Annotated in this window: 34 protein-coding genes (2 of these 34 cut by a window edge); 7 read left to right on the forward strand and 27 right to left on the reverse strand. The window is 38.1% G+C overall.

Annotation, left to right across the window (positions count from 1 at the left end; all coding sequences use genetic code 11):
• The 4 genes in view from IV512_RS11845 to IV512_RS11860 are tightly spaced (at most 55 nt apart) and all read right to left on the reverse strand, a layout consistent with a single transcriptional unit that may run on beyond the window.
• Positions 1-52: the 5' portion of a VCBS repeat-containing protein gene (locus IV512_RS11845; protein WP_209403596.1), read on the reverse strand. It extends 1,211 nt beyond the left edge of the window; only the first 52 of its 1,263 coding nucleotides appear in the window; the start codon lies at positions 50-52; its stop codon lies beyond the left edge, outside the window.
• 2 nt (positions 53-54) lie between these two features.
• Positions 55-2,745 carry a c-type cytochrome gene (locus IV512_RS11850; protein ID WP_209403598.1) on the reverse strand — a complete coding sequence of 897 codons (2,691 nt, stop codon included), beginning with the start codon at positions 2,743-2,745 and terminating at the stop codon, positions 55-57.
• A 53-nt stretch (positions 2,746-2,798) separates the two neighbouring features.
• The gene (locus IV512_RS11855) at positions 2,799-4,292 is read right to left on the reverse strand and encodes a RagB/SusD family nutrient uptake outer membrane protein (protein WP_209403600.1); all 1,494 of its coding nucleotides are present in this window, start codon (positions 4,290-4,292) and stop codon (positions 2,799-2,801) included.
• 55 nt (positions 4,293-4,347) lie between these two features.
• Entirely contained in the window at positions 4,348-7,434 is a 3,087-nt protein-coding gene (locus IV512_RS11860) for a TonB-dependent receptor (protein ID WP_209403602.1), read from the reverse strand.
• Between the two features lie 658 nt (positions 7,435-8,092).
• Between IV512_RS11860 and IV512_RS11865 the strand changes: the two genes are divergently transcribed.
• Positions 8,093-8,506, forward strand: a complete 414-nt coding sequence (locus IV512_RS11865; protein ID WP_209403604.1) for a response regulator — start codon at positions 8,093-8,095, stop codon at positions 8,504-8,506.
• 30 nt (positions 8,507-8,536) lie between these two features.
• Here the strand turns inward: IV512_RS11865 and IV512_RS11870 are convergent, their stop codons facing one another.
• The 6 genes from IV512_RS11870 to IV512_RS11895 all read right to left on the reverse strand — a co-directional run bounded on the left by IV512_RS11870 (position 8,537) and on the right by IV512_RS11895 (position 23,265).
• Positions 8,537-12,544 carry a two-component regulator propeller domain-containing protein gene (locus IV512_RS11870; protein WP_245224767.1) on the reverse strand — a complete coding sequence of 1,336 codons (4,008 nt, stop codon included), beginning with the start codon at positions 12,542-12,544 and terminating at the stop codon, positions 8,537-8,539.
• Between the two features lie 86 nt (positions 12,545-12,630).
• Complete coding sequence (locus IV512_RS11875; protein WP_209403609.1) at positions 12,631-14,205, reverse strand: glycoside hydrolase family 28 protein; 1,575 nt, start codon at positions 14,203-14,205, stop codon at positions 12,631-12,633.
• An 8-nt stretch (positions 14,206-14,213) separates the two neighbouring features.
• Positions 14,214-16,526, reverse strand: a complete 2,313-nt coding sequence (locus tag IV512_RS11880; protein WP_209403611.1) for a GH92 family glycosyl hydrolase — start codon at positions 16,524-16,526, stop codon at positions 14,214-14,216.
• Between the two features lie 64 nt (positions 16,527-16,590).
• A complete protein-coding gene (locus IV512_RS11885; protein ID WP_209403613.1) occupies positions 16,591-18,381 on the reverse strand; it encodes a hypothetical protein in 1,791 nt (596 codons plus the stop codon).
• 124 nt (positions 18,382-18,505) lie between these two features.
• Positions 18,506-20,179, reverse strand: coding sequence for a RagB/SusD family nutrient uptake outer membrane protein (locus tag IV512_RS11890; RefSeq protein WP_209403615.1), 1,674 nt, complete (start codon positions 20,177-20,179; stop codon positions 18,506-18,508).
• Positions 20,180-20,196: 17 nt separating this feature from the next.
• Positions 20,197-23,265: a TonB-dependent receptor gene (locus tag IV512_RS11895; RefSeq protein ID WP_209403617.1), complete on the reverse strand. Its 3,069-nt coding sequence runs from the start codon at positions 23,263-23,265 to the stop codon at positions 20,197-20,199.
• A gap of 348 nt (positions 23,266-23,613) precedes the next feature.
• Here IV512_RS11895 and IV512_RS11900 point away from each other — a divergent pair, with 348 nt between their 5' ends.
• Positions 23,614-24,060 carry a response regulator gene (locus tag IV512_RS11900; protein WP_209403619.1) on the forward strand — a complete coding sequence of 149 codons (447 nt, stop codon included), beginning with the start codon at positions 23,614-23,616 and terminating at the stop codon, positions 24,058-24,060.
• A gap of 37 nt (positions 24,061-24,097) precedes the next feature.
• Here IV512_RS11900 and IV512_RS11905 read toward each other — a convergent pair whose 3' ends face one another.
• From IV512_RS11905 to IV512_RS11915, 3 genes are read right to left on the reverse strand one after another with little or no spacing between them, the layout of a single operon-like run.
• Complete coding sequence (locus IV512_RS11905; RefSeq protein WP_209403621.1) at positions 24,098-24,988, reverse strand: transglutaminase family protein; 891 nt, start codon at positions 24,986-24,988, stop codon at positions 24,098-24,100.
• A gap of 2 nt (positions 24,989-24,990) precedes the next feature.
• Positions 24,991-27,552, reverse strand: a complete 2,562-nt coding sequence (locus tag IV512_RS11910; RefSeq protein WP_209403623.1) for a circularly permuted type 2 ATP-grasp protein — start codon at positions 27,550-27,552, stop codon at positions 24,991-24,993.
• A gap of 8 nt (positions 27,553-27,560) precedes the next feature.
• Complete coding sequence (locus tag IV512_RS11915; protein WP_209403625.1) at positions 27,561-30,884, reverse strand: DUF2126 domain-containing protein; 3,324 nt, start codon at positions 30,882-30,884, stop codon at positions 27,561-27,563.
• A 590-nt stretch (positions 30,885-31,474) separates the two neighbouring features.
• Here IV512_RS11915 and IV512_RS11920 point away from each other — a divergent pair.
• The 4 genes from IV512_RS11920 (at position 31,475) to IV512_RS11935 (ending at position 36,888) form a co-directional block, all read left to right on the forward strand.
• On the forward strand, positions 31,475-32,749 hold the full coding sequence (locus IV512_RS11920; RefSeq protein ID WP_209403627.1) for a ribonucleotide-diphosphate reductase subunit beta: 1,275 nt from the start codon (positions 31,475-31,477) through the stop codon (positions 32,747-32,749).
• Positions 32,750-32,752: 3 nt separating this feature from the next.
• Complete coding sequence (locus tag IV512_RS11925) at positions 32,753-34,543, forward strand: ribonucleoside-diphosphate reductase subunit alpha (RefSeq protein ID WP_209403630.1); 1,791 nt, start codon at positions 32,753-32,755, stop codon at positions 34,541-34,543.
• 708 nt (positions 34,544-35,251) lie between these two features.
• Positions 35,252-35,617: a S24 family peptidase gene (locus IV512_RS11930; protein ID WP_209403632.1), complete on the forward strand. Its 366-nt coding sequence runs from the start codon at positions 35,252-35,254 to the stop codon at positions 35,615-35,617.
• A complete protein-coding gene (locus tag IV512_RS11935; RefSeq protein ID WP_209403633.1) occupies positions 35,614-36,888 on the forward strand; it encodes a Y-family DNA polymerase in 1,275 nt (424 codons plus the stop codon). Before IV512_RS11930 ends, IV512_RS11935 begins: the two co-directional genes overlap by 4 nt.
• A 341-nt stretch (positions 36,889-37,229) precedes the next feature.
• On the opposite strand, the gene IV512_RS11940 is transcribed toward IV512_RS11935, so the two are convergent.
• From IV512_RS11940 to IV512_RS19970, 8 genes are all read right to left on the reverse strand, one after another.
• Positions 37,230-38,345, reverse strand: a complete 1,116-nt coding sequence (locus IV512_RS11940; RefSeq protein ID WP_245224769.1) for an adenylate/guanylate cyclase domain-containing protein — start codon at positions 38,343-38,345, stop codon at positions 37,230-37,232.
• A gap of 68 nt (positions 38,346-38,413) precedes the next feature.
• Positions 38,414-38,881: a hypothetical protein gene (locus tag IV512_RS11945; RefSeq protein ID WP_209403635.1), complete on the reverse strand. Its 468-nt coding sequence runs from the start codon at positions 38,879-38,881 to the stop codon at positions 38,414-38,416.
• Between the two features lie 127 nt (positions 38,882-39,008).
• On the reverse strand, positions 39,009-40,046 hold the full coding sequence (locus IV512_RS11950; protein WP_209403637.1) for a serine hydrolase: 1,038 nt from the start codon (positions 40,044-40,046) through the stop codon (positions 39,009-39,011).
• A 3-nt stretch (positions 40,047-40,049) separates the two neighbouring features.
• On the reverse strand, positions 40,050-40,973 hold the full coding sequence (locus IV512_RS11955; RefSeq protein WP_209403639.1) for an NAD(P)-dependent alcohol dehydrogenase: 924 nt from the start codon (positions 40,971-40,973) through the stop codon (positions 40,050-40,052).
• 165 nt (positions 40,974-41,138) lie between these two features.
• A complete protein-coding gene (locus IV512_RS11960; protein ID WP_245224771.1) occupies positions 41,139-41,702 on the reverse strand; it encodes a hypothetical protein in 564 nt (187 codons plus the stop codon).
• A gap of 147 nt (positions 41,703-41,849) precedes the next feature.
• Positions 41,850-42,944, reverse strand: a complete 1,095-nt coding sequence (locus tag IV512_RS11965; protein ID WP_209403641.1) for an acyltransferase family protein — start codon at positions 42,942-42,944, stop codon at positions 41,850-41,852.
• Positions 42,945-42,966: 22 nt separating this feature from the next.
• The gene (locus tag IV512_RS11970) at positions 42,967-43,617 is read right to left on the reverse strand and encodes an ankyrin repeat domain-containing protein (protein ID WP_245224773.1); all 651 of its coding nucleotides are present in this window, start codon (positions 43,615-43,617) and stop codon (positions 42,967-42,969) included.
• Between the two features lie 88 nt (positions 43,618-43,705).
• Entirely contained in the window at positions 43,706-43,828 is a 123-nt protein-coding gene (locus IV512_RS19970; protein WP_256439303.1) for a hypothetical protein, read from the reverse strand.
• A gap of 494 nt (positions 43,829-44,322) precedes the next feature.
• Between IV512_RS19970 and IV512_RS11975 the strand changes: the two genes are divergently transcribed.
• Entirely contained in the window at positions 44,323-46,374 is a 2,052-nt protein-coding gene (locus IV512_RS11975) for a helix-turn-helix domain-containing protein (RefSeq protein WP_209403643.1), read from the forward strand.
• 453 nt (positions 46,375-46,827) lie between these two features.
• Here the strand turns inward: IV512_RS11975 and IV512_RS11980 are convergent, their stop codons facing one another.
• The 6 genes in view from IV512_RS11980 to IV512_RS12005 are tightly spaced (at most 4 nt apart) and all read right to left on the reverse strand, a layout consistent with a single transcriptional unit that may run on beyond the window.
• Entirely contained in the window at positions 46,828-47,757 is a 930-nt protein-coding gene (locus IV512_RS11980) for a COG2958 family protein (RefSeq protein ID WP_209403645.1), read from the reverse strand.
• A complete protein-coding gene (locus IV512_RS11985; RefSeq protein ID WP_209403647.1) occupies positions 47,735-49,246 on the reverse strand; it encodes a DUF2779 domain-containing protein in 1,512 nt (503 codons plus the stop codon). Before IV512_RS11985 ends, IV512_RS11980 begins: the two co-directional genes overlap by 23 nt.
• Positions 49,243-49,899: a DUF4391 domain-containing protein gene (locus IV512_RS11990; protein WP_209403649.1), complete on the reverse strand. Its 657-nt coding sequence runs from the start codon at positions 49,897-49,899 to the stop codon at positions 49,243-49,245. The genes IV512_RS11985 and IV512_RS11990 overlap by 4 nt, the downstream gene beginning before the upstream one ends.
• Positions 49,899-53,126, reverse strand: a complete 3,228-nt coding sequence (locus tag IV512_RS11995; protein WP_209403651.1) for a helicase-related protein — start codon at positions 53,124-53,126, stop codon at positions 49,899-49,901. The genes IV512_RS11990 and IV512_RS11995 overlap by 1 nt, the downstream gene beginning before the upstream one ends.
• Before the next feature lie 4 nt (positions 53,127-53,130).
• Entirely contained in the window at positions 53,131-56,256 is a 3,126-nt protein-coding gene (locus tag IV512_RS12000) for a type III restriction-modification system endonuclease (protein ID WP_209403653.1), read from the reverse strand.
• Between the two features lie 2 nt (positions 56,257-56,258).
• Positions 56,259-57,671, reverse strand: partial view of a site-specific DNA-methyltransferase gene (locus tag IV512_RS12005; protein ID WP_209403655.1) — the 3' portion only. Its footprint extends 450 nt past the window's final position; 1,413 of the gene's 1,863 nt are visible here — the last part of the coding sequence; its start codon lies off the right edge, out of view — the gene reads right to left on this strand; the stop codon is at positions 56,259-56,261.

Genomic DNA, 57,671 nt, shown 5'->3' on the forward strand with positions numbered 1-57,671 from the left:
AAAGAAAATAAGATGAGGGCATAATTAAATTAGCAATTAAGTCTTTAGTCATAGTTACTGCTCCGCATCTGCTTGATCTTGCCCAGAGAAAATAGCGTTTTCACTATCGCCACCTGCTACCAAATAAGCCAAAAGGTCTTTTACTTCGTCAGGTCCCAATCGATTAATCGTACCAGGAGGCATCAGAGAAATCGTTGCCATTTTAGTGCTTGTCACTTGGTCTTTAGGTATACTTCTGATTATATCTGGTGCATAAGGATTCTGACTAATCTTATATTCTTCGCCCTCTTCGCTAATCAATCGACCGACTACCGAATTTCCATCTTTAAGCTCAAATACGGTTGAATTGTACTGATCGGAAATCACATCGTTTGGATCAATTATCGCCTTCATCATATCTGCAGGAGAGAAACGAGTACCTAAATTGGTTAAATCTGGGCCAATACTTTGACCCTCACCCCGCATACTATGGCAAGTAATACAATTGGTGGCCAAGAACATATTTCTACCTTGTTCGAAATCTCTGTTTTCAAGTCCGTCGGCCAAAAGTGGTTCGATATCCTCTTCTGTCCAATTCTTTCGAGGCCCTTTAGGCTGAACCGCATTTGAAACAAGATCGTTGCCCGAGCTGCTTAACAGCGAATCACCACTCATTGTATTGTACATTTCAAACTGACTTTTTGATACGTTTGCCAAAGCCCCTTGTCTGGCCTTGTCAATAAAGCCAATGTAGCTTCTACCCGCTTTAAAGGAGAAAGCTTTATAGAACCACTTGAAGTATTTTTCGCGTAATTCTGGAGTCCATCCGTTGGTTGCACCACTTAAAACAGTACCATAATAGGTGCTTTGGGCCGGAGGCATATTCTTGAGTGTCTCGGCGATATCCATACCATACTGCGGATTTCTCAAAATCAAGTCAGCAGACTCCGTAGCCGAATTGGCCATCACATCGGCATTTTCACCCTGAGGTTTCTCCAATAGGGCCAATGTTTTCGAGACAACGCTCGGCTCGCCTACAAAGACCAATGTCTTGCTCAACAACTGATTTAGAACATCGATTTCCGCAGGATAATGCGATGCTAAGTAATCACGTACCTTTTTTTGTGAGCTGGAATTTGGTTTTCCCATTCTTGACAAAGTCAATTCTATGGCACGAACCAAATCGACCTGCTGGGCCGTATTCAAGTTAATGTAATCGATAGAAGTCAATGCACTTAACAATTTATCTTGTTGATTACTATTGCCCTGTCTAGCCAAAGCAATTGCCGCCTGAATCTTTTTAACGGCATCAGTCTCGTTATAAACCTTTTCTTGCCATGAACTCACAGGCTGGTGTTCTAAAGCTACTCTTGCGGCATACTGTAAAAAACGATCGTCACTATCTAAGTGTGGCCAAGCGGCTTCAACCGCACCTTCTTTGGCACCTAAATGATAGCTTTCCAATTCTTGCCTTATCTTGTTCTGCTCGGTTTGCTCTAAAGCAACGGCCGTTTCGGTATCGTCATCACCATTATAATAAACACGGTACAGATCAGAATCTAATCTTCTACCACCAGTCATAAAGTACATCGCACCATCGGGACCAATCACTCCGTCGGTAAGCGGTAACGGCAAGCCAGAAAGAAACTCTTCTTTGACCCCTTTATAAGATGATCCATCTGGTTGCAGTTCTATACTGTAAACGATACCAAAACTCCAATCAAAGGCAAATACACTTCTTTTGTATTTACTCGGAAATTTGGCCTTGCTACCATACATCACATTCGTTGGCGAACCTTGGCCGATATTCATTAAAGGTGGAAGGTTGTCAGGGTATGCCGGAGACCACTTTCCGTTACCGGTTCTCCAACCAAATTCAGCACCACTGGTCACATGACAGATGCGGGTCGGTCTGTACCAGGGCATTCCCAAATCCCACTCCATATCAGAATCGTAAACGAACATGTCGCCGAGCTCATTAAATGCCAAATCATAGGGATTTCTAAAACCTGCGGCTACCAATTCCCAATTCTTGCCTTCGGGATCAATTTTTGCTACCCAGCCTCCTGGGGCACCTCTATCGTTTGCGTGACCTCGCGGATCTTTAATTTGAGGAAACAAATTATCATCTGCCCAGTTGTTGGGCAATCGATAGGTATCAATACCTTCTGGTAAGTCGGTATGGTTTCCGGCAATTACGTATAGTGATTTGCCATCGGGCGAAGGAACAATGCTATGTGGGCCATGCTCACCGGCCCCTTCAAGCTTTTGCAATAGAGTGATTTTATCGTACTGATCATCATTATCGGTATCTTGAAGTCGGTATAGACCACTAGACTTTTCAAACTCTTCATTACCCCAATGATTGATCATGACGTACAAGCTGTTAAAAGCATAGAGCAAACCTTGGGCATAACCCATCTGCACTATTGAATCGGCCACTTGCTCTCCCGTCTGAATCTTCAGTTTTTCAATTTTAGGAGTCAAGTTATCTGATCCGATCGGTTGAACCTCCATACGGTAAAGCGAACCGTATTGATCAGATGTAATCAAGCGCCCCTTATCATCAAAGGCCATGGCCACCCAAGATCCCGTACCTGCCTCACCGGGGCTATATAAATGCTCGGCCTGAAACCCCGGTTGCAACTTGAGTTTTGCAATTTTAGGGTCAAGATTTTCTTGAGACTCCGCTTTCTCATTTTTTTCCGTACCGCACGAAACCATGAGTTGAAGTACAGTTGCAAGCAGAAAAATTTTTTTTATCATTTGGTTTTATTTGATAATTGATTTCAGTTTGATTTTTAATGCCTTTGAAGGTACTAAAAATTCGGGTTTAAAGACGATTCAGAAGCCGGAAGCCCAAAGGTCAAACTAATATTCGTAAATGCATTACCACGGGGCTCCGCACCTTCAGGATAGTAATAATCGTTCGGGTTGGCCTTTATTCTATTGCCATAGGCAGTAATAACATCTATCGCTCTGCCAGTTCTTACCAAATCTAACCAACGTTTGTTCTCAAAGGCAAGTTCTACTCTTCTCTCTCTAAAAATTGCCTCCCCTAAATCACCAACCGGATCACCTAGGCCCGCTCTGATTCTGACAGTATTCAAATGGGTCAAAGCCGGGCCAGATTTACCTTGCTCTTCCAATGCTTCCGCCAAGAATAATAATACTTCTGAATAACGATACACAGGAAAGTTCATACCGTGATTACCGTTCAGGGAGTGAGGTTCAACATATTTCTTGATAATCGGGTAAACGCCATCTCTCCAAAAACTTTCGCTGGCAGTCACATATTGTATAGAAGCATCCTCCCTCAAATCGCCATCTTCGTAAGCGGCAATTATATCTGGAGTAGGTATGTTATTTCCTTCGCCGTTCAAGGGCTGTGGATTTGACGTACCTGTAACCGCTCCCACTTCATCAGCGGTCATAGGTCGTGGTAGAAAGTTATAAAGAAAACTACCGTTCAGACCTTCTGGACCTTCTTTGTACTGCACTTCAAAAACAGACTCTATATTATTTTTGTTGTCGCTATTTCCAGAGAAAGCATCTTCATAATTAGGCATTAACTCGTATTCATTACTATCAACTACAGCCTGAAACTGAGTCTCTGCATCAGCCCACTGTTCTCTTACAATATAAATATTGCCAAGAAGTGTGCGAGCAGCGCCAGAAGTTACACGACCTGGATCTTGCTGTGATTTGGGAGGCAGTAAAGAAATAGCCGTCTCTAAATCACCAATTATCTGAGTATATATATCATCTGGGCTCGACAAAGGTAGCGCTGCATCTTCCCTAGACAACACAGGAACCAAGTGCATGGGTACACTACCAAAAAACTGTACCAGGTCAAAGTATGAAAAAGACCTTAAAAAAAGTGCTTGCCCCTTGATGTTGTTTTTTGCGGCATTATCGAATTCAGCATCATCAATAGTTGCCAGAATTTGATTTGTGCGCGCTATAATGGCATAATGGTCAACATATATGTTGGTTACGTGATTGTTGGTCGTAATACCGTTATCTGTGGGAATAGCAAAATCAGCTACATCTTCTTGTTGTTCGGTAGCACCGAATGCCGTATTACGGGCATAGTAGGTATTATCTGAATGCATTTCACCTAAGTAGGCCTTCGATTGGTTGTAGATAGTACGCAACGGCACGTATGCTCCATTTACGGCTTGTTCGAAATCAACCTCAGTTTTGTAGAAGGTTGGTACACTCAACGAATCTTCAGGGAAAATCGTCAATTCATCTTCACAGCCGGTTCCCAGAACCCCTAGTACTGCAAGAAATAAGAATATTTTTTTCATTTTTATATTTTTTTATAGGATAGTCTAATACTTTAATCTGTCTAGCGAAAAATGCTTAGAAATTCAGGTTTAATCCGATACTAAAAATTCGTGGTACCGGATAACCTGATAGATCAACACCTTGGCTCAGGTTACCACCATCTCCATCTCCATCTGATTCACCACTGACCTCAGGGTTTGGTCCGCCCCAATATTTTGTGAATATGTGAACGTTCTGAATAGAACCGTAAATTCTAGCTGATTTGAAGAATTTTTCTACACCATCCAATGTATAACCAAGAGTTATATTACGAATATTAAAATAGGATGCGTCTGCAACAAAACGGTCGTTGATCCAGTCTCTTTCGATACCGGTCACATTACCGCCACCGACTGTGGTGCCATAGAAACCTCTACCTGGGTTCTCTTCCGATCTAAATCTATACTTTACCCCATCTACCAAGTTGAATACACCATCGAGGTTTGCAGTACTATACAAATGACGGATCAATAATTCGTTACCCTGAGAGCCTGTACCTATAACAGAAAAGTCAAAATTTCCATATTTAATAGTGTTGGTAATACCATAGGTGAAATCAGGAAACGGATTGCCCATGATAGCACGGTCATCTTCATCTCCTCCTCTAGTAATGACACCATCACCATTAACATCTACCAATTTAATACTACCAACGGTAGAACGGCCAGGTACCTGTGGTGAGCTATCTAAATCTTGTTGGTTCAGGTATACCCCGTCAGACAAATGCCCATAAAACTGGCCAAATGGCTTACCGACTTGGGTTATGTGAAAAGTTCCGTACACCCTGTCTATACCTTCTGCCAATGACACTACTTCGTTTCTATTGAAAGAAATATTGGCATTAGTCGTCCATCTGAACTTACCGGTAGTATTTACCGTGTTTAATGCAAATTCATGACCCCAAAACTTAATTTCACCGATGTTATCGCTAAAATTAGTAAAACCAGATTCTCTTGGCACTTGTACATTATATAAGAGATTGGTGGTGTTCTTGGTGTAATAATCGTAAATAAAAGAAACCCTATCATTAAACAGACTTAAGTCTAAACCAATATCAAATTGCTTGGTGGTCTCCCAACCTAAGTTTGAATTTGATAGTGAGCTAACCGCAGAACCGGGAACAAACTCGTTGTCAAAAACAGCATTCACAGTATTGTTAATAAGAGCATATTGAGTATAGTTTCCAATATTATTGTTACCGGTAACACCATAACTTGCCCTAAGTTTCAAGAGCGATATAGCCTCTTGGTTTTCCATAAAGGTTTCGTCGGAAGCAATCCAACCGGCAGAAATGGAAGGAAAATTACCCCATCTGTTTTCAGAACCAAAACGAGAAGAACCATCTCTACGTATAGAACCTGTCAACAGGTATTTACCCTTATAGTTATACGTGAGTCTTGAAAGGAATGACACCAAACTCCATTCTTGAACACTATCATAAGTTCCTCCCCTATTGATATTTGCTGCACCTTGAATTGTTGGTAATCGGTCATCTGCAAAGGTATCGGCAGCAACCCTACTGAAATCCCTTCTAAATTTCTGATAGGTAAATCCTCCTAAAACAGAGAAATTATGTTCGCCAAAGCTCTTATTATAAGTTACCAAATTTTCGTTCAAATAGGAAAAGTCTTTTCTATCTTCCCAAATAGCCTCAGCATCGGTCGGTATAGGTCGGTTAATACGATAGGTAGCCGTTGAAGGGCTAAAAAATTCATATTGTCTATTATACAATTCAGCATTTAAACTTGTTTTAACTGTCAAACCATCGATGGGTTCATACTCTATAAAAGCGTTAGATAGAATGTTTACATCTTGTGTCTCATTTTTGATTTGCTCAGCAGATGTTAACCAGTTGGCATATGAAAATATATTTCCCGTATCCGCTGGAAAGCGATTAAAAGTAGTTCGAGTACCATCTTCATTATAAATTGGCATTATCGGCCATGTGTGCAAAGCATTGAAAAGAATGCCCGTACCGCGATCACCATCACTTCGTGGTGTATTATCCTTTATATAAGAAGGAGCAACATTGAAGCCAAGTCTAACCTTATCCGAAACATTATAATCTAAATTGACCCTTAGAGAGTAGCGCTCATAGTCTGAATTAATCACGACCCCGTCTTGCTTAAAGAACCCTGCGACAACTGCAGTTCGAAGTTTTTCTTTGTTAGAGGTTATAGTAAGGTTATAGTTCTGTACCGGCGAGGTTCGCAACAAGGCTCCATACCAGTCATTGGTCTTACCTTCATATTGTGAAGGATCCTGAAAGATTTCGGGCACGGGATCCCCTTGATCCTCGTAGTACTCCTTTTTGAATTGGGCAAACTCCACGGCATCCATCATATCGATGCGCCCTCTTTCGGGCACTTGCTGTATACCTGTTGATGTATTAAAACTGACATTAGTCTCTCCCGTTGTTCCCTTTTTTGTGGTAATAAGAACCACACCATTGGCCGCTCTTGAGCCATAAAGCGAAGTTGAAGCTGCGTCTTTAAGAATTGTAATGTCTTCAATCTCATCAGGATTCAAGGTATTTATACCTCCCGAAATCGGAAAACCATCAATTACATACAAGGGGTCACTACCTCCCGAAACAGATAATTGACCACGTATTCTAACGGACATACCCTGACCCGGTTTACCCGTAGTCTGATTGATTTGAACACCTGCCAATTTACCCTGAAGTTTCTGAGTTACTTGAGATACAGGTAAGTCGGCCAGTTCTTGCGCTTCGATGGTCTGTACCGAACCGGTGACCTGTCTTTTGATCTGAGTACCATACCCCACCAATACCACTTCATCTAAAGCAGTAGCATCTTCGGTCATACTGGCATTCACCACCCGTTGTCCGTTAAGTGGTATTTCTTGCTTAGTAAAACCAATGTAAGAGAAAACTAAGGTAGCATTGGCGTCTTGTACATTAATACTGTACTTTCCATCAAAGTCGGTTACGGTACCATTTGTGGTACCCTTGACGACTACATTTACTCCTGGAAGCCCAAAGCCATCATCGGCAGAAGTGACGGTTCCGGTCACTGCAGTACTCTGTGCCTGAGCATGAATTGTAAACAATAAGGCAAAACCAAAATACAAGGTTTTTAACCCAAATAGGATTTTTGTCATAGTAGTTTCTATTTAGTTAGTTAGTGATGAGTTAATCAAAAGTGCTAGTAATTCTTTCGATATGAACCAAATTTATCTTTCTCAAACGATTTCGCTATCCTGTACTATCCTGCTAAAATGACAAAATTGAATAACAGATTTTCAAAAAAACCACAAAACAACTCTTATTAATTGTTGATAAAACACTTAATACACGATAACTATGAGAATATTAAAACAAGGATGTTTTTGAGGAAAATTATAGATGAAATACGGTCGAATGAGAATATTTTCGAAATAACAGAAAGAAAATAAAAATAGCGAAGGTCAAAATACCATTAGAATTTTTCAATTTTCTATTGGTTGATAATGCTTATTGATAAACACAGACTACTAATAATCAGAACCTGATACATTAAATATCGATAGAGATTATGTTTGAAGTCAGAATTTGATCTATTATTTCCCGTAGAATTTTCTATAGAAAGTTTGAGCCGTCATGGGCGTATTTAAAATTAGCTTTAACGTTATAGTGAAATGTTAGTGTTTCTTCCAAGAAAACTTCATAATACTACACTTCTTTCAATTAATTGATTTTATGAAATAAATAGCTCAATTCTTATAATAATTTCTTGTAAATTTACAATATGTAGGAAATATACTTCAAAATATATCTTAAATGAATCCACTGGTAATGTTAATAGATGATGATTTGGTATCTCAATTCGATATGCGAATCAAATTACAGCGTCACGGGCAGTCTTCTGAAATAATCTCTTACGATTGCCCCATAGAGGCCTTGAAATGGTTCGAAGACTGGCAAAATGCGAAAGAAACGACACGCCTGCCCGATATACTTTTACTAGATTGGCAAATGCCAAAGATGGACGGGTTCGAGTTTTTAGAAGAGGCCATGGCCCGTGCGATTCCATTAGATCAAATGGATATTTATATCGCTTCATCTTATAGCAATTGCTTAAAGGAAGCCAACGAAGATGTGCGATCTAAAGTAAAACGACGCTTTATAAAGCCCCTTAGCCGTGCCAATGTAGATATCATATTCACGAATCGCTCACTAAAAGAAAGCGTTTAATCTGGCCTACCCTACCATCTTTTACAAGTTTTACTTAATCAATTTACTCGGCGGGTAGCCAAATTGTTTTTTGAAGCACCTACTAAAATAAAGCGGATCATTAAAACCTATTAGGGTGGTTACCTCGGAAACATTGTACTTCTTAGTTTTTAACAAAGTAGCCGATTTCTTCAACCTTACCGTTCTAATAAATTCTTTTGGCGCCAAATCTGTGAGTTCCTTAATTTTCTGATATAATTTTGATGAACTCATACCCAGTTCTTGACATAAAAAAGTGGTAGATAGATCAGCTCTATCTAAATTTTTATCTATCAAACCTGATATTTTTCTCATGAGCTGCTCATCTACGGGAGAATGAGTCAATAGACTTACCTCACTCTCGGTTTCATCAGAAAATTTCGCTTTCAGATCTAAACGTGATTTTATAATATTTTCGATCATTGTTTTAAGCAAGGAAGGGTCAAATGGCTTCACCAAATAACCATCGGCACCTGTACCATACCCTTTAACTTTGTCTTTATTATCGGAAAGTGCAGTCAATAATACTACAGGAATATGACTTATAAACTGATCATTTTTGAGCCGTTTACAAAACTCTAGGCCCGTCATCACTGGCATCATAATATCAGATATACAAATTGTAGGCTTGATCTGTCTGCACATTTTGAGCGCCTCTTTACCATTTTCGGCTTCGTATACCTTATAAAACCCAGATAGATAATCAACCAAATATTTACGAAGTTCTACATTATCATCAACGACTAGAACCTTTTGTTTTAAATCGGTATTATGAATGGTCTTTTTTGGTATGTTCCCTTTCAGTTCTGTATTTTGTTCAGCAGATGGCAACACAAATTCAAAAACTTCACTATTCTTATAGAAATGCCGTTCTACAGGTAATTCAAACGTAAAAACACTACCCTTACTAGGTGCACTACTCACCCTAATTGAACCCTTGTGCAGGTTGACCAAAGATTGTACTAGTGAAAGACCGATACCAGAACCGGTATTATTCTGTTTACCGGATGAGGCTTGGTAAAATCGATTGAATATTTTCTCTTGACTTTTCTTAGGAATACCAATTCCATCATCACTAACTTCTACGGTTAAAAACCCTGTTTTCTCATTGAACCTCAAAAACAAGTCTACGTGACCAAAATCAGGGGTGAACTTTAAAGCATTGGACAACAAATTATAAAGTATTTTATCATATTTATCATTGTCTATCCATCCATTTATGGTCTCATTTTCTGAAATAAAATCGAAGGTGATATTCTTATTGTGCGCAAGTTCTTTATACGAATCGAAAATATTCTTTGAGTAGGCCAGAATATCTGTTCTAGTAGTTTTTAGTTTTAGTTCGCCACTTTGAGCCTTTCTGAAATCAAGAACTTGGTTTACTAGGGTGAACAACCTATTTGCATTCTGGTGAATAAGGTCGTACCTACTTTTTTGATAATCGGAAACATGACCGGCCCCTTCATCAATCAATTGCTTCACAGGACCAAGTATTAATGTAAGAGGAGTGCGTAGCTCATGTGAAATGTTAGTGAAAAATCTCAACTTCTCGTTATTCAATTTCACATCATGTTCTCGGTTTACCTTTTCGGTCAGAAGTTCTCTTCTTAATTTGAGACGTTTATCCAATTCTTTTCTGACCAAGTAAAATATCAATCCGAAAACTACCAGCATTATTAGAAATGCTTGAGGGGTAAGCCAAAACGGTCGTAGAATTTTTATTTGATAAGAAACGGTTTCGCTCCACTGTCCATTACCGTTTCTCGATCTTATTTTGAACACATAATCGTCAGGAAACAAATTAGTATACTGCACCGTTCTTGAGTAACCATTGGTAGCGATCCAATCTTCATCGAAACCTTCGAGCTTATATTCAAACTTATTCAGTTTTTCATTCGAAAAAGAAGGCTCTGAAAATTGTAATGAAAAATTTCTGTTATCATAATTTAACTCAACAGTTTTGCTATAATTTATATCCTCTTTTAAGGGCACTTGATCATTAACGACCATGCCAGGAATAATTTCTCTGTTCGCTATTCTAAATTCTGAAATAACCGGTTTGATAGTATTTAGATTTTGGTTCAGTGATTCTGCCGAGAAATGAATAACACCATTTTTACCCGCCAAATAGATATTAGTACCATCTGAACTATAAAACCCTTTTGAGCTAAATACATCTAATCTATTACCACTACTTACATGATAAATATTAATCTCATTTCGAGATGGTTTGAATTTAGCCACACTATTATTGTTCATATTCAACCAAAGACCATCGAATCGATCGACCAATATATCGGTAACCCATCTTCCTGTAACTTCATCTGGTTCGGTCAAAATATTGAATCGGTCTTCTTCGGCATCATAAACACTTAGCCCGTATCTCGAAGATGCCCATATTTTACCCTCACCGTCTATCGCAATGTCACTTACATCTGCTATATCACCAATGGTATGTCTATCTTGGGTACGTATATCATAAGCCGTATAATCTTGACGGCCATGTTTCAATTTTACTGCGCCATTTTCAGTAGCCAGCCATATCGTACCATTTTTCTCTTTGGCCAAGGCGTTAATTTCATACCCTTCTAAAAGTCTGTCGACAGGTACATGATTTAATTTTCTTATATCAAAAGTAACTGCGCCTTCTCCGAACGATCCAACTAAAAGTTGTTCTTCCGATATTTTCATGATTGCGGTTATCGGTGCCCCATCAAAACCAACATCAACGGTTTGTTCGCTTTTGTTGGGGTAGTCATATATCAAAACCTTCCCGTTCCAAAGACCGCAGTAAAAAATTTTACCGTCGTAGGAATAGACAGTAGAAATATCGCTGCGATACTGCAGAAGTGGTATGAAACTTTCATCTTGTGAGACGAAGAGTCCATTATGACGTGTTGCCACAATAACTTTACCATCATGAGTTCGTGCAAAACCTCTAATTCTAGGTGCTTTGTTGCCAATAAATTTAGATATATCCCTATTGAGACTAAATTGGTTTTCGTACGGGTCATATTTATCGAGGCCGTCTTCAGTTCCGATCCACAATACTCCAGAAGCATCAAAATATAGGGCTGAAACCAAATTATCCACCAGCGAAGTATTATCGGATAGTACAGATTGGTGCAAGGTGAATTTTTCTTGATTTATATCTTCGAGCCGATCGCATTCTATAAGGCCGCCCAAAGTACCTACCCAGTATTTACCACCAGGAGCCCGAGCAACCGACAAAAAATAGGGCCCGAGATTTGTTCGAAGCGCCGCATTGGAGATGTAGAGGTTTTCAAAGTTCTTATTCTCTTTATCAAATTTATAAAGACCTTTTCGAGTACCGACGAATATGTCTTCTTTATGGTCTTCATAAATAAAATTGATATAAGGGTTCTTTTCTACAGAATTGGGTATATCTAGATCATAGCGTGTAATCTGTACAATTCCGCCTTTGGCATCAAGATTAATTTTAGCTACACCACCAGTATCAAAACTTCCGATCCAAATATTACCCCTACTATCTTCGAAAATAGTTTTTACGTATTCGAAACCTTCGATTTCAACAGTTTCGAAATATTCTTTGTCAGGATAAAAAATGGCCAAGCCCTTAGTTCTCGTACCAACCCACACCCTTTTAAAACCATCAACATAAACTGACCGTATCTCTTCTTCTGGTAAGCCACCGTCTCTACTTGAGTCAGGTAAGAACGTTTTGAAGGTTTGAGTGTCCGTTTTAAGTTGTGTAAGCCCTCCCCGAGTACCGATCCAGAGGTTATTAGATTCTTCATCTATCTCTAAAGCCGTAATATCATCATTACGTATCGATTCCCGATCGGTAGAGGTACTTAGGTAAGACTTGAATTGATAACCATCGAATCTGTTTAGGCCCGAAAAAGTTCCGAACCATAAAAACCCATATTCATCTTGTGCTATATGCCTTATAGAATTATGCGAAAGCCCATTATCATCATCGTAATGACCGAATTTAATATGCTGAGAATTGCCCTTTAAAGCAATTAATAACACCATAAAAATGATAAGACAATATCTCATGCAATTCTATACGCCTTTTTTGAAACCGAGAAGCTACTAAAATAAGACAGTAGAAATTTGGACTAGTACTTCTCAATCAAGTTTGAAGATTCTACATCTAATTCAATCTTTTCAGTATCCTTTAAAATAAATTGACCTTTTGAACTTTTCGGTAATTCAATCTCATTGGCTATAATCCCTTTTACATCATCGAAAACAAAGGCAGGTCTAAAATCTTCATTCTGTAAAGTTAGTTTAATATTTTTCATTGATATACCACTGGCATGGCGAACATATAGCCCGTACGCCGGCAGTTCGCCGAACATAGTAAATTCAGGGTAACCTTTGACTTCTTCGGGAACTTGGGCCAATCTACTTAAGGGGATGTAAGCCATACTTTTAGATGCCCTGCCCGGATAGCTAATTTCTATATTTTCTAAAGAAACATTTTCTATATGATGCCCTGGTATACCCGCAATAGAGGAAGCAAAGGGGTTATGGAAATAGTTTACCTCGGGCCCTCTTAAATCGTAGTCTATATCGGGTCGCCCGAAAGGCACCTCTACCTTCACATTCTTTATACTAATGTTTTTTACCACCCCTGATTTTTCACCGTCACGATGCCCTAACCTAATGAAAAATGCATTTCCGGTATTTTTTGCAACAACATTGTTCACATTAATATTTTCGATAACCGCCCCATCAACGGATTCAAATGCTAAAGCGGAACGAAACGTATCGAAGACCTGAATGTTCTCTATGGTCACATTTTTGAAGCCCCCGTAAGAAGCAGAACCGAACTTGATTGCACTTGCACTTGATCTGATAACATTATTGGCAATATAAATACTGTCATTGGCATAGCCCGGGTAATATGATTTTAAACAGATACCATCATCGGCCGAATTGATATTGCAATTGGTTATTCGTACGTTTTTAGAATCGGTAATATCCATTCCATCGTTGTTCCAATACGATCGGTTTACCACCGTCAAGCCATCGATCACCAAATTATTGCAGAGTTCAAAAGACAAGCCCCAACAAGCGGCTTCACCTACTTTTAAATCTCGTACTTCAACATTATTACATTGGGAAAACCGAAATAATTTCGGTCGCATAGTTTCATTGGGCCTATGCCTCTTCACATTATAATTTGGGTCAATAGTTATACCGGCATGGTGCAAGCTATCGATTTTAAGGGCCAATTCAAGACCTTGACCATCGATAATGCCCTTACCTGCGAGTTTGATATTGTTCGCCTTATGTGCAAGAATCAAGGCCATTTGAGAATTATCATCCTTTTTGGGTGAAACCGGCCGACCTTCAAAATCCATCTTTTTATAATCTGTCGGGTTCGTACTGCCAAGTAATACGGCACCTTCTTCAAAAAAGAGGGTTACATTGCTCTTTAGTTCAATACTACCTGATAAAAACTTACCCTTCGTAAAAACTACTTTGCCACCCTTTTTCCTTTTATGTGCTGCATCTATAGCCTTCTGAATCGCCTTTGTATTTAGGGTGGTACCATCGGGTACAGCACCGTAATCAGTAACCAAAAACTGCTTTTTATCATCATGATCGATCAGCAAAGTTTCATTGGACATCGAAACAAAAAGAAGTAATATAAATGGCAGTGCATATAAAATCTCTCTCTTCATAGGTAGTGTTAATTTGGGTTTTCGGTCATATGCAGAATCAATTCGCCTCCATTAATAATATCTTGATGTTTAATCGTAAAATCTGATAAAATCGAGTCATTAAAGGAGGGAGTATCGGAATACAGATGATTATCACTGTTGTCATTCGCGATGATTACGAACTGACCTCCCGGATAATATTTTGAATTTAATTGGATGGTTATTTTATCGAAAATCGGGCTTCCTATTTGGTATTCGGGATTCTCCTCTGTACCCCCGTTCATTTGGAATAGACCTATTTTGTAAAGCACGTTTAAACTCCCCATAAGACCTTGGTCTTCGTCGCCGTTGTAACCCGTGTCAGGGGCTAGACCACTAAAGGCTTTTTTAACAACGGTTCTCGACCAGTATTGGGTTAGGTCAGGCCTTCCTAATTTATTAAATACAAAAGGGGTCTGAATAGAAGGTTGGTTTCCTAAATTAATAGGAATTCTTCTGTATTCGGGGTGCAACTCACTTTCATGGGAACTACCTGAAGTAAAGTTGAGTTCTTCGGCTTTTTCAAATTGCTCATTCAACTTTTCAACAGCCTTTTCCTTTCCGCCCATCAAATCACTCAACCCAGTTAGGTCATGTGGAACGAACCAAGTAGACTGTGCAGCGTTCGACTCCACAAAACCGTTCTCATAGTCGTAGGCATCAAAATCTTCTCGCCATTTACCTGATACATCTCTAGGCCCCATCCACCCCTCATCTTTATTGAAAACATTTTTATAGTTCTTGCAACGTGCCATGAAATACTTATTTTCTTCTTCCTTACCCAATTTTTTGGCCAATTGCGCCAAGGTGTAGTCTTGATAAGCATATTCTAAAGTTTGTCCTGAACCATCTAGATGAATGCCAAACTTGCCTTCCGGAAGCGGGTTAGGCACATAGCCATCTTTCAAGTAATAAGACAATCCACCACCAATATCTGTTCTGTGTTCATAGCCTGCCTTGCCCATGATACCGCCTAACATATGATTCTTTTTCAGCGCACTAAAAATGGTATCAAGGTTATCGTTCACCAGATTTTTTTGAATTGCCGAAACTATAAAAGGTGTCGATGATGCACCAGTCATCACATAGGTATAATTACCGCCCGAAGGACCACGCGGTACTAAACCACCATCTTTATAGTACTGCATCAAAGAATGACTGAATTCTTCCATAATCTCAGGGTACACTAGACCCCAAAGCGTATTAATCGTCCACTGGGCACCCCAGAACGAGTCCGAATTATAATGGTTGAATTTTGGCTTTCCGCCTACATCAACGGGTAATTGGCCCACACGAAAATTTTCTTTCGTATTATCGGGGTATGCCCCGTTTACATCACTTATAATTCGGCGACCTTGAAGGGCATGCCAAAGATCGGTGTAAAACCTGCGTTGGTCGGTTTCTGAACCACCTTCCACCTTAATTCTAGATAACATTCCTTCCCATTCCGCTTGGGAATCTTTTACCACCTGTTCAAATTGCCAGTGTGGCAGTTCCTCTTCCATATTCAAATTGGCGTTTTCTACAGAGGTATAAGAAATGGCCACCTTCATTAGTACCGGTTCATCCGATTTGTTCAAGTGCAAAAGGTAATTTTTTGATTCGACATCCCTTTCAATCGAAGCGATGGGAGTATTTAACTTCACCTTGAAATAGGTAGTTAAAGGTTTGGGCCTTCTAAAAGTGGGCTGCATCACAAAACTTCCGGAAAGTTCCATATTCCCATCTTTTGTCAAATGGCCATCACTGATCTCACACGGGCCCAATTGAGCATTTAAATTAAAAAGTACCGCCCGCTTTTCAACATTCGCTTCAGGAAAGACATATTTATGAAAACCTACTCTTTTCGTGCTGGTCAGCTCAACGGCAATTTTTTGTTTGTCTAGCTCTAAGTAATGATAACCAGGAGTTATTCTTTCAGTTTCATGACTGAAACTGGAATAAAAATCTGTAAATAGTTCTTTATTTTTCTCAAGGGAAGTTGATACCGGCATTACCGATAGCCCGCTCATTTGCCATGCATGAATATGACTAAACCCTCTTACCGTATCTACTTTATGCCTGTACCCGCTACCCCAAGCTCCGTTAGTCTCTGTATCAGGACTCAAGTTTACCATACCAAAGGGTCGATTGGCCGATGAAAAGAAAAACCAGCGTGAATTTTCAGTGTCGAGCAAGGGGTATACTTTCTCAACCAATGAAGTTGTTTTTGTTGATTCTATTTCAGTTTGGTTACAAGAAGACAACAAAGATATCAAGGTCAATATCCCCACCCCCCATAAAGAAACCTTTCCTATTTTCATATTCGGTTTAATTTAGTCGTTAGTTAAGTTTATAGCTGTTTTTTTGGTTGGCTTTAAAGTTAACCTAACCAATAGTCATTTTATGATTAAAGGGGGTGAAACCTGTAAGAAATACATGTTCACCCTCAGCACGCAGGCTACCCCCGTGATAGCCATATTTTTCGTTTTCTAATCTTGATATTCTTTGATGTTCAAATATTCCGGGGCCGAATTTAATTGTATCACTCCCTACTTTATATTCACCATACCCCTTTTTTAGAAAATTGTTATCAGGTGCAATTGGTAATGCACCGACCAATTCACCTCCTTTTCTAAAACAGAGCTCAATAGTAACTTCAACATTTGGCGGCCCTTCAACTTTAAAATCGATTTCTAAAACTCCATCATTTTCTATAATGTCAATCGTAGAAACCTGTTTTTTGATATTACTCTTAGCCCTTAAATCAAAAGACATTTTATTCCAAAATCTCCCATCTTCAGATGCAGATAGTTTATAATCGCCATCTGCTATATGATTTTGGGCAGCCAAAGGTTGATAATAATAGGCTTCTTTTGTTTCATACAACTTATAGGATTGATTTTGCTTATTGAGGCCCTCGCTGCGAAAATAACCCATTCTAAAAAATGAAGTCGACAATCGCATATGTTCGAGAATGGCCTTTCCTTTTCTGTAGGTAAGAAAATTAGGGTTGGAAGATTTTCCTGAAATAACTTCGATAGGCCTATCGTTACCGCCAAAGATGGTAATATATCTATTTCCTTTTTTAATTCTAGCTAAATGGGATGTTGAAAAAAGCTTTTCAAAATCACCAATAGCTTTGTTTGAGATAGGAAGTTCTTTCTCTAAATCTCTATTCACCATAAAATCTATCAGCGAGTGTGAAAGAATTTCAGTCTTAAAATCAGGTAATTTCTCTATTTGATTGGTCATATCGACCAGCAGCGAATTATTAGTAATAATTGCCATATATCGATATTCTAAATAAAACTTAGTGACATTTATGGGTTTTATTTGGTCCTGTCTTCTAGAATCGATTGAAACCACATTACCGTTCAGTTCGGTATAATAATAATATGTAATCAGGTTTTTGACCACAAAATCAAGAAGCTCAGGCCTATCGAGCAATCTAGCCATGGTAATGAACGCCCTATTGATTACAGCAGAATAATTGGCACTTCGTTCAAGATAATGACCGTCTTGATTCTGGTAAATACCTTCAGCCAACCACTCTTCTATTCTCTCTATATATCTGGTGTCGGGGTAAAGAGAATTTATATTTGCAAGGGCGGCGCAAACGACCCACCTGTGGTTAGGAGTATGAACGCCCCCTGTAATCATGGCCTCGCCCGCTTTTAAAATAAACTTTTTTAGCTTATCTCTGACTACCTGTAACTCTATATATTTATCACTAAGCAATACTTTCATTGCACCGCACAAGTGTTCTAATACAAAAGCCGTATCTGGAGGCGACTGCCTATTTCCTCCGGAATCTAAGGTACCGTCATCGTATTGCCCTTTCAAAAGAATATTTATATCGCCACTTAATTTTTCAACCAAAGTACTCGACCTATAGTATGATGAATCAGGATTGGAGACAGAAGCGGATAAAACAGAAATATTATTTGCCAACCGACGGTAAGAGTGAAGGCGAATATCTAGGTCTAAACTATTATTTTCAAGAATTTTCTCAACACTAGCATCATTATTTAAAACTAATAATTTTAGCAACCGAACATCCTTTCTCAGATTAGGTGTAAAAATGTTTCTAGCAAAGGTATATTCACTCATTAAAGAACCGACTACTGCCAAACTTCCAATTTTTAAAAACTGTTTGCGACTCAATCGATATTTCATAGAAGTAAACCTATTGAATGGTTAATCAAATATTATTTAGAAGACAAAAGAAGGGCGGACAAATTAGCCCGCCCTAAACTAACAAAAACTGCTCACTCAACTAACAAATGAGTTTTTAAATTTCTTAATAACCAGGGTTTTGCTCTATTCTATTATCTGACAATATAATTTCAGTATCAGGTATGGGTCGCAATAAATGAATAGACGGATCAAAAGAACCATGATCAATTACATGCGGATTATATGAATTAATTCTTTCTTCTAATTTTCCAGTTCTTTTTAAATCGTACCATCTATTGGTTTCTCCAGCAAGTTCTAAAGCTCTTTCATTCAAAATATCATCAATATCGACAGAGGTATAAAAATTAGATTCACCTGTAGCCCTATTTCTAACAATGTTCATATGAGCCGCTGCTTGCGCTGAACTACCTGCCCCTAAATAGGCTTCGGCTGCCAATAAATGTGATTCAGCTACTCTATAAATAAATGTATCTCTAAATCCACCTTCAATTTCATCAAAGCCGATATCATCGAACTTTTTAAATATTGGGAAATTTGCAAACACCGTATTTTCTGTATACTTATAATTAACATCAGGTACGTTTACCGGCGAATCATTGAAATAGTAATTATCCGGTTGATAAACATAGTATCTGTCTAATTTATCGCTCAACTCTTCTGAAGATAGAGCGTTTTTAGGAAAATAAATAACAGTATCACCTACTACAATGTCATCTGAACCTACCGTACCTTCGGTATCGGCGAATAATACCCTGTGAAAAGTGGCATCATCTCTAGTATCATTGTCATCAAATAATGAATAGAAAAACTCGGTTGGCATTACACTACCTTCACGAAAGCCATATTGGTTTTGCCTAGTTACACCGGGTAGTTCGTTTACACTGAACATTAAAGTTGAATGCTTTGTGTTATTTCTATCATTATAATCACCACCCGCACCATATTGAATCGAAAACAATATCTCTTCATTTTCTTGATTGTCATAATCGAATACTTCTGCATAAGTCTGTGAACCGATATCATATCCGCCTATTGCACTTTCAGCTAACGATGCAGCCGTATCAAAATCACTAGAACTACCAAACGCTTTATACGCCCTGGTCAAATAGACCTTCGAAAGTAAATGTTGTGCCGCTCTTTTAGATAATCTGCCAGTGGCAGGGGTATCATCTAAAGCTGGAATAGCTTCTTCCAAATCTTTAATTATTTGAGTATAGGTCTCTTCTTCTGTCGAACGTACATAATCTGAGCTTATACCTTCAATTTCGTCTAGCGAAAGTACAACACCACCAAATGACTGAACCAAATTAAAATAGCACATAGCTCGCAACCCTTTTGCTTGCGCAATACCATTATCTCTAGCTGCTAAATTTGAGTCTGAAAATGAGATTTCATTACTAAATCTATTGATTACAATATTCGCCTTACTGATAACATTATAGTTGTTTCTCCAATCATTGCTAAATGTTCCATTTCCGCTGTTGACATTTATATACACATTTAACGGATTTAAATCTGTATTTATGTTCTCTTGCGAAGTAAAGATATCGGTACCTAGAAAGGCAACATCATAACCCACGTTTGTATATTTAAATACATCTCTTAAAGAATTATAAACACCAACAACCAGTCTATCTGCATTGTCTTCGGTTATAAAATCTTCACCGGTAAGGTTAGAAAAATTTTCTTCTTCTATATACTTATTACATGAATGTGTAGCAATGGCCAAAGTAGCTACCATTAGCAACCTGCCTATATTCTTTTTATATCTATTCATTTTCTTAAATTTTGTAATTAAAATGCCAGTTTGAAACCAATTAGAGTGGTTCTTGTCTGAAAACTCATATCATATGAATTCTGTAATCCCGTTTCTGGATCCGGACCTTTAAAATCTGTAAACGTAAAGGGATTTTGAACATCAATAGATATTCTAGCACTGGTCATTTTTAATTTATCCAATAAACTGTCGGGGAAACTATAACCGAGGCCAATGTTTCCGATTTTTACAAATGACATATCCTCAAAAAAGTATTCTCCATAATTGGGGCCTATACCCGGCAATGAATATTCGGCGTTAGGTGTATCCGGTGTCCAATAAGGTGAATCTATTTTACCAAATCTTGTTTCACCTAAAGTACCATGGTGCTGATGAAATTCTGAATGGCCGAATACACCTTGTCGGGTATACATCATCACAGACATATCTATGTTTTTAAATTTAAAGTTATTGGTCATACCACCTGTCCAGTCAGGAGCTGTAGTACCAATTACTACTTTATCGTTAGCAGCATCAATAACACCATCGTTATTCTGATCCTTAAATTTATATTCTCCGGGCACGGCATTATAAACGGCTGCTTCTGCCGCTTCGCTAATTTGCCAAATGCCCTCTTTTTCATAAGAATAAATAGCATCTGAAGGCTGCCCAACAATTAAGGCACTGTGTCTACCAAATACCTGTAAATCTAAATCGCCCTCTAATTTTAAAATCTCATTCTTGTTCTTAGCGAAATTTAAACTTGTACTCCAACTAAAATTTTCTGTTTGAATATTCTTGGTGTTCAAGGTAAATTCAACACCTCTATTGTTTATAGAACCAAAATTACCGACAGCGCTATCAAAACCTGTTACGAATAGTAAATTTCTAGAAAATATAGCTCCTTCGGTTGTTTTGTCATATACCTCAAGAGACATGTTGATTCTATTATTAAGAAGCCCAAGGTCAACACCAAAATTCACTTCATCGGAAACTTCCCAGGTCAATTCCGGATTAGAAAGTCCGTTGACTATATTGCCGTTGACCAAATCACTACCGAACAAATAATTTCTATCATCTAAAAATGCTAAAGATTGGTACGGACCTACGGTATTATAATTACCCGAACGACCATAACTTAGCCTAAATTTTAAGTTTGTTAACCAATCGGCATTTTGTAAAAATTGTTCTTCACTGGCCCTCCATGCAAATGCAGCAGACGGAAAGAATTCCCACTTATTGCCCTCTGCAAGTTTTGATGCGCCATCATACCTACCGGTAAAGGTGAACAAATACTTATCATTTATGTTATAATTTAAACGACCAGCAACAGAGGCAGTTGTTTCTTTTTCGTAGTAAGAACTGTATTGCCTTACATCCGTTCCGGCACCAGTGTTATAGAAACCATGAAAATCAGGTACATTTCTTGTTTCTATATTATTACCCTCCAATTGATTGTAATAAACCGAAGTAATTAAAGTTGCGCCCAATTTTTGATTATCGGTTATATCAAAATTAAAATCGGCCGTGTTATCCCAAGTGTATGAGTTTCTTAAATCTACACCGTAGTAAGCCCTAGTTCGAGACGGATCATTTCTAGCTGATTTTGTTAGCAAACCACGATGCTCACCATTACGGGTTGATGAAAGATTAGGCGAAAAGGTCGTTTTTAAACTAACCCAATCAGAAGGTTGATATTGAACATAAAAATTAGAAATTACATTTAATATTCTTTGATTGTTCTTCCACGCCCCGTCAACTTCATAAAATGGATTAACAAATCGTTGATCCTCGTTATCAGGATAAAATATTAATTCTCCATTATCCTCGAACGGGTCGGCAGTTGTTGGAAGTCTATAAGCACTTCTAAACAACTCTCTACTACCCTTTTCCTGTTCTGAGTAAGAGAGGTATGCTCTTAGCCCTATCGTAAGCTTGTTCATTTTTTTTGATAAGGATGTAGATGCCGTATAGCGCTCATAGGCTTGATCCTTACCAACTACACCTTCATCTTTTAAATACCCAATCGAACCACTATACACAAGGCCATTATCGCCACCGGACATAGACACCGTATGGCTCGATTGTATTGCCGTTCTGGTAATATAATCTACCCAATCAAAATACCTACCGTTTGCTATGTTGTCAGTCTCTCCATTATTAAAGAAAGCCGTACTGGTATTAATATTGTAGTTGTTGAAATCTGATGCTACAGGGTCTGCAGTCGAAGCATTTAACCACTCAGCTTTCCATTGTTGCGCCCTAAGGTTATTTTCAATAAAATTCACATACTCACCACCATCCATGGTATCAACTAAATTATTGGCCGTACTAACACCAAATGAGGCATCATATGTAAATTGAGTTTTACCCTCTATACCATTTTTAGTAGTTATTATAACAACCCCGTTTGCACCCCTAGAGCCATATATTGCTGTTGCGGAAGCATCTTTTAAAATATCCATTTGCTGAATATCCGACGGATTTAAAATATTGATATTATCTAGAAAAATACCATCGACAACGTACAACGGTCTAGATAAATCTGCAGTAACATCGTCACTTTGACCGTCAGCATTTGCTTGATTACTATTTGTAATAACCGTATTACCTCTTACCCTGATAGATAATGGTGAACCTGGTTTAGAATTTAACCTTCGAACATCAACACCGGCAACTGTACCACGCACCGCCTGCCCTAAATCCGTTCTTCGCTGTTCAGTAAGTTGTTCCGATCCAATCGAGGCAACGGCTCCGGTTAAATCGGTCTTTTTAACAGAACCGTACCCAATCACTACCACTTCGTCTAGCTTCGCGGTATCCTCTTCTAGTATTACATCTAGACTGGATTGGTTGTCATAAGTTATTTCCTGGGCCTTAAAACCTAGGTATGTGAAGACCAATACTTGCCCTGAATTTAGGCTAATATCAAAATTACCGTCAAAATCTGTTACTGTTCCTGTAGTAGTACCCTTTATCATAATGCTGACCCCAGGAATTGGAGTTCCATTAACATCGCTTACCACCCCGGTAACCTGATTTTGAGCCATAAGTGCAGAAGTCATGCACATACATAAGACCCATACAATTTGTTTTAGTCTTTTCATAGTAGTTTGTTTAGTAGTTTACTGCACTAAACTATTGTAGGTCTACCTTTGGAACATGGACAAATCATTTGGATATATGGATTTTCAATATCACGCACCAATCAAAATCATATTAAACACCTAATAATCAATTAATTGAAACCATAATAAATTTTAAGTTTTTTTTAAGTTTTATGAGACTGTATTCGTCGATTCTTCACTATTCAGAAAAAAAATCACGTTTAATTTCCATTTTTAGAATCAAAACATAAATCGTTTGAAGCAAAACCAACATGCGCCATCATGTATTTTAGTGGGTCTTAATTTGCGAAAATTGGCCGATTATTTTTAATATGAAATTGATGACGGATGATATCTAAAAACAAAAGTGCTCAGGTGGTCTATTTAGTTGATGATGATCATGAAGATCAAGAGATATTTGCCGATGCTTTAGAATTGGTAGATACTCAGGTCGACTTAAAACTTTTCGATAATGGGGTAGACCTCTTGGCTGATTTATATTCAGACTCCCCATTACCTGACGTAATCTTTCTAGATTTGTTTATGCCCCTTATGGATGGCGAAGAATGCCTTCGAGATATAAGGGAAAACGAAATGTTCGATGAAGTACCCTTGGTAATCTATTCTACCATACTTGATATGAATAAGATTGAAGAACTATTTGAAATGGGTGCCAATCGTTATTTACGCAAACCTTCTTCTTTCGACGATCTAATTACCGCCCTGAGCCGCACAACTGCCTCAGTAAGAAGAAATAAATTGGGAGGTACCTCGATAATTAATGTGGTCGCGTAAATTGTTTTAAGACGTTGTTTTGATTGTAGTGTCAAAATTAGACCGTGGCTGCAATATCTACAGCAACCTTTAGTTCGCTTTTTCCGCTGCCGAACACTACACCCTTCAATGGGGGCACATCGTAGTAATCTCTACCCCAACCCACAACTATATGCTGATTCATCGGAATCATGTTGTTCGTTGGGTCAAAATCTACCCAACCGAAACCGGGTATGAAAACAGAGAACCATGCATGTGAAGCGTCAGCACCCACTAATTTCTCTTTACCCTCAGGTGGCAATGTTTCTATATATCCGCTTACATATCTTGCCGGTAATCCGACTGACCGTGTACAGGCAATCGCAATCTGGGCAAAATCTTGACATACCCCTTTTTTCTCGCGCATTACCTCGGTAACCGGTGTTGAAATACTTGTAAAACCAGAAACAAACTGAAAATCGGTATATATGCGCTGCATTAATTCATAAGTAGCGTCGAATACTGAGCGATTTCCTCTAAACGAAACCTCTGCGTACTTACGAATGCTGGTATTGGCCCTTTTAATAAATATAGACTCTAATATATATTGCTTGGCATCTAGTATGCTGGTGTGCGTACTGTTTAAAGACATCAAGGCCGAGTCTAAAGTTATCCCTTTGCAATTCTGTGAAAAAATGGCCGTTTCATACGGTGAAAAATTCCTATCGATCTTACTTCTGGTCACAACCTTCAACTCTTTATGTTCTTGTTGAATCGCAAACCTAGTGATATAATTACCGAAAAAATCTTGCCTTTCAGAGATTTCAGAAGGCTTGGGCGAAACTTCAATATTATAATCCAACAACTGTTGCCCTTTTGAATCACGAGGTCGAAGCGTGGCTATATTGTGACAATAGCTAACCGGAGCATCATACTTGTAATTGGTGGTATGTGTTACGTTAAAAATCATGGCTAAAATGGGAAAGACTGAGTGACCAGCTGATTCTGGGCATTGGTATGACTGAAATAAGTACCTGTAAGCGACTGAGACGTTCGATATAGAAGATCCGATAATTCTTCGAACAAATCATCTAACTCTTTTCGTAAAAAATCGTTTTCTGATTTTGTACGTGATAAGTCGTTGGAATTAGATAATCTCAGTTTTGCAAAGGCCTCGAAAATATTCTTTTGATAATTGCTCAGAGAGTTATCTTGCCCCGAATGTGGCAAGCGAGCTATATCCTTCTGAATTCTGTTTAGCATAAAAGTCAACGACCTAGGGTACTCCAAATCTAAAATCACAAGATCTAAAACATGCTCTAATTTAATGTATGATCTATAACTATATCTGTAAATATTTAGGCTCTCATGACTAGTTAAAAGGCACTCTAACAAATCATACTCCACTTGTTCATCGTATTTAATCGTAAGTAAAGAGCGACACTTTGTAATTGTCAAGATACTTTGCTCAAGTTGCAGACCGATAAAATATAACAACAAACCTTGTTGCACCAATATACTTTCTTCTACCAGACCCATAAAAGCGATCAAGCGTGTAATCAATTGGTTTAGAACTTTGAGAATATGATTGATAGATCGGTTATCACTTTCTACAAAAGATTTCCAAAGTTTTTGAATATTCTCAAATACGCGCCACATATCGGTAGACCACAAATTTCTAATGGAGTAGTATGAATTGCTGAACATCATTATACTATGTGACAAACTTCCGGGTCTATTGGTGTCTAATAACACCGATAGCATCTCTTCCATGGGATTGTCCATTGCTGAAATATCATCCTCATCCTTATCAAGAAAGCCGGGATTTGTGCCCGTTAGACTGGTAACGGCTTTTAACAGCACTTGAAGTTTGATTGTATCCGGTTTTTGATTTTTATCTTGAACCAAGGCCATTTGTCTAATAACCATTCGAAGAAACCGGGCGTTGACCAATGTTCGGCCCACATACCGACCTGCCCAAAATAGGTTCTCCGCAGTTAAACTGGGTAAATCATTAAGGCCAGATATCGATATATTGCTTCTCTTATGCCAAAGCTGATTTGGTTTATTGTCTATCTCATTTTCTTGTAGCACCCAAAAATCTTTACTGGTACCGCCCCGCTGACTTGAAACCCGAATAGTTTCCCGGTCACGTGCCGAACGGACCAAACCTCCCGGCATTACACTAAAATCTTCTTTCGAAGCAATGCAGAAAGTTCGGTTGACCAAATTTCTTGCCTCTATCGATTCGCCAATTAGATTAGGAGCAGTTGAAAAATTTATTTTTTCCTGGGCTACATAACGATATGGGGTACGGGCGATTTCCTGCTTAAGCTTATTAAGTTCTTCTTGAGTCATAAACTCCGTGAAGTGTATACTCTCTCGATTGGTTCGGTCTATTCGTTTGATTACCAGTTGTGATAGATTATCGAACACATAATTTTGTTCCGATTCTTGACCACACCACCATGATGCAATTTGCGGTAAAATAAGTTCTTCATTGAAGAGGAATTTACATATCGATGGCATGAAAGGAATTAACCCGGGATTTTCCATTACCGCACTACCGACCGGATTTATTATCGAAACATTTTTTCTTCTGACCACATCTAAAAGTCCGGCAACTCCCAAATGTGAATCTTCCCTGAGTTCCAATGGATCGGCAAACAGGTCGTCTACCCTTCGCCAAACCACATCGATACGTTTTAAACCTTTTAATGATTTCATCCATAGAAACCCATCTCTCACCACCAAATCATTTCCTTGAACCAAGGGGTATCCAAAAAATGAGGATAAGTATGCGTGATCAAAATAAGTTTCATTATGCGATCCCGGGGTCAAAATAACAATATTCGGATTCTCTTTTTGAACCGGGGAGGCATCAATCAACATCTGGTTGAGTTCATTGAAGAAACCGGAAAGCCTTTGTACGTTCAGCTTACCATAAACCTCAGGAAGAATTCTATTGACCGTAGACCGATTTTCAAGGGCATAACCCATACCAGATGGGGCTTCGGTTCGATCATTGACCACCCACAGGCGGCCATCGGTACCCCGCGCCAAATCTGCAGCATAAATAGAAAGGTATTTATCGGTAGTATAAGTGATGGAATCACATTGTCTTAAGAAACCGCGATGCCCATAAATTACCTCGTGGGGAATAATACCCTCCTTGATCAGTTTACGCTCTCCATAAATATCTTTCAATACAAGATCCAGTAGTCGCGCTCTTTGTTTGATGCCCGCTTCTACCGTTTTCCATTCGTTTTGATGTAGCAAAAAAGGGAAAACATTTAGGCTCCAAGGGCGGTTCATACCTTTTGGATCGTTGTATACATTATATGTAACACCGTTTTCCGATAGTAACCAATCGATGTCTTTCTGTCGGGCACTTAGTCCATCAACTCCTAACCTATCGAATTCTTGCAGAAGGTTTTTCCAATGGGGCTTGACCAAATTGTCAGATGAAAACATTTCATCATTACCATATTCGGTACTATAGCTATTGAGCCAGCTTGTGGTTGTTAAGGGCATAAAATAAATTACTTCTTACGCAAATCTAATACATGCGGATATTCTGGGTTCACCGGAATCTCTTTATATACAAATGTACTAGAAGCATTCTTTCGCTCGACAGTTCTGCTCGTATAATTTGTTATCTCACCCGTTTCAACTGGCACCACCTCATCTTGGGTATGCCCAAATTCCCAAAAACGGTTGATTCTTCTCGACTCGGCTTCGTAACTATTTACGGGGTAGGTGTCATATGACCGACCACCAGGGTGCGCAACGAAATAAGTACAACCACCGATGGATTTTTTGTTCCACATATCGACCACATCAAAAACTAAAGGAACATCGACCCCAATTGTCGGGTGTAACGCCGACCAGGGCTCCCAAGCCTTATACCTCACACCGGCAACATACTCGCCTTTTGTACCTGTGGGGCTCAAATCTATTTTCACCCCGTTGCAGGTAATATTATAACGTTCGGCCGTGAAATTTTTGACCTTGATCTGAACCCGTTCCAATGAAGAATCAACGTAACGGGCGGTGCCTCGACCTGACATTTCTTCCCCAAGAACATTCCACGGTTCAATGGCCATACGCAACTCGATCTGCATTGAATTGATTTCGACCATACCATATAAAGGAAACCGGAATTCAAAAAATGGATCGAACCACTCTAGTTTAAACGGATAACCTGCATCATTCAATTGCGATACAATATCGGCAATATCGTCTTTCACATAATGTTCGAGCAAAAACTTGTCATGTAGTTCAGTACCCCATCGTACCAAATCATGCTTATAAGGTTTTTTCCAAAACCAAGATACCAAGGTACGAACCAACAACATTTGCATTAAGCTCATTTGGGCATGCGGCGGCATATCAAAAGCCCGGAGCTCTAAAATACCTAATCGCCCCGATGAAGAATCAGGAGAATACAGCTTATCTATACAGAATTCGGCACGGTGTGTATTACCCGTAATATCGGTCAACAAATGCCTGAACAGGCGATCGGTAAGCCAAAACGGAACTTCTTCATCATCGGGAATCTGAGAGAAAGCGATTTCCAGTTCATACAAATTCTCTAATCTGGCCTCATCGACACGTGGCGCTTGACTAGTAGGGCCAATAAAAGCTCCGGAAAAGAGATATGATAAGCCCGGATGGTGCTGCCAGAATGTTAACAAACTACGCAAAAGTTGGGGATTTCTCAACAATGGACTATCGGCAGGAGTCACGCCGCCCAGCGTTACATGATTGCCCCCTCCCGTACCGGTATGTTTTCCATCGAGCATAAACTTCTCCGTTCCTAATCGGGCTTTCTTGGCCTCTTCATACAACTTGAGGGTGTTTTCGGTAAGCTCGTTCCAGTTCTTGGCCGGGTGTACGTTGACTTCGATTACCCCAGGATCGGGCGTAATTTTCAATACTTCTAACCTATTATCTTTGGGCGGTTCGTAACCTTCTAGCAAAACGGGCACCTTCAATTCTTTGGCAGTAGCCTCTATACTTGCCACCAGGTCGAGAAATGACTCAGCACTGTTCAAAGGCGGCAAGTACAAGAAAAGTTTGTCTTCTCGAACTTCCGCACATATCGCGGTGCGCACATAGGGTTGTTTTTCTTTTTTTGTTATAGCTTTTCCATCTGCTCTTTCTTTCAAAAAAGCACCATATTCCGGAAGCTTTCCTTTGGGTTCAAAAAGTTCTGGTTCTGCCGTTGGTTCCGAAGGTACTTCGGGCTTTTTTGGTAACGACTCTAACGGAAGTCTCAACCCAATGGGTGAATTACCGGGCGACAAGATTAGATCGCCCCCTCTAAATTGCCACGGGTTGGTTATCCAATTTCCATTACTCTCTGCCAACGGATAAACATGCCCAACGGTTTCGCCGGTGCCCTGCTCAAGTACCTCGGCCAATTTTTTTCGTAGGGCAGAATCTTTCTCATCATATTCTTTGGCATCTACATCCATTGGCAACTTACGTTCCTCCCATAAGAAATAGAATGCATCTTCAAAAGCGGGCATAATAGAATTCGACTCGCTATTTAGATTTTTCGCCAAGGTTTGCAAGAAGGTTTTGGTAATATTTTCCGGCAGTTCATAGGTTTCCGAAAAGGAAGCCAACCATTGGGAATCTTGCCAAATAACCCCTCCGTCTTTTCTCCAATGAACACCTATGAGCCATCGTGGCAAGGGCTCACCAGGATACCATTTTCCTTGTGCATGGTGAAGCACCCCTCCTTTTCCAAATACTTCCAATAATTTCGTAGACAGCTTACTGGCCAATTTTCTTTTGTGTTCGCCGTCGGCAGATGTATTCCATTCATCAGCTTCCATATCATCTATCGAAACAAAAGTGGGCTCACCGCCCATGGTAAGTCTTACATCATTCCGCTCAAGCTCTTCATCCACCTTAAAACCAAGTTCATAGATGGCGTTCCATTGATCTTCAGTATAGGGTTTGGTCACCCGCGGAGATTCAAAAATGCGGGTCACCTTGTTTTCAAATTCGAAAGTCGTTTCACAAGGATCCGTCAAGCCATATACAGGTGCTGCGCTTTCAAAAGAAGGCGTACAGGCCAAAGGTATATGCCCCTCGCCTGCCAACAGACCCGATGTGGCGTCTAGCCCGATCCATCCCGCACCGGGTAAATATACCTCTGCCCAAGCATGTAAATCAGTAAAATCTTCTTCTGGGCCAGAAGGGCCATCGAGTGATTTTTCATCAGCTTTAAGTTGAACGAGATAGCCCGAAACGAAACGCGCAGCCAAACCCAAATGTCGTAAAGTCTGCACCAAAAGCCATGCAAAATCTCGGCATGAACCTAAACGTGCCTCTAAAGTCTGTTCACAGGTTTGCACGCCAACCTCCATTCTCACCGTATAATTAAGATAATCGTATAGCTTTTGATTAAGCCCGGTAAGAAAATCGATAGTTCGTTGCGGAGTAAGGTCTATTTGTTTTAACCAATTTGCGAGATGTGGGCCTTCTTCGGTAATTTCCAAATAGGGCAATAGTTCTTTTTTTAGTTCTTCGGAGTACTTAAAAGGAAAATTCTCAAACGCCTCCTCTACAAAGAAATCAAAAGGATTTATAGTTTTTAAGTCAGCTATAATCTCTACATCTATCGAGAGTTCATCGGTTTTCTCAGGAAATACCAAACGCGCCAAATAATTACCGAATGGATCCTGTTGCCAATTGAAAAAATGCTCTTCCGGTTTGATTTTTATCGAATACGCATCGATAGGCGTTCTGCTATGGGGTGCAGGACGCAATCTAAAGATATGTGGAGAAAGATTGACTTGACGGTCATATTTATATACCGTCTTATGTTTTATTGCAACTTTTAATGCCATACAAAGAACTAATTTTCTATGTATGTAAGATAAGCGATATTAAGACCAATGACTATCGGAATCAATAGTTAAATTAAAACATTAGAGTGTCGTGAATTTAAGTGGCCTATTTATTCGTAATCGATAATCAAAAATGCTTTTTATTAAAGATGCTGAAATTTAATAAAAACAAATAGTTAGGATTATTTCAATAAAGGCCAAATTGTTCTTTTACGAAGCCTTTGCTCTGTTAAAAAACCAATTTTAGAAAACTCCGAAATTTTAAGAACGATTCATTGACTGCGCTTCCTGCAAATTGAAGCTTTTTACTTAAGAATTGTGTTTCTGATTACCAATAGGTTTTTAAGAAGAAAATCTATAAAACAAAAAAAATTGACCATTTAAACGGTCATGATCAAGTGTATTTGACATCTATCAGAACACCTGAAAAAGCGCTTCTTCCGCGGCATTATTTGAGCATAATTTCAGTGTCAAAATAGCAGTTGTTAATAACAATGTTGAAAAAGAGAATTGGGGTAATCGAAATCGTAGGCAATAAAATATGAATTTTACATAACGATTTATTTAGATTCGTTCCAAACACTTTTCCTATGCAAATCACCCACATTATTAAAAGGGACTATACTTCCCAACCTTTTGACATTCATAAGATTACGAACGCCATCACCAAAGCTATGACCGCGGTAGACCAGGGCCAAATAAGTGATGCCCAACCTATGGCAGAAGAGGTTCATGATATATTATTGAAGCGTAAAAGTCTAGATAAAAACTACATTCCTACCATCGAAGAGGTTCAAGATGTTGTGGAGACCAAACTTATGGAAAGTGAGTTTCACGAAGTGGCGAAAGCTTACATCATCTACCGAAACAAAAGGGCTCAAATTCGCAAAACCAACGTATTTGAAAAGAGGGTGAACTTAAAGCCATACGAATATCCACAACTGTATGAATATGTTGCTGCCATAAGACACTCGTACTGGATCCACACCGAATTTAATTTCACGAGCGATATTCAAGATTTTAAATCAGGTTTGAGCGAAGTAGAGCGAAGTGCTATCAAAAATACCCTTCTAGCCATTTCGCAAATCGAAGTTGCCGTAAAAACTTTTTGGGGCGATATATATCAACGTTTGCCCAAACCCGAAATTGGTTCTGTAGGTGCCACATTTGCCGAAAGTGAGGTAAGACATCATGATGCCTATTCACATCTGTTGGAAATTTTAGGCCTAAACCGGGAGTTCGAAACCTTGAAAAAGAAACCCGTGATTATGAAACGGGTACATTATCTTGAAACGGCCCTAAAAAATGCAAAAAGTGAAAATGATAAAGAATATGCAGAGTCAATTCTTTTATTCTCACTCTTTATCGAACATGTTTCGTTGTTTTCACAGTTTTTGATCATTATGGCCTTTAACAAGCATAAAAATGTATTAAAAGGCATATCAAATGTGGTGGAGGCCACTTCTAAAGAAGAGCAAATTCATGGCGATTTCGGTATAGACCTAATCAATATTATTAAAAACGAGAATCCAGACTGGTTCGACGATGACTACTCTTTACTCATACAAGACATCTGTAAAGAAGCTTTTAACGCCGAGAGTAAAATTGTCAACTGGATTTTTGAAGAAGGCGAACTTGACTTTTTACCTAAAGATGTTATCAACGAGTTCATAAAGAATCGTTTCAATAACTCGTTGGAAAGTATAGGAATATCGAAAATATTCGATATCGATCAATCATTGATCGAGCAGACCGAATGGTTCGATGATGAAATTATCGGAACAAAACATGGAGACTTTTTCGTAAAGCGATCCATCAACTACAGCAAGAGAACACAAAGTATAACCAGCGACGACCTTTTTTAAATTATGGAGAATAAAACAGATCTACAACAGATTATTGACCAACGAGATGAAACCACCCACGATTTGGTCAATGCTCGAAAAAATGCCTTGGCAGAACTAAATAAAAAATCTGAAAACGAAGGTTTCGAATGGTTAAATGAAAACAGTCGTAAATTTTTGTCGTCTGGTTACCTTACCGAAGGTGTAACCCCCGAAGGCCGTATTCGCGAGATTGGCGAAAGAGCCGAGCAAATTTTGAAAATACCTGGCTATGCCGATAAGTTCTATCACTATATGTCAGAAGGTTTTTTCTCTTTAGCTTCACCGGTCTGGTCCAATTTTGGTAAGAGAAGAGGGTTACCCATTAGTTGCTTTGGTTCTCACGTTGACGATGATATGGGCAACATTCTATATACCCAATCAGAAATTGGAATGATGTCGAAACTCGGTGGTGGTACTTCTGGTTATTTTGGAAAAATCAGGCCCCGTGGGTCAGCCGTTAAAAATAATGGGCAAGCATCAGGTGCCGTTCATATAATGCAATTATTCGAATCAATGGTCGATGTCGTGAGCCAAGGCTCCGTAAGGCGCGGTCGCTTCTCCCCTTACCTGCCTATCGACCATAAAGATATTTTAGAATTCTTGGAGATAGGTACCGAAGGTAACCCTATACAGCAACTTACCCATGGGGTTACGGTTACTGACCAATGGATGCAAGAAATGATTGATGGCGACACAGAGAAACGTACCGTATGGGCGAAAGTGTTGCAACGTAGAGGAGAAATGGGCTACCCCTATATTTTCTTTACGGATAATGCCAATAATGGCGCTTCGGAAGTTTATCAAGAAAAAGACCATCGTATTCATGCCAGTAACCTTTGTACGGAAATTATGTTACCCTCCAATGACAATTGGTCGTTTGTGTGCGTGCTTTCCAGCATTAACCTAATGCATTATGACAAATGGAAAGATACCGATGCTGTTGAAACTATGGTATATTTCTTAGATGCCATTATCACCGAATTTATTGAGAAGCTTGAAGCCTATCGAGATTCTGAAAATAGAGAAGATCGACAGACTTTCCTCTTTATGGAAAGAGCCTATAATTTCGCAAAAGATAACAGAGCTTTAGGTTTAGGTGCCCTAGGTTGGCATTCTTTACTCCAATCAAAAAGATTGGCGTTCGATAGTCAAGAGGCATACAATCTCAACAACGAAATATTTAAAGAAATAAAGCAACGCTCATACAAAGCTTCGGAAGAATTGGCCGAACGTTTTGGTGAACCCGAAGTTCTAAAAACCTATGGTAGACGTAACGCGACGTTAAACGCAATAGCACCCACAACATCATCTGCGTTTATTTTAGGGCAGGTTTCTCAGGGCATCGAACCCATTTGGTCAAACTGTTATGTGAAAGATATTGCCAAAATAAAAGTCACTATCAAGAATCCGTTTCTGATGGATCTTTTAGAAGAAAAAGATATGAACCTCCCAGAAGTTTGGAGAGACATTCGAGATCATGATGGTTCAGTTCAACACCTTGACTTTTTGACCGAAGAGGAAAAAGCCGTTTTCAAAACATACTCAGAGCTTGATCAGCTAGATATCGTGTATCAAGCAGCTGCACGGCAACACCATATCGACCAAGGGCAATCGTTGAATATAATTGTTCACCCTGAAATGCCCGTGAAAGAAATCAATAAAATTCACGTGACCGCATGGAAACTCGGCCTGAAATCAATGTACTATCAACACAGTATGAATGCCGCTCAAAAATTCAGGCAAAAGAAAGAATGTACGAGCTGTGAAGCTTAAACACCCACTGTAATCCAGTGTAAAATGAAAAGGCTTTTGAACTTAAATTGTTCAAAAGCCTTTTTTGATTTTGGAGTTAAGACTATTTTCATTTTTTCAACGCAAATTGATTCAAAAAAAAGGGAAGAACTTTCATAACGAAGTATAGAACTGCCGAGCTACAACCCAAATTATAAAAATGAATCAGCAGAAATCAATTTAACGCAAGTTAGAACTTACACCTACTTATTTTTTAAAGTGTGCTACCAAACCTTTGTTATTGCCTCTGGCCACATATAAAGCAAAAGGTTCAATGCTCGAACAGTATCTTCTCAATCGGTATTATCAATCCATCTTATACTCCAAAATTGGTTTACATAATAGTATGGCCATAGAAATAACGAATGTACTAGGCTCTATTCAATTTCAATGCAAATTAGATGCTTAAAGAAAACTTCGAGCATATCTAAATACGGCTAATTGCAACTACTGTTTAAAATAAAATTTTGTTAATAATCTTTTTCTAAAACGACATCCGAATTAGGCAAATATCCTGATATTTGGAAAATATCCAATAAAAGTAAATGTGTTTGTTTTTTAGATTGTGGTTCCGTTGCTTACATAGCTTATCTGCCTTAAGAAAATGTAAGCCGCTATGGTCGAATCATTTTCTGATTACCATTCATTAAAAGTTAGTTGACTGTAATTTAAATGATAAGTGCAATATACATGAGTGATTCAAAAGTTCATTTAATAAAAAAAACGGAAAATAACTACAGAGTTAAACGCCCTACTCAAACTGGTTTTTCTAGTCCTGCAACGCATTACAGCGAGCCAAGAATTGATCTGAACGAGGTTTTAGTGACTAATTCATCCGCAACTTTCTTCATAAAAGTTGCAGATGACGGGTTTAACGATTTTAATATTTTAAAAAATGATGTTCTTATAGTCGATAAGTCGTTATCCGCCAGAACAAATCAACTTGTCGTAGCCACTATCAATGACAATTTCAGTGTTATCAGAATTGGCAAAGAATATATATCTGAAATAAATATATGGGGAGTAATCACTTATATCATTAAATCTGTTTTATGATTGCTTTAGTAGATTGTAATAGCTTCTATGCCTCTTGCGAACAGGTTTTTAGACCTGACCTTAAGAAAATGCCAGTAGTTGTTTTAAGCAACAACGATGGGTGCATCATTGCTGCGAACAAAGAAGCAAAGGCTCTAACGGAAATTCCGATGTTTCAGCCGGTTTTTAAAATACAGAAATTGTTAGATAAAAGTAATGTCACGTATTTTTCTTCAAATTATACGCTGTATAATGATATGTCTCGAAGGGTTATGGACACCTTAAAAACCTTCTCGCCTCGTGTCGAAGAATACAGCATAGATGAAAGTTTTGTTGATTTGAGTATTCATCAAAATGAGTGCTATACCGATTTGGCCCATACCATTAAGAACACCATATATAAAAACACCGGAATACCAGTTGGAGTGGGTATTGCCAAAACAAAATCACTATCTAAATTAGCCAATAAGTATGCAAAAAAAATAGCTGAGAATGACAATGTGTATGTCGTGGATTCAGAAACAAAACGAAAACAATTATTGCAAAATCTAAAGGTCAAAGATATTTGGGGCATTGGCAGAAAACATGCGCTCAGACTCGAGGATAAAAAAATAAGTACGGCCTTAGATTTTGCCAATATGCCAGTGGCTTGGGTTAGAAAAAAAATGACGGTAATAGGTGAACGGCTTTGGAGAGAACTGAACAATATACCTTGCTTAGAAATAGTAGAAAAGCCAAAAGCGAAAAAAGGCATTGGAACAGCAAAATCGTTCGGATTCAAATTGACATCGTATAGTCTTATTGAAGAAGCTTGTAGTTACTATGTAGCAGAAGTTGCAGACCTTTTAAGACAACAACGTAGTGCAGCATCTCAAATCGACATTTCTTTGCAGACCAATCAACATAGTCAAATCGATAAGCAGTATAGAAACAATATTACAATATCGTTAGACACACCTACAGACAGTACCATTAAATTGACAAAGGAAGCTCTAAGGGGATTAAAACAGATTTACAAGCCAGGCTATCGATATAAAAAAGTGGGTGTAAATTTACTGCAATTGGTAAATCGTACAGATATTCAAACAAATTTGTTCGATACCCGGCACAAAAGCGAGTCTGACACTATCACCCATGTATTGGATAATCTCAACGGTAAATTCGGAAAAAATAAAATTAAACTGGCGACAGTTGGTAACCGTCATAAAGAATGGGCCCTGATCAAAGAGCACCGAAGTCCCAGATTTACCACTCAATGGGATGAACTATTGACCATAGGCGGCACTAAATAAACTAAACATCAAAAATTCACTGTTGTTAAGTTCGGAAGTTTTACCAGTGATTTTATCTGCTCTTCATAAAGTTTTAACCTACTTTAATTTCTAAGCCCAGAAAATTGAAAAAAAGAATTGGAATAGCATCTATTTTATATTTAAGATTAGTTGTTTTCACGTCGTTATGGGCGTAATTTTTTTAAATGTCTGTTTCATAGCGTAGTACTCATGTACATCATGGGGTGTTTTTCATTTGTACCATGATTATTATAAGATTGCCTTTTCGAATGCATTTCAACCTGAAAGAGCATTCCGTATTAGTCTATTATAAATCTTGTTCTTAGCAACGTAATCATGGTTTATTTTAATTCTTCGGGAGGGGAAGTCGATGTAACGGTAAACAATTCCATTTTTTCTTCTTTCCCTTTTAACAGAACGGTTTCTAAGGATTCAATTTGAAATTGAATGTCAAAATGAAGCGATTTTATTAAATTTTCGGAAGCTATGACCTCTACATCATATTGGTTACAAAGTGATTGAATTCGAGCGGTCGTATTGAGTACATCTCCGGTAAAAACAATCTCTTTTTTAAGCGCCCCTATTTCGCCAGTGGTTACCTTGCCTACGTGAAGTCCTGCTTTAAAAGTGGGCACTACACCAAAACTGGAAATATATCGATCTGCTCTTTTTCTAAGGTCTTTTCTCATGGCAAAAAAACAGTTAATACAATTATTGTTTTTGATGCCATCTTCGTATTTCCAAGAGATGACGATTTCATCACCTATATATTGATAGACTTCGCCCGAATGTCTAATAATAGCATCAGAGAAATCTGAATAATATTCCCTAAGCAGTTCAAAATATTTAATATGTCCCAATTGTTCGGCAATTGTCGTGGAGGACTTCATATCAGAAAACAGAAAGATCCGTTTCTCTTCGGTGGGTTTATGATATTTTCCCGTAAAGAAATTCATCAATACCCCATGCCCTATATTTTCGCTGATTTCAGAATAAAAAAGGCTTACAAAAAGACTGAATGAAATAGAAACCAAGGTACTCGCAAATTCAATACTGATCAGAAAGTTCGAAAACCGTTCCCAAATAATAGGATTCAAAGGAGAAGAATGCAGTTCGACTACTGCCGCAATCGGAAAGGTTATGAAGATAACAACCAGTAAGAAAAAGGTATAAAAAACCACCTTGTAACCAATTTTTTGCAAAAAACTTTTTTTTCTAAAAAGCTTACCCATCCACACTACCTCAATGGCACCGACAAGTAAGCCGACTACGGTAACAGCAATACTTGCAAAAACAAAGACTTCAAGGGTCACGTTGATTGCACCAGTTTGATTTAAATTTTGATCGTGTTTGACAGACTCTTGCGAAAACAAATTGACCCACCCAAGAACGAGCCAAATCACTCCAAATGGAATAATCCGTGAAATGTTTCGTTTTGTTTTTGGGGATAGTATCATACTTAATTTATATCGAACCCAAATTTGTTATCTCTTTAGTTCGGTTTCCAACAGTTTTAAAAAAGCATCTAAACTTTCCAATGTTTTATTCTAATCCATTTTAAAAAATAGAATAAAACACATAGCCATGCGAACGTAGTCAATATACTCTTTAGCACAGTAAATGTGCTGGATACCAACACAAAATATTCCGATAGGTCAGCGGATTTTGTAATCATCAAAATGATACAGATGTTTTCTAAATAATCAAATAGCATTGCCAAGAATGGAACGATCAATACAAACGAACCCACGCCTTTTTTTGTTTGGGTCAAATTGATCAAACGAAATAGAAAACTACTCAAGAATTGAGCGAGCAACAAGGGGTACAATAGGTCAAACAATGATAATTGCGGAAACAAGTAAAGGTTGGTAATTTGTTCGTTCATGGCATTTACGATGGATCGGGCTTCCGAAACCGAATAGCCGAAAGTTTGCAGATCAAAAGCCTTGTTGCCAATTTGATTGTTGATTCTCGGGAAAGTAAATATCATCATTAGCACTAAAACGATATGACTCGAGAGAAACAGAAACCATAAAAATTTGACGGTTGCGGTTCTAGACAATATATTTTTTAAAAATTGCATGTTGATTGGTATCTTGGTCGGAGAGAAAGACATAGGATTAACCGTTTTTCTTATTTCTCAATATTTTTACGATTCGGTTTATCACAATTTCCGATAAGTTCCATTCGTATCCCTCAAAATCGGTCGTATTTATAAATTGAACGACCACTGTATCGATGTCTTCATGATACTCCGCAAGACTTTGATAACCGGGCACTAGGCCCCCATGCTCGTACTCATATAGAGAGGAATAGATTTCCTGTTCTCCATCTTTAAAAACAGAACCATCGTTCAATGCCCTAAGAAAAATACCCACGTCTTCCGCTGTGGCCAACATTCCGTTTTCATTGGTCTTAAAATCTTTGTCAATACCAACATAATACCCGCTCATCACATCGTTTAAATTAACTTCCTTAAGGGAAAAGAATGTATTTTTTAGCCCAAGGGGAACAAGAATTTCCTCCTTTATATAGCGTTCGTGACTATAACCCATTACTTTTTCGATTATTTGGCGAAGTAATAAATAGTTCGTGTTTGAATATTCATACCCTTCATCTGGCTCAAAACTAGCTGGCAGATCAAGAGCGAATTCCAGCGCTTTCTTACCATTCTCTTGTTCGTTTTCCCAATATTTTGGATTATCGGTAAAATTGGGAATACCACTTCGATGTTGTACCATTGACCTAAGGGTTATTCTTTCTGCATTTTCGATTCTTGCCACAAGTTCTGGAAAGTAATCGGCAAGCGTATCTTCCAATGACAAATGATTATCCTTTGCTAGTCTAGTAATTGCAACCGCAACATACAACTTACTAATACTGGCAATCTTAAACAGCGATTTAGGGTCAGCGGAAATTTTATTTTCGCGATCTTTCCATCCGCCTGTATAAAATGCCGGTTGCTTGCCCCCTTGGTCAACATATACAATCATACCATCAAATCCATAACCAATGGCCTCATCTACTTGTTCTTGAACCGAATCGGGTAACGGTAATATCCATGCCTTTACCAAAATCCATGGTACGAAATACAGAGAACCTATACTCACCATAATAAATAGGATTCTGAGTATGCGCTTAAATTGTTTTTTGGCCATGCCTTACCTTTTATTTATTTCAATTACCACATTACCTCTTTTACGTCCGGAATCTACATATTCATGGGCATCTACCATTTCATCAAGCATAAAAGTTTTGTCAATAAACGGCTTTAATTCACCGTGCTCCGCTAGGGTTTTAATTTCCTTTAGATGATTAATATTTTCCTTGGTCAGCATTTTGACGGAAACAAAAGCACCTGCTTCGGTCAAGACTTTTTTTGCCCTTGATTTGGTGGTCTTGCCTACAGCATCAAAAACAATATCAAATTTTTCGGTTTGCTTAGAATAGTCCTCATTCTTATAGTCGATTGCTTTTACTGCACCAAGTGATTTTACCATGTCAACATTTGAACCACTACAAATGCCCGTGACCACTGCGCCCTGCTGCTTTGCAAGTTGAACGGCATAACTGCCCACACTACCGGAAGCACCATAAATCAACACTTGCTGACCCTTTTTTAAGTTCGCTTTCTCAAGAAGGAACATCGCGGTCATGGCTCCTACGGGCAACGCTGCAGCTTCCTCAAAGCTCAGATTTTCTGGTTTTAGGGCTACTACGCCACTTTTCCATTCTTCGGGCATGCAAATATATTCGGCATAGGAACCAGTTTTGAGCATGGTGGTCGTACCGAATATATGGTCTCCCACCTTAAATTTTGTAACCTTCTTTCCCGTTGCTTCAATAGTACCGGCCAGTTCATGGCCCAGAATTTTTTTCTTCGGTCTGAACAATCCAAAAATCAATCGTGCAGGAAGCCAAAACAAGGGTGGGAAATCTGAAGCTCTCAAACGCACATCGCCCGAAGTGACCGTTGCTGCATGAATTTTAACGAGCATCTCATTATCTTTCGGGATTGGTTTTTCCATTTTTTTTACCTCAAGTACGTTTGGCGGACCGTATTTTTCGTACACTACTGCTTTCATAATTATTGTTTTTAATCGGTCGGATGTAATTATTCACATCGTTAATAATTGTTTTTCAAAGGTGTTCGTGAACCTGCGGTTTCGCAAATCAACATCTCGGTTGGAATCTAGATTTGTTATGGCTCATTTCATATTGGAATTAAGGTTGGCTTCTTATATAGAGCCTTATTTAGGTTTTGAATATTCAATTAATTCCTCTATGTATAAAAAACCACCTTGATTCTGAGTGAGTTTTATGAAGTTTTTTACAGCAGGTGCATACAACCAAACCTCCTCTTCATTTGCGCTATACCCTCTGGAATTCGTGGTTTTACCGGTGTATTTAATGGTGTATGCCATGAATGTTCCGGCTTCTACTTTTTCTTCTCGGTATGATAAAATCTCAGCATCATGACTTTGGTTTCCCGTCGTTCCATCTTGACTTGTCCAATTGTTTTCATATTTCCACTTTTTACCCACTTCCAGAGGCCAGTCGTACTTGGGTGTTTCGCTAACTTCTGGTTTAATAATATCAGTAACGGGAATGGTATCATTTCCGATTGTCATGCCCAAAACACCATCAACACTGATTATTTCTCTTGTATCTTTTCCGTTCGAGCGTACTTCTCCTTTCGTTGTTACGCCTTTATATTTCCACACCCATTTTTCGCCAACTTGATAATCACCTAAAGTTGGTTGTTGGGTGATACCAGATTTCTCAGAGCTATTACAAGCATTATTATTAACCAAAATATTGCAATTTGAATTTTCATGTTTAATTATATTTTAAATGTACTTACTTCTTTTCAACAACATTTCTCCTCTTGTTCAGGCCATTCTTCAATACATTTTAACCCCAGCTTTAACCAAAGTCAAGAATTTTTATTTCTTGTAATCTCAGTTCAGGTTCGAGGTTACAGTTTTTACCTTTTCAATTCTTTTGTAGGTCCATTTCAATCCAAATAATGGCCTTAAAAAACCGATTCTTCTAAGGACAAATTCATAAATAAGAAAGCAACCTACCCCAGTAAAAATTACAATCGCAATGAACTTCAATAAGATAGAAATTTCCAAGGGTAATATAAATAAGGCCCCTGCGTACAAGACAAACATGTGTATAATATAAACAGGATACGCCGCTTGGCTCAGATAACTTAGGGTTTTACTGGGTTTGTTCAAGTACTTATACCCAAGACCAAAAACTCCAAAAATCCAACAATTTGATTCGATGGCCGTAAGATAACCTGGCGCTTCCGTTGCAAAAATAAAGTATCGAATACCGAACAAAATAGCAGCCAAACCAATATATAACCAGCGCCATTTCAAAACGGTCTGCCAAAATATTTTGCCACTGTACACAAAAAGGAAACCGAATAGAAAGGCCAAAAAGCCATTAAAAAAGCCATGCCACGTCTGGGCATACAATGCAAAAAGCTGTGGCTTTACCGATAAAACCTCTAGAACGAAGAATAGGGATATCAACAAAGGTCCACCGGCATGACTCAATAGGGCCAATAAAACCCTTTTAATCTTACCATTACCAGCCTTCTTCAAATAGTAAAAAAGTGGTAAAAGTGTAATCACATACACAAATATATTACCCAAAAACCATAAATGGCCTTGATGGGGAAAATACCCTATAGGCATATTATAGTAGGACTGAAAAATAAACATGTGTAAGGTGGTGATGGCAACAATACCAAATAGGAAGGGCAAGAGAATCCGTTTTGTACGCTCCAAAAGCAATTGTCTCCAATTTCGTTTACGCATGGCAAAGTAAAGGCCCATGCCCGATACGTAAAATAACAATGGAATTCGCCAAACGTTGAGCATGGTCATTGGTTTCCATAAACCCTCTAAAAATTTATCACTCTTAATAAAGCCGACAAACATCGCCCACGGTTGAAAAATTATGGCTATGTGATAGATGAGCAGCAAACCTATGGCTATGACCCTGAGCCAATCGATATCGTATCTTCTTTCTATTTTCATGGGAATATAATTTTATGATTGATTACTGCAACATCATCGCAATGACCGGACGCGTTTTTTCGATTTCCATCAAGTCTATTTGTAAACCTATCGGCCCTAATTGTTGCTGGAGCATTTCATAAATCGGCTTTATTTCCGCAAAAGGGACCATTACACTTTCCCGTGGGGTCATACCAAAGTTGTTCTTTGCAGTCTTATCGGCTTTTGCATCAATAAGCGACTGTACTACTTCAACCCTACAAAAAAATGCGGCTGTATGCAAAGCAGTCGCCCCGTCGTTATTTTTAACTGTTAAATCCGCACCGGCATCAATAAGCAGTTGCGCGATTTTATTTTTTCCGAAACTTGCGGCAGTGATCAATGGTGTAGCTCCGGTCATCGGGTCTTTTTTATTCAAATCCGTTCCTGCCGAAATATGCTGTTTAACAGCTTCTACATTATCGGATAATATTGCTGATTGAAAATCGACTTCCGGCTTAGTAACCACGGTCTTCGATTCCGTAGTATTGTTCGTCTCCGTTTTTCCTTTGTTACCAGACTGACCACAAGCAGAGGTTAATAAGAGCAGAACTAATGACATATTCGTAAAGGTTCTTAAAGAAATAATTTCAAGTGTTTTGTTCATGGCTTTGTTATTTAATTTTAATCGGTTTTCGTAAATCTTTGATTTCATGATTACATTTTTAATTGTTAGTTATAATTTTTGTTGAGATAAGGGATAAATTTTGATGCGGGTCTACCCCCTTTTTTAACCCTAGAAACTAGAATTCTGAATGATAGTAATATCTCGATTCGGCCCAACGAATTCTCTTACTGTCTTTAAAATGATTAAGTACAGTGAATCTTCTAGATTCCGTTGTTGTTCGTGTGATTGTTGCTTTCATAATTTTAATTTTCAACTTTTTCATTATTTACTCTTCGGTCATGCTGCCTGTCGGTGCTCCATCCGAATCCAATTCCAAAATATACTATCTGACGGTGTGGATAAAAAGGTGAATTTGCCATGATGATTTTGTTTTAAGGTGTATTATCTATTGAAGTTCCTGTACTGCGCCCATTGGGTTCTCTTACTATTGCTGAACGTTGAGAAGTACTGTCCTGTTCTTGATTCCGTTGCTGTTCTTGTGATTGTTGCTTTCATGATCTTAATTTTAAAATGTTCGTAATAATTTTTTTGTTGGTACAAAGGTGCTGTAGAACATGAAGCAACCCGTATGAGCTATGCAGCTAAGTATGTAAAGTTTCAGGGGCTCGTAAAAACTATGACGCAGAGATGTAAATTATGACGCAAAACATGAACTTTCCGTCAAATTGGTGACCTTGGGGATTACGGATAATTGTTAAGATTTTACTTAATTTAGAGCCAGTAAAAAATAACATGTCAAATCCAACGGCCCATAAATCAACCTTTATCGAAGAAGCGGAAGCCCTGATTCTGAATAATTTGACCAATGAGCAATTTGGTGTTTCAGAATTGGCAGATACTATGCATATGAGCCGGTCTAACCTGCTCCGGAAAATCAAGAAAGAGACACAACTTTCTGCAAGCCAATTCATTCGTCAAGTTCGTTTGAAAGAGGCTATGGAGTTGCTAAAGGAAGAATCTTTAACCGTTTCCGAAATCTCGTATCAAGTAGGTTTTGGAAGCACCTCATACTTCATCAAATGTTTTCGAGAACAGTATGGACACTCTCCTGGGGAGGTCGGAAAGGGCACCGTCTTGGAGAAAACAGAAAAGGTTCAGACCAACTTTTTAAAGCAATACGGTTGGCCTCTTATGGTTGCAATATCCTTAGCAATAATAATTGTGACCGTAATACTGTTCAATAAAAAGGATATTATAAATAAACCGAAAATTGAAAAATCCATTGCCGTATTGCCATTTAAAAATGAAAGCAGCGATTCCACCAATCTTTATTTTGTAAACGGACTTATGGAATCTGCGCTGAACAACCTTCAGAAAATTGAAGATTTACGTGTTATCAGCCGAACCTCTGTAGAGAAATACAGAAAAACAGACAAGGGCATCCCGGAAATTGCCGAAGAACTTCATGTGAACTATTTGGTAGAAGGTAGTGGCCAGCGCGTTGGCAATCAAGTTTTGCTCAACGTTCAATTGATCGAAGCCTCAACTGACACCCCTATTTGGATGGAACAGTACAATCGAGAAATAGAAGATATATTTGGGTTGCAGAATGATGTGGCGAAGAAAATTGCAGATGCCATTGCAGCTGTAGTTACACCTTCTGAACTAGAGCAAATTGAAAAAAAACCGACCAAAAACCTTTTAGCCTACGATTACTATCTACAAGCATTAGATCCCTATTATTTACGCACGACAGAAGGCTTGGAAAAGGCTATTCCATTATTTGAAAAGGCCATAGAACAAGATCCGGAGTTTGCCTTAGCTTACGCCAACATCGCTATTTCCTACTATCTTCTCGAAATGTCCCAAATCGAGAAACAGTATACCGAAAAGATCAATAATTATGCAGACAAGGCCCTACTCTATGATTCAAAATCTGCAGAAAGCTTGGTCGCGAAGGCTTTTTACTATATACAAACAAAGGAATACAAGTTAGCTCTACCTCATCTCGATAAGGCTCTTGAGTATAATCCAAATTCATCATTGGCGGTACAAATGCTTGCGGAATTTTATTCTCATATGATTCCCAATACCAATAAATATCTTGAGTACGCGCTAAAAGGCGTTCAGCTCAATATCGCCAGTGATTCCGCCACCCAGAGTTATACATATTTACAGTTAAGTAATGCCCTGTTGCTGTCAGGTTTTATGGATGAAGCGCTAAAATACGTTGACATGTCTTTAGATTACAGTGCCGAGAACTATTATGCACCTCTTTTAAAGGCATTCGTACTCTTCGCTAAGGATGGGGATATTGAGCGAACAAGAAATTTAGTAGTAAAAGAATGGAACAAGGATACCACTCGTCTAGACCTATTACAAAATATTGGCAAGTTGTTCTATTTAGAGGAAAATTATAAAAAAGCCCATTTTTATTATTCAAAATTTGTAAAAGCGAGGGAGGCAAATGGTCTGGGCATTTATCGGCAGGAAAACGCCAAAATTGCACAGGTATATAAAAAAATGGGGCTAGACTCCGAGGCTGAGAAACTTTTTAGAGATTTTTCAGAATACTGTAAAGAAGATAAGTCTTCTTACCAAAGTATTAATCTGGTTTGGAAATATGCCTATGAAGGGAAAATTAATGAGGCCATCGAGCAACTCCGAATATTTTCAGAAATAGAGAATTATATTTATTGGTTTTTGTTAATTGAAAATGAACCCCTAATTAAACCATTGAATGAACATCCGGAATTTGAGCCCATTATACAAAAGATTATTGACCGGTTCTGGAAAAATCAGGCGAATCTAAAAAAGTCTTTAGAGCAGAAAGGCCTCATTTAAAGTAAGTCAGATTTTTCAATTTACAATAGACTTAGCAACACTGGTCATCAAGTTTATCATCATTGAAAACATACAGACTATCGATCGACCATACTATGATAGTATCTCCAAGAATTGAGTGTTATAAGTATTGAACGACCTGTTGACTTTTTAAGAGGATTAAATACTGAAACAGTAAGTACTTGGAGAAGGGCTAAAAAAATAAACCCTGACAATCTAAAAGATTATCAGGGTTCGAATACTAAAGTCGGGGTGGCAGAGTTAGAACCCCTACCCTATTCCATTAATAACCAACTTGTTATGATCAATTTTTCAATATAGGTAACCGAAAAGGTCTCCCTAAAAGGCTTTTTGAAGCTTTCATATCTTAAAAATAAGAAAAGAGTATCAAAACGATATGAATCTATTTGAATTTTACAAAACTTATGTTTAGAGCTCAATTTAGACAACAACCTAAGCATCCCAATCCTTATCCCTAATTTCCCCAGTTTGATAAAACTGCCTCACAAGTTTAATGTACTCAATAAAATCTTTGTTTTCATCTGCTAACCTGTTAGCGGTATTCCAATCAATTTCTAGTTTTTCTTTGGCAGGAATAATGATCTGACTTTCGGAAGGATTTTCTATATCTAATTGGATAAAGCCTATTCCATGTAAACTAGACAACATTCTTAGTTCTTTTAAAGTCTCTGCTCCCTCAATCTCACTTGCTACCAAATAACCAAAATTTGACCAAGATGAATTACTAACTGTCTGAAAAAATACCTCTCTAATGTTTGAACGATTGACCAATATTTTCACTTCAAAAGACCAAAGTTTGGTTCTTTTATCTGCATACTGACCTACACAATCTTTAATTTCCCTATTCCAATCTTGGCTTAAATCCTCCATACCTACCAAATCGGGATAAAGCCATTTATTTCCTTTTGGTCCATGAGAGTTCTTTGACCGCTTCTCGTCAATACGCTTACTATAAACTTCTAATTCAGACCATAGAAAATCACTAAGCATTGGGTACAGGTCATGCTCCTTGATTGAAGTAACACCTGATTCATTAGTACTAATTGTTTCAGCTCTTTCAATTTCGGCACTATCAGATGACTCGGTAAAGTAATATTTGCGGGGTCGTCCTTCGGTAGTCTTTATTTCAGGATACTTTTTTTGAAGGCGTGGACGTTGAGAACTTATTTCGGCAATTACTTGTTGAATAACCGCATCATCATCTTTTAGAGGAATTACAGTAGCTTTGGAGCGACTCTTTTTTCTTTGGATATAATCTGGATAGGTTTCAAATATCCAGGTAGCAATTTCGCGCGCCGTATAACGTTTTTCAGGACTCTCTTTCAAAAAGTCGAGCACCTTATTTCCTAGATTGAATGCCATGTTGAATCTTTCTTTTTTTTGTTGTTTCTTTCAGCTTTTTAAATAGCATTACCATTGCCCAAGTGTCTAATTTACAATATTCCAAAAGCGCAGCTCTTACCTGTGCTTTATCCTCTTTGAAATTCTTATCCAATACCATTCGTCCCCAAAGGTCTAATGCCATAGTACCGTTTTGAACCCCTAAGTCATCATAGGATAATTCGGGTAATAAGACAGGTAAAACTTTTTTGATTGAGGTAGAGCCATGAAAACGATAATCTACATATTCTGATTTAAAAATATCCTCCAAATCAAACATGTTCGAGTTCATGAACTCTAAATACTCCTGATATTGAGGCAACCATTCAATCATATCCTTATTACGCCCCATCTCAAAGCTCTTATGCCACGAAATGAATGTTCCTATCGTTCCTGTACTATCTGACATAAATTGAACCATCTGAGTTGGTATTTCTAATTCATGAGCTAGAAACTCAAAATGCTCTATTGAACCATCGGACTGTATCGTATGTATAGATACCTGAAAGGGAATATGCTGATGCGGTCTTACGCCGTCAATCTTGGGAACAGCACTTGCATAAGTTTCATAATCGATAAAATGAAGCGGGAATTCTAACGATGATAGAATCTTAGCTATTCTCGCCTTTTCAATTATTGGTTTTCTATGACGAAAGGATTCAATCTGCAATTCCTGTTTGGCATTCAACTTAAAATTATTAGGGATTTCTCCAATGCTCAAAACACCTTCGTTATTTAAATCTTGAATTTTATTAGCTCTAATATTACCTATCTCATAAATACTGAATTCTGGTATTTCAGTATTAAAAAATGAAAAGCTATCGCAATGATTGGAACGTGTATTTAACCTGCATGAACATTGTGAAGTATCTATCGATTTTTGATTGATATAGTGCGCTGCTTGTTCAATCTCTATAGAAACTTCCGAATACAGCCCCCTAATCTTTTCAGTTACATCTTCAATATTTAATAATTGTTCAAGGTCTATTTCACCATTGCGGACATATTCCTTGTTTAAGTGAATAATGGACACATTCGATACACTCAATCCATTCTGCTCTAAGACATATTTTTGAAAACAAGCATCTTTTAAATGGTTGTGCTTTTTGTCCGTTTTAACACTAGTCGATGATTTAACTTCATATAAGTGCCAGGTATTATTTGGCAGATGTTCTAAAATATCAACACGAGCAAACACACCTATATTTGTTTCAAAAGCAGCTTGAAAAAAGCACAAGCCACCATTCTGTAATATTTTTTGAGTGTCTTTGGGTGTGCCAAATTCTGGAAGTTCAATACCATGAGGGAAGAGTTTCTGAGCTTGTTCTTCCACCTCATATCCTTCTTCAATAAGTTTTTGAAGAAAAAGTGAAAACTCACCATTTGGATAATCATCCGGTTGGTTTTTCAAAAGCCATAAAGATTCAAGACAGTTTAGATATTGTATGAAGTCCGTCTTAGTTAACATCATAACTTATCATTTAAGCTTAAAAGCTCTTGTTTTTTAATGTTCAACTCGGTATTCAATTCAACTTTTTTATTGAACTGTTTCATCTTAGAAAGTGCCGCCTTTAATCTCAGTATTTCTTTTTCTACTGTATCTATCTGCTTTTCATACTCGACTATCTTTTTTAGAGATTTTTTTCTCAAATCAGGTTTACCTGATAATTGCACACAAAAATCCTTGAAAACGTAATCCAGATTTTTCTTTAGATTAAGGCAGAATTTTTTCTTTTCAGGATTGAACCAATTTGTTTTAAACGTCCAGTCAATTACGGAGTTATCCTCATTAAGTGGATTTGGGTGTTTAGTAGAAGACGAGAGATATGCCTCGCTATTAAACCTCATCAAAAAAATAATTGGATACGGAATTGATTTATCAATGGTATCTAATACAACTTTAATGTTTGACTTCGATTTAAGTTCAATTTCGAATATTTGAATTTCTTGAATTTCCTTAGTCTCTAAGTTAGTTGTCTTTCTTGAAAGTTTATTAACCCAAGTAATTCGCCCAACTTTATCAACAAAAAGTTTCTTTTGCTTTGCAGTAGTATAAGAGTCGAATGCATTTTTAGGAACAATCTTATTTACCTGCGTGCTTATGGGAAGATTGAAATAACCCATTATCGGACAATTAAGAATGAAATTAGCTTAAAGTCTTCTATACCCTTTATTTTATCTTGTAATGCCGTTGTACCTCCCGATTTAAAGAGGCTTAAAACTTCTTTTTCTTCTTCAACCCTCAGAATACTTCCGATACTCTTTTTCAATAGTAAGGAGTACTCTTTCATATCGTGATACTCATCTGTCTCCTCACTTAATTCTTGGCATAAATCGGCAATCGGTTCATGTATTCCTTTACAAAGCATTCTAACAGCATCCAAGATTTTCTTAGAATCTACATGGTTTAAAAGTAATTCCCCTGAGTTTTTGATGTAAACCATATAATAGGGATGAAGCCTATTGAGTCTATCGATATTTACGCCTGAATTCAAATTTTTCAGAATATAGATTACACCCTGTTCAAGTATAGGGGTAGACTTGACCACCGTATGAAGTCCCTCCGGTATATCTTTCAATTCCCCGTAAACTTTAATTAAATTGGTTAAATCAACTCTAAAATCATTCAAACCAAGGTCGGTAATACTGACCCCTTCCCTTAAATCCTCTAGGTCAATAACTTCTTCCTGTAATTTTTGCAGTTGAATCTTCCGATAATCCAAATCTTTTTCGTCGGTGTTGAGAATGTTATCATCCCCTGTACTCGCCATGTTGCTGATTAACATTTTACTTTCGACACGCTGTTTTAGATTGATATAATTATCTAGTGTTATATCTGGCCAGAAATTAACCATTGTAATACTGTCATTTTTAGAACCTATACGGTCGATACGCCCAAAGCGCTGAATAATCCGAACGGGATTCCAATGGATATCGTAATTAATCAAGTAGTCGCAATCTTGAAGATTTTGCCCTTCAGAAATACAATCTGTTGCTATGAGTAAATCTATAGATTCCTTTATTTGAGGATAGAGTTGGTTCTTATCTTTAGACAAAGGCGAAAAACAAGATAAGATGGCATTCAAATCTGGTGGGATTTTCTTGGTGTTGCTGATTTTTCTTGAACCAGTAACCAACGCGGTATTCAATTCGTATTTATCTTTGAGATGCTTGCTCAAATGCTCGTTAAGATAATTTGCAGTGTCGGCAAACGCAGTGAACACAATTGCCTTCTTGTTGTCTTTATTAAAAGGCTCTTTAATTTTGGCATCCAATAATGCGACCAGCTTTTGAAGTTTGGTGTCTTTTTCACCACGAATATCTACAATACTGCTCCATAGACTCCTCAGGATTAGCAAATCTTCATTTAGGTCTTCACGCCATTTTGTAGCGTCCATATCACTAATGTGAACCTTGATTTTTTTACCGATAACACTTTCTTCATCGCCCCAATCAGCTTCCCAATCAAAGTTTTCATCATCAAGTTTTGCTTGTAGTCCCTCATATTTTCCAGAGCTACCCTTATCAATGATTTTAACAGCGTTCTCTATTTGTGAAATCACCCCTTCTAAGGTTATTCTAAAAGAATCTACTGAACTTTCTAGACGCTTTAAAAGATTTATCCGCATCAAAATGCGCAAACTTTTTTCACGGTCAATCTGCGTTAATCTCCCAGATTTAACAGTTTTATCATATAAATCCGCATAGAGCTGCATCTTGCTCGGAAGAATATAATTTAAGGGGGTATAAATAGATAAGTTAAGTAATGTCAGCTTCTCGGCTATATCTACATAAGTAACATCCATTGAGTCCGTTAAAGGGCTTTGTATGGATACGGGCTTGTTACGTTCAGGAAACTTCCCAATTGCGGAAGTATCATAGTATGTTGTGATATGTTTTCGAGAACGAGCTATTGTCAGGGAATCTAAAATTTCAAAGAAATCAAAATCCAGCATCTCCAACAAAGCATCGGTAGTTCGCTCGGCGGTGTCGTACTTGCTCCAAATGTTGAATGCGGTTTGCGCTCTTTTAAAAACTAAATCTATCCCCTTATCGGTTTCTAGCTTTTCGTCGATATTTACCGCTTCTCCCTCATAAGCCAATGCCAATTGATTTTTCAAATCGTTGAAACGATTATTTACAGGGGTAGCTGAAAGCATCATTACCTTAGTCTCAATGCCTTCTTGAATAACTTTTCGAAGTAGTTTTTGGTATCTATTTTCTTTACCTACAACCGTATTGTTATTTCTAAAATTATGAGATTCATCAATAACAATAAGCCCATAATTGCCCCAATTAACGGATTCTAGATTTCGCCCGTTACTCGTTCCTCTGTCTCTAGATAAGTCAGTATGAAACAATACGTCATACCGAAACCTATCTTTTGCCAGAATGTTGTTCTTATCATTATGGCGATAGGTATTCCAATTCGCTTCAAGCTTCTTGGGACACAGTACAAGTACATCCTTGTTCCGCATCTCGTAATATTTGATGACTCCAAGAGCAGAGAAGGTCTTACCTAAACCAACACTATCAGCGAGAATGCAGCCCTTATATTTTTCTAACTTGTTTATCGCCCCAATAACCGCGTCTTGTTGAAAATTATAAAGCTTGCTCCAAACTACAGATTCTTTAAAACCTATCTGGTCATTGGGTAGATTATCAATAGAAAGGTCGTCTAAGAAATCGTTGAAGATATTGTAGAGTGTTATGAAGTAGATAAATTCAGGGCTATTCTCTTTATAGGCACTTTCAAAATAGTCCTGCACCTTTTCAGTTACATCCTTTAAGTATTCTTCATTTTCCCAAACCTCGTCAAACCAATTTATATAAGCCTTGCTATCAGGAAAATTGGTTTTTTGAATTAGCGTTGGAAAACCTTTTTTTTGGGTAATACCCAAATCAGAAGATGTGAAACTGCTAATGTTGGAATAAGCATACTCTTTATCCTCTTTGTTCTTAATATGAATCATCCCGTTCAATGGAAGATTACTCTGCTTATTAGATTTGAAAGTCACCTTATCCCTAACCCATTTAGAACACTCTTTGGCGATTGCCCGCTGGTTCAATTGGTTCATCAACCGTAATTCAAACTCACCTCCACATAATTCGGATTCCTTATAAATATGTGGTATATAAAACTTTCTGTCTTGCTTTTGAAACTCTTGGTCGATAAAGGTAGGGGAAGAAAAAATAAACCGTAATTCGTCTATCTTACCTAGCTCTTTTTTTAATGCTTCAAATGCATAGATAGAGAAAGAAGCGGCTGCGATACTCAACTTGCATCCCTTGCCGATACTTTCTTTTAAATCGTCACCTAGACGGTTATTTACATTATCTATTAAATTCATTTAACTAGTCCGATTGCACAATTTCTAGTAATTTATCGTAGCTACTGACTTTTTCAAATCGTACTTCATTGCCGCTTATTTCTTTAAAATGTTCTCCAGCACAATGAATTTTCAATTTTTCGATTTCTCGTAGGTCCATATCAGAATCAGAGCCTTTGGTTTCTGCTACAAAATAGATTTGTCTCACCTTGTCCTTATCAAATACTATTGCCCAATCTGGACTATAATTGGCTACCGGCGTAGAGATATAGAAACTTTTAGGAAGCTTGGCGTAAACAACGACCTCTACACTATTTTCCAAGGCGGTTGCAAATTTGGACTCAATACCGGAATCAGAAGTTAAAAAGTCATAGATATGCTTTTTCAATAATTCAGAATTACGAAGGGCAAATTTGTCATTCGTAAATACTGTCTTAGCATCATGGCGTTCGTCAGTCTTGTGATAAACAATGTTATTGATAATGAGGCTAGCTTTAACCTCATTAATTAGCTTACTTACTTTGGCAATAAATTCTTCAGGGTTTTTTCTGATAAGCAAAAACTTCTTTTCACTAATTGATTTAAGAATGGAAACAATGGTTCTGCGCGTTAGGTTGGTTATTGCCTCTATCTCACCGACAACATCATAAACCGTATCCGCATAAAGGTCGTTATCCAATTTCAAAAATTCACGTTTCGATTCCTTGACCAAACTACCGTCTTTCATTTCTTCTTTAGTGCCATCTTGTAACTCGCCCGTTTTCACCTCATACACCCTATCACCAATATTCAGTTGAGCATTGATACGAATTTTACTGTCCTCTATTAGTTTTCCAGTATCAAATTTGACCTCATAAATGGTTTTAAGGTTTATTTTATCCCATAGTGCCTGAAATTCTTTCTTCTTAAAATTTGTATTCGTATTGAGTATAATGGTTTCCCGTTCATTCTCAGGCTTAAACTCTTCTCCCGTATAAATCGATTTTAATAATTTTCCTATTGAGGCCCTAAACGGTTCTAGTTGCTCGGGTACTGGAATTTTTTCCTGCTCAATCAGTTCTTTCCCATCGGTGGTGATTTTGTAGTTCTCATCTATAATCTGACCCACGATTAACTTGAACTGAATTTTTTTGGCTTCATCCTCGGTTATTCTATGTTCTTCTCCACTTTCACTTGTAATCATTTTTCCAACGAAGAAAGCTATCTCAGCTTTTTGTGGTCTATCTTTCAAGGTTGCAGCGATTTCCTTTTGTAATCCCTTAGCAAATGCTTCATAACTTTCAGAAGCTATGACAGTCAATTTATTGATTTCATGCACTTGCTCTCCGACAGCTTCGAAGTCTAAACGGTTACCATTTTTATTGACACACAATCGCATACCTCTTCCTACCTCTTGCCGTCTTCTTGTCTCACTACCGCTTTCAGGATTCTTTAAGGCACAGATTTGAAAAACATTGGGATTATCCCAACCCTCTTTCAACGCAGAATGTGAAAAGATAAATCGAGTAGGTTCTTCAAAACTTAATAATCGCTCTTTGTCCTTCATAATGAGGTCATAAGCTGAAATATCGTCCGATTCATCGCTACCGCGTTTTACGGACGGGTCAACTGATTTGCCTTTTTTGTCGATAGAGAAGTAGCCATTATGGACGTTCTCGGCATTATCTCTTTTTAGATATGCCCCATAGTTAGTAGGCATATAACCTTTATGGACTTTCCCGGAGTCTGTATCCTTCAGATAATCATTATACTCCTGATGAAACAGGTCTAAAAATTCACTGACAACTTTATTATATTCCTCTTCGAATATTTGCGCATACTCGCCTAATTGTTGCTCTCCTTCATCATCATACACCCTATATTTTTCTACGGTATCAATGAAAAAAAGTGACAATACCTTGATGCCTTTACCGAAAAGCTGTTTTTCTTTTTGTAAATGAGATAGAATGCATTCCCGAATTTGCACTCTTCGGAAAGCATTTTCATCCGTATCGTTTAGAATATCCCCAGGATTAATATCTTGGCCTCCTATGACCACTTTGTTTAGATATCCGTTGATTTCAGTTATGGTCTGATTTTTATAGGCTGGCATATTTCCGGAAAGCTCATATAAATTGGCTCCCTCACTTAATTTTCTGCGAACCTTTTTAACCCCTGCCCCGATGCGTTGTTCAAACTCCAAAACCGCAAAGGGCGGTTTTGTTGTGCTTAAACTTATGTGTTCTAGATATAAGTAGCCTGTCGTACCCGTAGAACCTTTTAAGTTTATGCCCTTTACTTGAATTTTCTTTACAAGCCTTTTATTGTAAGCATCCAAGGCATCTAACCGATAAATCTTATTATAATCGATTTTGTGGGTTGCAGAATATCTAAGTGTAAAGAGCGGGTTGAAATCTTGCATACTTTCCAAGGTCTTCTTACCATCAACCGACTGCGGTTCGTCGATAATCAAAATCGGATTAGTCTGAGAGATAATTTCAATAGGCTTTCGAGTGCCAAATTGGTCAAGTTCTTGATAGATACGTCTTGCATCTTTTCCTCTCGCGTTAAAGGCTTGCGTATTGATAATCATAACACTAATTCTACTATCTGAGGCAAAGTTTTCAATGTCTTGCGGACGACCTGAATTGTAAATAAAGGGGTTAATCTTATGCCCGTATTTTTCTTGAAAATGCTCTTGGGTGACTTGGAACGATTTATACACCCCTTCTCGAATAGCTATACTCGGAACAATAACTATAAACTTGCTCCAACCATACTTTTCAAAAAGTTCGTACATGGTACGGATATAGGTATAGGTCTTACCCGTACCCGTTTCCATTTCAATGGTCAGGTTATATCCGAGCTTTGCTTGCTTCGGTCTTTCTATATACTCACTTTCATGTAGTTCATTTTCTTTTTGAACCTCTTGGATGTTTTTTAAAACCTGGGTTTCTAAAATTTGAATGCTGCTATTACGATAACCGATTTCTTCCTCAATATTAAAATCTAAAGATGCCGTGCCCGATGCCGCTTGTTTTGCCTTGCGAATAAGCTCCTTACTGCGCTCTAGGGTAAAACGGTTTGTTTTTAAGGGTTGACCTTGAAAGCAATCTACCACAGCCTGTACCGCCTTAACCTGAAAATCTTGTTCCTTAAATTGTAGTTTCATCCTTAAATAACTTTCATTTCAGTTTCAGGACTCAACTGTTTCAATAACTGCTTTACATTGGTCTTTGCCGTATCGTCTTTAAAACCACTATCCTTGAAAACAATACGCAGGGGTTCGTCTTTAGCGATTTCTTTTGCAAAAGCTTCGTCAATACCATCATCAAAACAAGCAAAAAGGGAGTTTTCAGCTACCTTAAAAACCCTCTTCCCGTTAATATCAACTTGCTCGATTTTCAGCGATAATGGTAAACCCCAATCTAGCATCACCTGTGCCAAAAGGTCATCAGCAGTTCTATCGGGTTTAACGTTATCAGAAAAGAGTTCTAGATTATCTTGGGTATATTCTTGTGGTTTATAATACACATCTTGCATATTACTTTCATCTAAACGGTAGACACGAAAGCCATAATCAATATCCGCCTCTGTTTCTTTTTTGACTTTTTTCGCAGCCCTACGGATACGTTCCTTGCCTATTTCACAAAGATTATTATATCCGGCTTTATAGGCTTCACTACCGGATTCCGTTTCTTCAGGGATTTGGACCAATATAAATTTTTGAGAATTGCTTTTTAGTGCATTATGGCTGAGTACCGCATCCGCCAATGGAGCAGAACCAGAAAAGAAGTCGAGCACTATTGAACTTTCCTCAGAAGCAATTTCTAACATTCTAGAAATTAAACCAGTTGGTTTAGGAGTATCAAAGACTGCTGTTCCATTAAAAAGTTTTGTCAATTCTCTTTTTGCCGAATCATTTGTCCCAACTTCTTTAGCCCACCAAATTGTTTCAACCGTTAAGCCCTGCTGACCTTCCGTTATAAACTTTTTAATTCTTGGAACCCCGCCCCCATCACTTCCAAACCAAATTCTGTTATCTGCTATAGCTTCATCCATTCTTGTCTTTGTATATCTCCAACAAGAACCTGAGGGCGGGTCAACTTCTCTTCCCGAAGGCGTAATAAGAGTATAAAATTGGTTTTTAGTACCATGTCCAGCTTGTGCAATAGCCGGAACAGAAGTCCAAACCCCTCTCGGGTCATTATCTGGATTCTTGTAACGGCTTTTTGCTTCATCATCCATCTCCATTAGTCCTAAAACTCTTGACACCGCAGCCCTATCTCGTGCGTAACAAACTATATAATCATGTCGGGTTGAAACTTCTTTTCTATTTTCCCTTGTTTTTCGTTTTTCCCATAAAAATGTAGCGATGAAGTTGGCTTCTCCAAAAATCTCATCACATAGCTTTATGAGGTTTCCAAGTTCGTTATCGTCTATTGATATAAAGACGGCACCATCTTCTGTTAAGAGGTTTCTTGCTAATTTTAGTCTTGGAAATAACATGCTTAACCAATCAGAATGATATCGCCCAGAAGTGTCTGCATTTTGGAATAAGCGTTGGTTATACTCATCTTTTTGTCC

The sequence above is a fragment of the Pseudozobellia sp. WGM2 genome (genome assembly GCF_017810075.1).
Classification (GTDB): domain Bacteria; phylum Bacteroidota; class Bacteroidia; order Flavobacteriales; family Flavobacteriaceae; genus JADNYK01.

What these genes read in the sequence shown, in the direction of transcription:
- IV512_RS11850 (WP_209403598.1), bottom strand. Translation starts at nt 2,745, where the DNA reads ATGATAAAAAAAATTTTTCTGCTTGCAACTGTACTTCAACTCATGGTT.
- IV512_RS11855 (WP_209403600.1), bottom strand. Translation starts at nt 4,292, where the DNA reads ATGAAAAAAATATTCTTATTTCTTGCAGTACTAGGGGTTCTGGGAACC.
- IV512_RS11860 (WP_209403602.1), bottom strand. Translation starts at nt 7,434, where the DNA reads ATGACAAAAATCCTATTTGGGTTAAAAACCTTGTATTTTGGTTTTGCC.
- IV512_RS11865 (WP_209403604.1), top strand. Translation starts at nt 8,093, where the DNA reads ATGAATCCACTGGTAATGTTAATAGATGATGATTTGGTATCTCAATTC.
- IV512_RS11870 (WP_245224767.1), bottom strand. Translation starts at nt 12,544, where the DNA reads ATGGTGTTATTAATTGCTTTAAAGGGCAATTCTCAGCATATTAAATTC.
- IV512_RS11875 (WP_209403609.1), bottom strand. Translation starts at nt 14,205, where the DNA reads ATGAAGAGAGAGATTTTATATGCACTGCCATTTATATTACTTCTTTTT.
- IV512_RS11880 (WP_209403611.1), bottom strand. Translation starts at nt 16,526, where the DNA reads ATGAAAATAGGAAAGGTTTCTTTATGGGGGGTGGGGATATTGACCTTG.
- IV512_RS11885 (WP_209403613.1), bottom strand. Translation starts at nt 18,381, where the DNA reads ATGAAATATCGATTGAGTCGCAAACAGTTTTTAAAAATTGGAAGTTTG.
- IV512_RS11890 (WP_209403615.1), bottom strand. Translation starts at nt 20,179, where the DNA reads ATGAATAGATATAAAAAGAATATAGGCAGGTTGCTAATGGTAGCTACT.
- IV512_RS11895 (WP_209403617.1), bottom strand. Translation starts at nt 23,265, where the DNA reads ATGAAAAGACTAAAACAAATTGTATGGGTCTTATGTATGTGCATGACT.
- IV512_RS11900 (WP_209403619.1), top strand. Translation starts at nt 23,614, where the DNA reads ATGATATCTAAAAACAAAAGTGCTCAGGTGGTCTATTTAGTTGATGAT.
- IV512_RS11905 (WP_209403621.1), bottom strand. Translation starts at nt 24,988, where the DNA reads ATGATTTTTAACGTAACACATACCACCAATTACAAGTATGATGCTCCG.
- IV512_RS11910 (WP_209403623.1), bottom strand. Translation starts at nt 27,552, where the DNA reads ATGCCCTTAACAACCACAAGCTGGCTCAATAGCTATAGTACCGAATAT.
- IV512_RS11915 (WP_209403625.1), bottom strand. Translation starts at nt 30,884, where the DNA reads ATGGCATTAAAAGTTGCAATAAAACATAAGACGGTATATAAATATGAC.
- IV512_RS11920 (WP_209403627.1), top strand. Translation starts at nt 31,475, where the DNA reads ATGCAAATCACCCACATTATTAAAAGGGACTATACTTCCCAACCTTTT.
- IV512_RS11925 (WP_209403630.1), top strand. Translation starts at nt 32,753, where the DNA reads ATGGAGAATAAAACAGATCTACAACAGATTATTGACCAACGAGATGAA.
- IV512_RS11930 (WP_209403632.1), top strand. Translation starts at nt 35,252, where the DNA reads ATGAGTGATTCAAAAGTTCATTTAATAAAAAAAACGGAAAATAACTAC.
- IV512_RS11935 (WP_209403633.1), top strand. Translation starts at nt 35,614, where the DNA reads ATGATTGCTTTAGTAGATTGTAATAGCTTCTATGCCTCTTGCGAACAG.
- IV512_RS11940 (WP_245224769.1), bottom strand. Translation starts at nt 38,345, where the DNA reads ATGATACTATCCCCAAAAACAAAACGAAACATTTCACGGATTATTCCA.
- IV512_RS11945 (WP_209403635.1), bottom strand. Translation starts at nt 38,881, where the DNA reads ATGATGATATTTACTTTCCCGAGAATCAACAATCAAATTGGCAACAAG.
- IV512_RS11950 (WP_209403637.1), bottom strand. Translation starts at nt 40,046, where the DNA reads ATGGCCAAAAAACAATTTAAGCGCATACTCAGAATCCTATTTATTATG.
- IV512_RS11955 (WP_209403639.1), bottom strand. Translation starts at nt 40,973, where the DNA reads ATGAAAGCAGTAGTGTACGAAAAATACGGTCCGCCAAACGTACTTGAG.
- IV512_RS11965 (WP_209403641.1), bottom strand. Translation starts at nt 42,944, where the DNA reads ATGAAAATAGAAAGAAGATACGATATCGATTGGCTCAGGGTCATAGCC.
- IV512_RS11970 (WP_245224773.1), bottom strand. Translation starts at nt 43,617, where the DNA reads ATGAAATCAAAGATTTACGAAAACCGATTAAAATTAAATAACAAAGCC.
- IV512_RS19970 (WP_256439303.1), bottom strand. Translation starts at nt 43,828, where the DNA reads ATGAAAGCAACAATCACACGAACAACAACGGAATCTAGAAGATTCACT.
- IV512_RS11975 (WP_209403643.1), top strand. Translation starts at nt 44,323, where the DNA reads ATGTCAAATCCAACGGCCCATAAATCAACCTTTATCGAAGAAGCGGAA.
- IV512_RS11980 (WP_209403645.1), bottom strand. Translation starts at nt 47,757, where the DNA reads ATGGCATTCAATCTAGGAAATAAGGTGCTCGACTTTTTGAAAGAGAGT.
- IV512_RS11985 (WP_209403647.1), bottom strand. Translation starts at nt 49,246, where the DNA reads ATGATGTTAACTAAGACGGACTTCATACAATATCTAAACTGTCTTGAA.
- IV512_RS11990 (WP_209403649.1), bottom strand. Translation starts at nt 49,899, where the DNA reads ATGGGTTATTTCAATCTTCCCATAAGCACGCAGGTAAATAAGATTGTT.
- IV512_RS11995 (WP_209403651.1), bottom strand. Translation starts at nt 53,126, where the DNA reads ATGAATTTAATAGATAATGTAAATAACCGTCTAGGTGACGATTTAAAA.
- IV512_RS12000 (WP_209403653.1), bottom strand. Translation starts at nt 56,256, where the DNA reads ATGAAACTACAATTTAAGGAACAAGATTTTCAGGTTAAGGCGGTACAG.